Origin of the sequence: Gordonia mangrovi (assembly GCF_024734075.1) — a bacterium.
Classification (GTDB): Bacteria; Actinomycetota; Actinomycetes; order Mycobacteriales; family Mycobacteriaceae; genus Gordonia; species Gordonia mangrovi.
The window spans coordinates 5,294,665-5,352,335 of record NZ_CP102850.1 but is presented as its reverse complement, the minus strand read 5'-3'; the positions used below and the strand labels follow the sequence as shown (position 1 = coordinate 5,352,335).

53 protein-coding genes and 1 pseudogene (2 of these 54 only partly in view) are annotated in these 57,671 nt (G+C 67.5%); 44 read left to right on the top strand and 10 right to left on the bottom strand.

Going from position 1 to position 57,671, the window contains the following annotated elements:
* The 27 genes and pseudogenes from nadA to NWF22_RS24185 all read left to right on the top strand — a co-directional run.
* On the top strand, positions 1-738 hold the 3' portion of the coding sequence (nadA, locus tag NWF22_RS24315; RefSeq protein WP_160901208.1) for a quinolinate synthase NadA. Its footprint begins 333 nt before the window's first position; only the last 738 of its 1,071 coding nucleotides appear in the window; its start codon lies beyond the left edge, outside the window; the stop codon is at positions 736-738.
* Positions 731-1,645, top strand: coding sequence for a carboxylating nicotinate-nucleotide diphosphorylase (nadC, locus tag NWF22_RS24310; RefSeq protein WP_160901209.1), 915 nt, complete (start codon positions 731-733; stop codon positions 1,643-1,645). The genes nadA and nadC overlap by 8 nt, the downstream gene beginning before the upstream one ends.
* 159 nt (positions 1,646-1,804) lie before the next feature.
* Positions 1,805-3,145 carry a histidinol dehydrogenase gene (gene hisD, locus NWF22_RS24305; RefSeq protein ID WP_160901210.1) on the top strand — a complete coding sequence of 447 codons (1,341 nt, stop codon included), beginning with the start codon at positions 1,805-1,807 and terminating at the stop codon, positions 3,143-3,145.
* Complete coding sequence (locus tag NWF22_RS24300) at positions 3,142-4,281, top strand: histidinol-phosphate transaminase (RefSeq protein WP_160901211.1); 1,140 nt, start codon at positions 3,142-3,144, stop codon at positions 4,279-4,281. The genes hisD and NWF22_RS24300 overlap by 4 nt, the downstream gene beginning before the upstream one ends.
* A gap of 5 nt (positions 4,282-4,286) precedes the next feature.
* On the top strand, positions 4,287-4,904 hold the full coding sequence (gene hisB, locus NWF22_RS24295) for an imidazoleglycerol-phosphate dehydratase HisB (protein WP_160901486.1): 618 nt from the start codon (positions 4,287-4,289) through the stop codon (positions 4,902-4,904).
* Complete coding sequence (gene hisH / locus NWF22_RS24290) at positions 4,904-5,548, top strand: imidazole glycerol phosphate synthase subunit HisH (RefSeq protein ID WP_160901212.1); 645 nt, start codon at positions 4,904-4,906, stop codon at positions 5,546-5,548. Before hisB ends, hisH begins: the two co-directional genes overlap by 1 nt.
* Positions 5,545-5,871, top strand: a complete 327-nt coding sequence (locus NWF22_RS24285; protein ID WP_160901213.1) for a hypothetical protein — start codon at positions 5,545-5,547, stop codon at positions 5,869-5,871. Before hisH ends, NWF22_RS24285 begins: the two co-directional genes overlap by 4 nt.
* A complete protein-coding gene (gene priA / locus NWF22_RS24280) occupies positions 5,864-6,607 on the top strand; it encodes a bifunctional 1-(5-phosphoribosyl)-5-((5-phosphoribosylamino)methylideneamino)imidazole-4-carboxamide isomerase/phosphoribosylanthranilate isomerase PriA (RefSeq protein WP_160901214.1) in 744 nt (247 codons plus the stop codon). The genes NWF22_RS24285 and priA overlap by 8 nt, the downstream gene beginning before the upstream one ends.
* Complete coding sequence (locus tag NWF22_RS24275; RefSeq protein ID WP_160901215.1) at positions 6,607-7,497, top strand: inositol monophosphatase family protein; 891 nt, start codon at positions 6,607-6,609, stop codon at positions 7,495-7,497. Before priA ends, NWF22_RS24275 begins: the two co-directional genes overlap by 1 nt.
* Complete coding sequence (hisF, locus tag NWF22_RS24270; RefSeq protein WP_160901216.1) at positions 7,494-8,267, top strand: imidazole glycerol phosphate synthase subunit HisF; 774 nt, start codon at positions 7,494-7,496, stop codon at positions 8,265-8,267. Before NWF22_RS24275 ends, hisF begins: the two co-directional genes overlap by 4 nt.
* Entirely contained in the window at positions 8,267-8,659 is a 393-nt protein-coding gene (gene hisI, locus NWF22_RS24265; RefSeq protein ID WP_160901217.1) for a phosphoribosyl-AMP cyclohydrolase, read from the top strand. The genes hisF and hisI overlap by 1 nt, the downstream gene beginning before the upstream one ends.
* A gap of 40 nt (positions 8,660-8,699) precedes the next feature.
* Positions 8,700-8,879, top strand: coding sequence for a tautomerase family protein (locus NWF22_RS24260; protein WP_160901218.1), 180 nt, complete (start codon positions 8,700-8,702; stop codon positions 8,877-8,879).
* Positions 8,876-10,429, top strand: coding sequence for an anthranilate synthase component I (locus NWF22_RS24255; RefSeq protein ID WP_160901219.1), 1,554 nt, complete (start codon positions 8,876-8,878; stop codon positions 10,427-10,429). The genes NWF22_RS24260 and NWF22_RS24255 overlap by 4 nt, the downstream gene beginning before the upstream one ends.
* The gene (locus NWF22_RS24250) at positions 10,426-11,340 is read left to right on the top strand and encodes a TIGR02234 family membrane protein (RefSeq protein ID WP_160901220.1); all 915 of its coding nucleotides are present in this window, start codon (positions 10,426-10,428) and stop codon (positions 11,338-11,340) included. Before NWF22_RS24255 ends, NWF22_RS24250 begins: the two co-directional genes overlap by 4 nt.
* Positions 11,341-11,418: 78 nt before the next feature.
* Positions 11,419-12,237 carry an indole-3-glycerol phosphate synthase TrpC gene (gene trpC / locus NWF22_RS24245; RefSeq protein ID WP_160901221.1) on the top strand — a complete coding sequence of 273 codons (819 nt, stop codon included), beginning with the start codon at positions 11,419-11,421 and terminating at the stop codon, positions 12,235-12,237.
* Positions 12,238-12,299: 62 nt separating this feature from the next.
* Positions 12,300-13,616, top strand: a complete 1,317-nt coding sequence (gene trpB, locus NWF22_RS24240; protein WP_160901222.1) for a tryptophan synthase subunit beta — start codon at positions 12,300-12,302, stop codon at positions 13,614-13,616.
* The gene (gene trpA, locus NWF22_RS24235; protein ID WP_160901223.1) at positions 13,613-14,434 is read left to right on the top strand and encodes a tryptophan synthase subunit alpha; all 822 of its coding nucleotides are present in this window, start codon (positions 13,613-13,615) and stop codon (positions 14,432-14,434) included. Before trpB ends, trpA begins: the two co-directional genes overlap by 4 nt.
* Positions 14,435-14,532: 98 nt before the next feature.
* Positions 14,533-15,451: pseudogene (gene lgt, locus NWF22_RS24230) on the top strand (prolipoprotein diacylglyceryl transferase); the annotation flags it as partial.
* A gap of 581 nt (positions 15,452-16,032) precedes the next feature.
* Positions 16,033-20,604 (top strand): glutamate synthase large subunit, encoded by a 4,572-nt coding sequence (gltB, locus tag NWF22_RS24225; RefSeq protein ID WP_160901224.1) that lies wholly within the window; start codon positions 16,033-16,035, stop codon positions 20,602-20,604.
* A complete protein-coding gene (locus NWF22_RS24220; protein ID WP_160901225.1) occupies positions 20,597-22,102 on the top strand; it encodes a glutamate synthase subunit beta in 1,506 nt (501 codons plus the stop codon). Before gltB ends, NWF22_RS24220 begins: the two co-directional genes overlap by 8 nt.
* Before the next feature lie 112 nt (positions 22,103-22,214).
* Positions 22,215-23,648, top strand: a complete 1,434-nt coding sequence (gene pyk, locus NWF22_RS24215) for a pyruvate kinase (RefSeq protein WP_160901226.1) — start codon at positions 22,215-22,217, stop codon at positions 23,646-23,648.
* Between the two features lie 141 nt (positions 23,649-23,789).
* Positions 23,790-24,665, top strand: coding sequence for an acyl-CoA thioesterase (locus tag NWF22_RS24210; RefSeq protein WP_160901227.1), 876 nt, complete (start codon positions 23,790-23,792; stop codon positions 24,663-24,665).
* Between the two features lie 24 nt (positions 24,666-24,689).
* Complete coding sequence (locus tag NWF22_RS24205; protein WP_160901228.1) at positions 24,690-25,172, top strand: hypothetical protein; 483 nt, start codon at positions 24,690-24,692, stop codon at positions 25,170-25,172.
* 111 nt (positions 25,173-25,283) lie between these two features.
* Positions 25,284-27,137: an ABC transporter ATP-binding protein/permease gene (locus tag NWF22_RS24200; protein ID WP_160901229.1), complete on the top strand. Its 1,854-nt coding sequence runs from the start codon at positions 25,284-25,286 to the stop codon at positions 27,135-27,137.
* Positions 27,138-27,280: 143 nt separating this feature from the next.
* Positions 27,281-29,116 (top strand): AMP-dependent synthetase/ligase, encoded by a 1,836-nt coding sequence (locus tag NWF22_RS24195; RefSeq protein ID WP_160901230.1) that lies wholly within the window; start codon positions 27,281-27,283, stop codon positions 29,114-29,116.
* A 112-nt stretch (positions 29,117-29,228) separates the two neighbouring features.
* Entirely contained in the window at positions 29,229-29,666 is a 438-nt protein-coding gene (locus NWF22_RS24190) for a DUF6325 family protein (RefSeq protein ID WP_160901231.1), read from the top strand.
* A gap of 47 nt (positions 29,667-29,713) precedes the next feature.
* The gene (locus NWF22_RS24185) at positions 29,714-30,025 is read left to right on the top strand and encodes an SHOCT domain-containing protein (RefSeq protein WP_160901232.1); all 312 of its coding nucleotides are present in this window, start codon (positions 29,714-29,716) and stop codon (positions 30,023-30,025) included.
* A gap of 7 nt (positions 30,026-30,032) precedes the next feature.
* Here NWF22_RS24185 and NWF22_RS24180 read toward each other — a convergent pair whose 3' ends face one another.
* Positions 30,033-31,667, bottom strand: a complete 1,635-nt coding sequence (locus NWF22_RS24180; RefSeq protein WP_258321269.1) for an MFS transporter — start codon at positions 31,665-31,667, stop codon at positions 30,033-30,035.
* A gap of 215 nt (positions 31,668-31,882) precedes the next feature.
* Here NWF22_RS24180 and NWF22_RS24175 point away from each other — a divergent pair, with 215 nt between their 5' ends.
* From NWF22_RS24175 to NWF22_RS24165, 3 genes are read left to right on the top strand one after another with little or no spacing between them, the layout of a single operon-like run.
* On the top strand, positions 31,883-32,137 hold the full coding sequence (locus tag NWF22_RS24175) for a BatC protein (protein WP_160901234.1): 255 nt from the start codon (positions 31,883-31,885) through the stop codon (positions 32,135-32,137).
* A 10-nt stretch (positions 32,138-32,147) separates the two neighbouring features.
* Positions 32,148-33,374 (top strand): cupin domain-containing protein, encoded by a 1,227-nt coding sequence (locus tag NWF22_RS24170; protein WP_160901487.1) that lies wholly within the window; start codon positions 32,148-32,150, stop codon positions 33,372-33,374.
* Positions 33,371-34,261: a ferredoxin family protein gene (locus NWF22_RS24165; protein ID WP_160901235.1), complete on the top strand. Its 891-nt coding sequence runs from the start codon at positions 33,371-33,373 to the stop codon at positions 34,259-34,261. Before NWF22_RS24170 ends, NWF22_RS24165 begins: the two co-directional genes overlap by 4 nt.
* 3 nt (positions 34,262-34,264) lie before the next feature.
* Here NWF22_RS24165 and NWF22_RS24160 read toward each other — a convergent pair whose 3' ends face one another.
* The 3 genes from NWF22_RS24160 to NWF22_RS24150 form a co-directional block, all read right to left on the bottom strand.
* Positions 34,265-36,382, bottom strand: coding sequence for a glucose PTS transporter subunit IIA (locus NWF22_RS24160; RefSeq protein ID WP_160901236.1), 2,118 nt, complete (start codon positions 36,380-36,382; stop codon positions 34,265-34,267).
* A 187-nt stretch (positions 36,383-36,569) separates the two neighbouring features.
* Positions 36,570-37,388, bottom strand: coding sequence for an SDR family oxidoreductase (locus tag NWF22_RS24155; protein WP_160901237.1), 819 nt, complete (start codon positions 37,386-37,388; stop codon positions 36,570-36,572).
* A 104-nt stretch (positions 37,389-37,492) separates the two neighbouring features.
* Positions 37,493-37,768 carry a Rossmann-fold NAD(P)-binding domain-containing protein gene (locus NWF22_RS24150; RefSeq protein ID WP_309249728.1) on the bottom strand — a complete coding sequence of 92 codons (276 nt, stop codon included), beginning with the start codon at positions 37,766-37,768 and terminating at the stop codon, positions 37,493-37,495.
* Between the two features lie 214 nt (positions 37,769-37,982).
* On the opposite strand from NWF22_RS24150, the gene NWF22_RS24145 reads away from it, so the two are divergent.
* Complete coding sequence (locus NWF22_RS24145) at positions 37,983-38,393, top strand: YchJ family protein (protein WP_160901239.1); 411 nt, start codon at positions 37,983-37,985, stop codon at positions 38,391-38,393.
* Between the two features lie 3 nt (positions 38,394-38,396).
* On the opposite strand, the gene NWF22_RS24140 is transcribed toward NWF22_RS24145, so the two are convergent.
* A complete protein-coding gene (locus tag NWF22_RS24140; protein ID WP_160901240.1) occupies positions 38,397-39,023 on the bottom strand; it encodes a DUF2461 domain-containing protein in 627 nt (208 codons plus the stop codon).
* A gap of 113 nt (positions 39,024-39,136) precedes the next feature.
* Between NWF22_RS24140 and NWF22_RS24135 the strand changes: the two genes are divergently transcribed.
* Complete coding sequence (locus NWF22_RS24135; RefSeq protein ID WP_160901241.1) at positions 39,137-39,814, top strand: phosphoribosyltransferase; 678 nt, start codon at positions 39,137-39,139, stop codon at positions 39,812-39,814.
* Positions 39,815-39,905: 91 nt separating this feature from the next.
* The gene (locus NWF22_RS24130) at positions 39,906-40,355 is read left to right on the top strand and encodes a DoxX family protein (protein ID WP_373692030.1); all 450 of its coding nucleotides are present in this window, start codon (positions 39,906-39,908) and stop codon (positions 40,353-40,355) included.
* Here NWF22_RS24130 and NWF22_RS24125 read toward each other — a convergent pair.
* Positions 40,347-43,169: an AfsR/SARP family transcriptional regulator gene (locus tag NWF22_RS24125; protein WP_160901242.1), complete on the bottom strand. Its 2,823-nt coding sequence runs from the start codon at positions 43,167-43,169 to the stop codon at positions 40,347-40,349. The genes NWF22_RS24130 and NWF22_RS24125 overlap by 9 nt on opposite strands.
* Positions 43,170-43,318: 149 nt before the next feature.
* Here NWF22_RS24125 and NWF22_RS24120 point away from each other — a divergent pair, with 149 nt between their 5' ends.
* From NWF22_RS24120 to NWF22_RS24100, 5 genes are all read left to right on the top strand, one after another.
* Positions 43,319-44,365 (top strand): class I SAM-dependent methyltransferase, encoded by a 1,047-nt coding sequence (locus tag NWF22_RS24120; RefSeq protein WP_160901243.1) that lies wholly within the window; start codon positions 43,319-43,321, stop codon positions 44,363-44,365.
* Positions 44,366-44,432: 67 nt separating this feature from the next.
* Positions 44,433-45,365, top strand: a complete 933-nt coding sequence (locus tag NWF22_RS24115; RefSeq protein WP_160901244.1) for a sodium:calcium antiporter — start codon at positions 44,433-44,435, stop codon at positions 45,363-45,365.
* Between the two features lie 63 nt (positions 45,366-45,428).
* Entirely contained in the window at positions 45,429-45,950 is a 522-nt protein-coding gene (locus tag NWF22_RS24110) for a flavodoxin domain-containing protein (protein ID WP_160901245.1), read from the top strand.
* Between the two features lie 74 nt (positions 45,951-46,024).
* Positions 46,025-46,312 (top strand): hypothetical protein, encoded by a 288-nt coding sequence (locus NWF22_RS24105; RefSeq protein WP_160901246.1) that lies wholly within the window; start codon positions 46,025-46,027, stop codon positions 46,310-46,312.
* A gap of 5 nt (positions 46,313-46,317) precedes the next feature.
* Entirely contained in the window at positions 46,318-47,073 is a 756-nt protein-coding gene (locus tag NWF22_RS24100) for a glutamine amidotransferase (RefSeq protein WP_160901489.1), read from the top strand.
* Between the two features lie 6 nt (positions 47,074-47,079).
* Here NWF22_RS24100 and NWF22_RS24095 read toward each other — a convergent pair whose 3' ends face one another.
* A complete protein-coding gene (locus NWF22_RS24095) occupies positions 47,080-47,502 on the bottom strand; it encodes a DUF1801 domain-containing protein (protein ID WP_160901247.1) in 423 nt (140 codons plus the stop codon).
* A gap of 111 nt (positions 47,503-47,613) precedes the next feature.
* Between NWF22_RS24095 and NWF22_RS24090 the strand changes: the two genes are divergently transcribed.
* The 5 genes from NWF22_RS24090 to NWF22_RS24070 all read left to right on the top strand — a co-directional run bounded on the left by NWF22_RS24090 (position 47,614) and on the right by NWF22_RS24070 (position 54,146).
* Positions 47,614-47,904 carry an Rv0250c family protein gene (locus NWF22_RS24090; protein ID WP_160901248.1) on the top strand — a complete coding sequence of 97 codons (291 nt, stop codon included), beginning with the start codon at positions 47,614-47,616 and terminating at the stop codon, positions 47,902-47,904.
* On the top strand, positions 47,901-48,725 hold the full coding sequence (gene sdhC, locus NWF22_RS24085; RefSeq protein ID WP_160901249.1) for a succinate dehydrogenase subunit SdhC: 825 nt from the start codon (positions 47,901-47,903) through the stop codon (positions 48,723-48,725). The genes NWF22_RS24090 and sdhC overlap by 4 nt, the downstream gene beginning before the upstream one ends.
* 58 nt (positions 48,726-48,783) lie before the next feature.
* Complete coding sequence (locus tag NWF22_RS24080; RefSeq protein WP_160901250.1) at positions 48,784-50,730, top strand: fumarate reductase/succinate dehydrogenase flavoprotein subunit; 1,947 nt, start codon at positions 48,784-48,786, stop codon at positions 50,728-50,730.
* 2 nt (positions 50,731-50,732) lie between these two features.
* Positions 50,733-51,479: a succinate dehydrogenase/fumarate reductase iron-sulfur subunit gene (locus NWF22_RS24075; RefSeq protein WP_160901251.1), complete on the top strand. Its 747-nt coding sequence runs from the start codon at positions 50,733-50,735 to the stop codon at positions 51,477-51,479.
* Between the two features lie 174 nt (positions 51,480-51,653).
* Positions 51,654-54,146, top strand: a complete 2,493-nt coding sequence (locus tag NWF22_RS24070; RefSeq protein WP_160901252.1) for an FAD-dependent oxidoreductase — start codon at positions 51,654-51,656, stop codon at positions 54,144-54,146.
* A gap of 31 nt (positions 54,147-54,177) precedes the next feature.
* Here NWF22_RS24070 and NWF22_RS24065 read toward each other — a convergent pair whose 3' ends face one another.
* The 3 genes from NWF22_RS24065 to NWF22_RS24055 all read right to left on the bottom strand — a co-directional run bounded on the left by NWF22_RS24065 (position 54,178) and on the right by NWF22_RS24055 (position 56,971).
* Positions 54,178-54,981 (bottom strand): ABC transporter permease subunit, encoded by an 804-nt coding sequence (locus tag NWF22_RS24065; RefSeq protein WP_160901253.1) that lies wholly within the window; start codon positions 54,979-54,981, stop codon positions 54,178-54,180.
* Entirely contained in the window at positions 54,978-55,946 is a 969-nt protein-coding gene (locus tag NWF22_RS24060; protein ID WP_160901254.1) for an ATP-binding cassette domain-containing protein, read from the bottom strand. Before NWF22_RS24060 ends, NWF22_RS24065 begins: the two co-directional genes overlap by 4 nt.
* A gap of 86 nt (positions 55,947-56,032) precedes the next feature.
* The gene (locus NWF22_RS24055; RefSeq protein WP_160901255.1) at positions 56,033-56,971 is read right to left on the bottom strand and encodes an alpha/beta fold hydrolase; all 939 of its coding nucleotides are present in this window, start codon (positions 56,969-56,971) and stop codon (positions 56,033-56,035) included.
* 397 nt (positions 56,972-57,368) lie between these two features.
* On the opposite strand from NWF22_RS24055, the gene NWF22_RS24050 reads away from it, so the two are divergent.
* A protein-coding gene (locus NWF22_RS24050) for an ammonium transporter (RefSeq protein WP_160901256.1) crosses the window boundary here: on the top strand, positions 57,369-57,671 show its 5' portion. The gene runs 1,068 nt beyond the window's last position; only the first 303 of its 1,371 coding nucleotides appear in the window; it begins with the start codon at positions 57,369-57,371; the stop codon falls past the right edge of the window.

Sequence of the window (57,671 nt, the reverse complement as noted above, 5' to 3'; positions counted from 1 at the left end):
GTACTGATCCCCGACGAGCGCGCCGGATGTTCGCTGGCCGACTCGATCACCGCCGACGAGCTCCGGGAGTGGAAGGCCGAGCACCCCGACGCCGTCGTCGTCTCCTACGTCAACACCACCGCGGAGGTGAAGGGGCTCACCGACATCTGCTGCACCTCGTCCAATGCGGTGGACGTGGTGGCCTCCATCGATCCCGACCGCGAGGTGCTGTTCCTGCCGGATCAATTCCTCGGCGCGCACGTCAAGCGCGAGACCGGGCGCGACAACATCCACATCTGGGCCGGTGAATGCCATGTCCATGCGGGCATCAACGGCGACGAACTGGCCGACCAGGCCAACAGTCATCCCGACGCCGACCTGTTCATCCACCCGGAATGCGGCTGCGCGACGTCGGCGCTGTATCTCGCCGGCGAAGGAGCGGTCCCCGAGGACAAGGTGAAGATCCTGTCCACCGGCGGCATGCTCGACGCCGCGCGGCAGACCGGCGCCAAGCAGGTGCTGGTCGCCACCGAGATCGGCATGCTGCACCAGCTGCGCAAGGCTGCCCCCGGTGTCGACTTCCAGGCCGTCAACGAGCGCGCGTCCTGCCCGTACATGAAGATGATCACCCCGGCCGCCCTGCTGCGGTCGCTGCGCGAGGGGCGCGACGAGGTGTTCGTCGCCGACGATGTGGCCGAGCGCGCCCGCCAGAGCGTGGAGCGGATGATCGCCATCGGGAATCCCGGTACCGGTGAGTGAGGCATTCGTCGGACAGGCAAATGCCGTCGGCGAACTCGGGCTGGAGATCACCGACGAGGTACGGACGCTGATCCGGACGGCTCTCGACGAGGATCTGCGCCACGGCCCGGACGTCACGACCGCCGCGACCGTGCCGTCCGACGCGGTGACCGATGCCGTCATCGTCAGCCGCGGTGACGGGGTCATCGCGGGGCTGCCGGTGGTGCTGGCGGTGTTCGACGAGGTCATCGGGGCCGGTGCCTACGAGGTCACCTCGGCGGTCGTCGACGGCACGCGGGTCGGGCCCGGCGACGTCGTGCTCGCTGTGCATGCACCCACCGGTGCGCTGCTCACCGCGGAACGTACCGCACTGAACATCATCTGCCACCTGTCGGGCATCGCGACCGCCACCGCCCACTGGGTGGCGGCCGTCGACGGCACCGCAGCGCAGGTCCGTGACTCACGCAAGACCCTGCCGGGACTGCGTCACCTGCAGAAATACGCCGTCCGTGCCGGTGGGGGAGTCAACCACCGGATGGGTCTCGGCGATGCGGCACTGATCAAGGACAACCACGTCGCCGCGGCCGGATCGGTCAGCGCTGCGCTGTCCGCGGTCCGGGCGGCGGCGCCCGGACTTCCCGTCGAGGTCGAGGTCGATTCGCTGGCACAGCTCGACGAGGTGCTGGCGCTGGAGCCGCAACTGGTCCTGCTCGACAACTTCGCACTGTGGGAGACCCAGATGGCGGTGCAGCGGCGCAACACCCGGTCGCCGCAGACCAAACTGGAGAGCTCCGGCGGTCTGGGCCTCGACATGGCCGCCGACTACGCGCGTACCGGCGTCGACTACCTCGCCGTCGGCGCGCTCACCCATTCGGTCATCGCACTCGACCTCGGCCTCGACATCCCCGCGCCGACACCGTCGAACTGACCGGATCATCCGCGCAGCCGCGGCGTTCGCGCGCACGTCCCGACATGCGCGTGAACGTGACGGATGCGCATCCAGCACCGACGCCCGTGACCGGATTCGAAACCGGGTGGCGCCACCCCATATCCTGGATGGGAAATCCCAGCACCACAGGAGATGATCATGCTCGCCCGAACCGACCTGCGCGGAGCCGCGCCCACGCTCGCCGAGCTGCGACGTGCGCTGCCGCGCGGGGGCACCGACGTCAACGCCGTCCTCGACACGGTGGCGCCGGTGGTGCATGCGGTCGCCGAGCAGGGCACCGATGCGGCGCTCGGGTTCGGTGAGAAGTTCGACGGTGTGCGGCCGACGTCGGTGCGCGTACCCGCCGCGGTGATCGCCGACGCCCTCGACCGGCTTGACCCGGCGGTGGCCGACGCGCTGCGCGAATCGATCGACCGGGCGCGCAAGGTGCACGCCGACCAGCGCCGCGAAACCAGCCGGACGCAGGTCGTCGAGGGTGGCGTCGTCAGCGAGAAGTGGATTCCGGTCCGCCGCGTGGGGCTCTATGTCCCGGGCGGCAACGCCGTCTACCCGTCGTCGGTGATCATGAATGTGGTCCCGGCCCAGGAGGCGGGCGTCGGCTCGCTGGTCATCGCCTCACCACCGCAGAAGGAATTCGGCGGGTGGCCGCACCCGACGATCCTCGCGGCGTGCGCGTTGCTCGGCGTCAGCGAGGTGTGGGCGGTCGGCGGTGCCCAAGGCGTCGCCCTGCTCACCTACGGCGGCACCGACACCGACGCCGCCGACGAACCCGGGTCGGTCCTCGACCCGGTCGACCTCATCACCGGGCCGGGCAACATCTACGTGACCGCCGCCAAGCGACTCTGCCGCGGCGTGGTGGGCATCGACTCCGAGGCCGGTCCCACCGAGATCGCGATCCTCGCCGACGGCAGCGCGGATGCGGGGATCCTCGCCGCCGACCTGATCAGTCAGGCCGAGCACGACGTCCTCGCCGCCTCGGTGCTCGTCACCGACAGCGCCGACCTCGCCGACGCCGTCGACGCCGCCCTCGACGAGCAGGTGGCCGCGACCAAACACCGCGAGCGGGTCACCACCGCCCTGTCCGGCAAGCAGTCGGGCATCGTGCTCGTCGACGACCTCGAGGCCGGTCTCGCCGTGGTCGACGCCTACGCCGCCGAACACCTCGAGATCCAGACACGTGACGCCGCCGCGGTCGCCGACCGGGTGCACAACGCCGGCGCGATCTTCGTCGGGCCGTACGCCCCGGTGAGTCTCGGCGACTATTGTGCGGGCTCCAATCACGTTCTGCCGACGTCGGGTTCGGCACGCTTCGCGTCGGGGCTGTCGGTGCAGACCTTCCTCAAGGGTGTACACGTCATCGATTACGACGAGGCCGCGCTGCGCGATGTCGCCGACCACGTGGTGACCCTCGCCGACGCGGAAGACCTGCCCGGACACGGCGACGCGATCAAACAGCGATTCGTCGGGGGTCCCGCGTGAGCACTCCGCAGACGGTGGTCCCCGGGCTCGGCGTGACCATCGACGACCTGCCGCTGCGGGGCAACCTGCGGGGCAAGAGTCCGTACGGCGCACCGCAACTCAAGGTGTCGGTGGTGCTCAACACGAACGAGAACCCGCACCCGCCGTCGGCGGCGTTGATCGCCGACGTCGCCGACTCGGTACGGACCGCGGCCGCGGAACTACATCGCTACCCGGACCGCGACGCAGTGGCCCTGCGCACCGACCTCGCCGAGTACCTCACCGAGGTCACCGGCACCCGGCTCACGGTCGAGAACCTGTGGGCGGCAAACGGTTCCAACGAGATCCTGCAGCAGCTGCTGCAGGCCTTCGGCGGGCCCGGACGCAGCGCGCTGGGCTTCGTTCCGTCGTACTCGATGCACCCGATCATCTCCGACGGCACCGACACCACCTGGCTGCACGCGGTGCGGGCATCGGATTTCTCCCTCGACGTCGACTATGCGATCGCCGAGGTGACCAACCGGCGCCCCGACGTGGTGTTCGTGACCTCCCCCAACAACCCGACCGGCGGTTCGATCCCGAACGCGGACCTGCGCGCGATCGTGGCGGCGGCGCCGGGCATCGTCATCGTCGACGAGGCCTACGGCGAGTTCTCCGAACAACCCAGTGCGGTCGAGCTGATCGACGAATTCCCGACCAAGGTCGTCGTCAGCCGCACCATGAGCAAGGCCTTCGCCTTCGCCGGCGGTCGCCTCGGCTATCTGGCCGCATCGCCGGCCATCGTCGACGCCCTGCAACTCGTGCGGCTGCCGTATCACCTGTCGGTGCTGACGCAGGCGGCGGCGCGGGCGGCGCTGCGCCACCGGGACGACACCCTCGCCGGCGTCGCCGCGATCATCGCCGAACGCAAACGGGTGGCCGCCGATCTGACCGCCACCGGGTATCAGGTGATCGATTCCGATGCCAATTTCCTGTTGTTCGGCCGGTTCCGGAACGCCCCGGCCAGCTGGCAGCGGTACCTCGATGACGGCGTGTTGATCCGCGACGTCGGCATCGCCGGACACCTGCGTGTCACCATCGGGCTGGCCGCCGAGAACGATGCATTCCTCGACGTCAGCCGCACCCTGGCAGCAACCGACCTGGAGAAGACCGAGTGACCACCATGCCCGCACCGCGGATCGCGCGCGTCGAACGCGCCACCAAGGAGTCGTCGATCGTCGTCGAGCTCAACCTCGATGGCACCGGCATCACCAATGTGTCCACGGGTATCGCGTTCTTCGACCACATGCTGACCGCGTTCGGCCAGCACGGCAGTTTCGACCTCACCGTGGAGGCCACCGGCGACGTCGAGGTGGAGGGCCACCACACCATCGAGGACACCGCCATCGTGCTGGGGCAGGCACTCGGTCAGGCACTCGGCGACAAGAAGGGCATCCGCCGTTTCGGCGACTGCTTCATCCCGATGGACGAGACCCTGGCGCACGCCGTCGTCGACGTCTCGGGGCGCCCGTACTGTGTGCACACCGGCGAGCCCGACCACCTGCTGACCGCGGTCATCGGCGGCTACCCGGGCGTGCCGTACTCGACGGTGATCAATCGCCACGTGTTCGAGTCGATCGCGCTCAATGCGCGGATCGCCCTGCACGTGCGGGTGCTCCACGGCCGCGACCAGCACCACATCACCGAGGCCGAGTTCAAGGCCGTCGCCCGCGCATTGCGCGCCGCCACCGAATACGACGCCCGCGTGACCGGCGTGCCGTCGACGAAGGGAGCGCTGTGATGACCGGCACCCCCGCGGTGACGATCCTCGACTACGGGTCGGGCAACCTGCGCTCGGCGCAACGCGCACTCGAACGCGCCGGCGCCGACGTCACGGTGACCCACGACCGCGACGCCGCCATCGACTGCGACGGCCTCGTGGTGCCCGGCGTGGGTGCCTTCGCCGCGTGTATGGAAGGCCTCACCGAGGTCAAGGGCGACTGGATCATCGACCAGCGTCTGGCCGGCGGACGGCCCGTGCTCGGCATCTGCGTCGGCATGCAGATCCTCTTCGAGCGCGGTGTCGAGTTCGGCGTTGAGGCCGACGGCTGTGGGGAATGGCCCGGCACGGTCAGCCGACTACCCGCCCCGGTCCTCCCGCACATGGGGTGGAACACCGTCGATGCGCCGGCCGACTCGGTCCTGTTCGACGGGCTCGACTCCGACGCACGGTTCTACTTCGTGCACTCCTACGCCGCGCAGAGCTGGGAGATGGACAACGAGGGCACCCCGCTGGCCGCACCGAAACTGACCTGGGCGCACCACGGCGGCCCATTTCTCGCCGCGGTCGAGAACGGCGCATTGTCGGCCACCCAGTTCCATCCGGAGAAATCCGGCGATGCCGGCGCCCACCTGCTGCGCAACTGGGTGCGATCGCTCGCATGACGCTCGACAACACACACTTCTCCTTCGGCAAGCTGGTGCTGTATTCGCTGGGCGCCGGGGTGATCGTGCTGCTGGTGTCGATCCCGATCATCCTGCTCATCGCCCAGTGGTCGCCCATCGCCGGACTGGTCGTCGCGCTGATCGCCGTGTTGGCGATGATCGCGGCTATCGGTACGGTGTCTCGCCGGATCATCGCGACCGCCGAACGTGAGATCCTCGCGGCCCGCGCAGCCGCCGAACAGCAGTCCGCCCACCCACCCCAATTCCCGCCCAACCAGGGCCCTACCGAACCGACAGACAGGAACCCCACCTCCGATGGGTAAGACCCTTGAACTCCTCCCGGCCGTCGACGTCGCCGACGGCCAGGCCGTCCGCCTCGTGCAAGGCGCCGCGGGCACCGAGACGTCCTACGGGTCGCCGAGGGACGCCGCACTGGCCTGGCAGACCGACGGAGCCGAGTGGATCCATCTGGTCGACCTCGACGCCGCCTTCGGCCGGGGCAACAACCGGGACCTGCTGGCCGGGGTCGTCGCCGAACTCGACGTCAAGGTCGAACTCTCCGGTGGCATCCGCGACGACGACTCGCTGGATGCGGCGTTGGCCACCGGCTGCGCGCGGGTGAACCTCGGCACCGCCGCGCTGGAGAACCCGGACTGGTGTGCCCGCGCCATCGACCGTCATGGCGACCGCATCGCGGTCGGCCTCGACGTCATCCGGGACGGTGACTCCTACCGCCTGCGTGGGCGAGGTTGGGTGACCGACGGCGGCGACCTCTGGGAGGTGCTGACGCGCCTGGACCGTGACGGCTGCGCCCGCTACGTCGTCACGGACGTGTCGAAGGACGGCACCCTGGGTGGTCCGAACCTCGAACTGCTCGCCGAGGTCGCCGCGGCCACCGCCGCGCCCATCGTCGCCTCCGGCGGGGTGTCCGCGCTCGACGACCTGGTCGCGATCTCGGGTCTGGTCGATCGGGGCGTGGAGGGCGCGATCGTCGGCAAGGCTCTGTACGCCGGTCGATTCACCCTGCCCGACGCACTGGCCGCCGTCGCCCAGGCGTGATGGATGACAGCGTGACAGATGACAGTGGGCAGGCTCGCACCGTGACAGACCATGGGGCCCTGCTCGACATCGCAGGCCAGATCCTCGACTCGGTGGTCGACGACTTCGTCGCCGGCCTGGGGGCGCCGAGCGCCGTCGAGAAGGGGGCCACCGACTTCGCCACCCAGGTCGACCTCGACCTGGAACGCCGGATCGTCGCCGACCTCACCGAACGCACCGGCATCCCGGTGCACGGCGAGGAGTTCGGCGGGCCGCCGGTCACCGAGGACACCGTCTGGGTGCTCGACCCGGTGGACGGCACGTACAACTACTCGTCCGGGATGCCGCTGACCGGCATCCTGCTCGGGCTGCTCGTCGACGGCGAACCCGTGCTCGGACTGACCTGGCTGCCGCTGGTCGGGCGACGCTACGCCGGTCACGTCGACGGCCCGCTGTACATCGACGGCCGCCCGGTCGCGCCACTGGAGCCGATCGACCTGAGCACGTCGGTGGTCTCCTACGGCCCGTTCAACGTCGCCGGGCACGGCCGCTACCCGGGGGCCCGTCGTGCCGACGTGTTGAGTGCGCTCAGCTCCCGGGTGTCGCGACTGCGGATGACCGGCAGCACCGGTGTGGACATGGCCTACACCGCCGCCGGTGTCTTCGGCGGTGCGATCGCCTTCGGACGTCATGCCTGGGACAACGCCGCCGGCGCAGCTCTGGTCCGCGCTGCCGGTGGCATCGCCACCGATCTCAGCGGGGCGGCATGGAACGCAGCATCACCGTCGCTGGTCTGCGCCGCGCCGGGCCTGCACGCCGAACTGATGGCCGTCATCGACGAGGTCGTCGGCGACGAATGGGGTGCCGTGCCGACCTCAGCCCGAACCGACACATCCGGAGGTGCCTCATGACCGTCGCGATCCGCGTGATCCCGTGCCTCGACGTGGACGACGGTCGGGTCGTCAAGGGCGTCAACTTCCAGAACCTGCGCGACGCGGGCGATCCGGTCGAACTGGCCGCTCGCTACGACAAGGAGGGGGCCGACGAACTCACCTTCCTCGACGTCACCGCCTCGAGTTCCGGTCGCGCCACCATGATCGACGTCGTCAAGCGCACCGCCGACCAGATCTTCATCCCGCTCACCGTCGGTGGTGGCATCCGCACCGTCGACGATGTCGACGCGATGTTGCGGGCCGGCGCCGACAAGGTCAGCGTCAACACCGCGGCCATCGCCCGGCCCGAGGTGCTCGGCGAGATGAGCCGCCGATACGGCTCGCAGTGCATCGTGCTGTCGGTGGATGCCCGGACGGTCCCGGCGGGTGAGAGGCCGACGCCCTCGGGCTGGGAGGTCACCACCCACGGCGGCCGCCAAGGCACCGGGATCGACGCCGTCGAGTGGGCGCAGCGAGGCCAGGATCTCGGAGTGGGGGAGATCCTGCTCAACTCGATGGACGCCGACGGCACCAAAAGGGGATTCGACCTGCGGATGCTCGCCGCGGTCCGGGCCGCCGTCAAGGTGCCGGTGATCGCCAGCGGGGGTGCCGGCGCCGTCGCCGACTTCGCCCCCGCGGTGCAGGCGGGAGCCGATGCGGTGCTGGCCGCCTCGGTCTTCCACTTCGGTGAACTCACCATCGGTGAGGTCAAGGCGGCGATGGCCACCGAGGGGATCACGGTGCGGTGATGGCCCTCGACCCCGACCTCGCGGCACGACTCAAGCGCAACGACGACGGTCTGTTCGCCGCGATCGCCCAGGAACGCGACACCGGCACCGTACTGATGATGGCGTGGATGGACGACGCCGCGCTCGAACAGACCCTGACCACCCGGCGGGCCACCTACTATTCCCGTTCGCGCCGGCAGTACTGGGTCAAGGGTGAGACCAGCGGGCACACCCAGTACGTGCACGACGTGCGACTCGACTGCGACGGCGACACCGTGTTGCTCGTCGTCGATCAGGTCGGCGCCGCGTGCCATACCGGCAACCACAGCTGCTTCGACACACCGTCGCTGCTGTCGGCGACCGAGGAACCCACCCCGCCCGGCGGGCCGTCGGCCACCGGCGCGGGACAATGAACCAGCCCTGTCCTCCACCAGAAAGGCGGTGACGGCGTACATGCCACTGATCCAGATCTCGCAGACCCCGGGCCTGTCCGACCGGATCAAGCGCGAGACCATCGCGGCGGTGACCGACGCCTACGCCAAGGCGACCGGCAAGAACCCCGACTCGGTGTGGGTGACCATCACCGAGGTACCCCGCCAGCAGTGGGGCGTCGGCGGCGAGCCGCTGGGATGAGCGCCGCCACCACCAGCCTGGAGGAATTCCTGGATCTGGCCGCCGACCATCGGGTGGTGCCGGTGACCCGCAAGGTGCTCGCCGACTCCGAGACCCCGCTGTCGGCCTACCGCAAACTCGCCGGAGATCGCGAGGGGACGTTCCTGCTCGAGTCGGCGGAGAACGGGCGTTCCTGGTCGCGCTGGTCGTTCATCGGGGTGCGGTCACCGTCGGCGCTCACCGTCGTCGACGGCGAGGCACGGTGGTGGGGTGAGGTGCCCAACGGCGCACCCGAGGGCGGGGATCCGCTGGCGGTGCTCGCGGAATCGTTGCGCCTGCTGGCCACCGACCGGTTCCCCGACATGCCGCCGCTCACCGGGGGCTTTGTCGGCTTCTTCGCCTACGACATGGTGCGGCGGCTCGAACGCCTACCCGAGACCACCGTCGACGACCTCGGCCTGCCGGACATGATGATGCTGCTGGCCACCGACCTCGCCGCCGTCGATCACCACGAGGGCACCATCACGCTGATCGCCAACGCGGTGAACTGGGACGGGTCCGACGACCGGGTCCGCGAGGCCTACGCCGATGCGGTTGCCCGGCTCGACCGGATGACCGCGGCGCTCGCCGCTCCGGCCTCCTCGACCGTGTCCCACTACGACCGGCCCACCCCCGAGTACGCCGCCCAGCGCACCCTCGCCGAATACAGCAAGATCGTCACCGACCTCGTCGGCGAGATCGAGGCGGGCGAGGCGTTCCAGATCGTCCCATCCCAGCGCTTCGAGATGGCCACCGATGCCGACCCGATCGACGTGTACCGCGTGCTGCGGGCATCCAATCCCAGCCCCTACATGTATCTGCTGCGGATGCCCGGCGCGCTCGGCAGCGGACCCGTCGGTGGCGGACCGTTCACCATCGTCGGCAGCAGTCCGGAGGCCCTGGTCACGGTGCAGGATCGGATCGCCACCACCCACCCGATCGCCGGCACCCGGTGGCGGGGCGCCACCGAGGAAGAAGACCAACTACTCGCCAAGGGCCTGGTGGAGGACGAGAAGGAGAACGCCGAGCACCTCATGCTCGTCGACCTGGGTCGCAACGACCTCGGCCGCGTGTGCCGCCCGGGCACGGTCAAGGTCAGCGACTACCGTCACGTCGAGCGCTACAGCCACGTCATGCACCTGGTCTCGACGGTCTCGGGTGAACTGCGCGATGACCAGCACGCACTCGACGCCGTCACCGCATGCTTTCCCGCCGGCACCCTCACCGGTGCCCCCAAGGTCCGCGCGATGGAACTCATCGACGAACACGAACTGACCCGCCGCGGCCTCTACGGCGGTATCGTCGGCTACCTCGACTTCGCCGGTGACGCGGACACCGCGATCGCCATCCGCACCGCCCTGATGGCCGACGGCCGGGCGTTTGTGCAGGCCGGCGGAGGCGTGGTCGCCGACAGCGAACCCGAATACGAGTACAACGAGGCACGCAACAAAGCCTCCGCCGTCCTCAATGCGGTGGCAGCCGCCGCCACCATGGAGCGGGTCGGACCCGGCGACGAGACGGTCTCGCGATGACCGGCCCGGAACCGACCGACGACCCTGATCGACCCCGCTCCGCCGCCGAGTCGCCGACCGGTTCGCCGCTCTCGCGCCTGGACCCGGCGGTGGCGAGCAGAGCGTATCTGCGTCGGCGCCAGGTTCTCGCCGCCGTACTGTTGGCGTTGTCGGCCCTGGCCCTGTGGTCGGCCTCGCGGTTGGTGTGGTGCCGGGTACTCGCCTCGGACGGGTTGGCGCCCCCGCGGACCTTCGATGTCACCGGCTCGGACTGGAGTCCGTGGCTGACCCCGCTGGCGCTGGTGTTGCTGGCCGCGATCCTCGCCGCGTTCTCGCTGCGTGGTTGGGGTCTGCGGGTGATCGCGATCCTGGTGGCGGTTGCCGGTGTGCTGTCGGCGATCCCGGCGCTGTCGCTGATCACCGGCGGCGCCGATTCCGACTACGCCTCGAGCGCCGCCGACATCCCCGGGCGCTTCCAGGTGCTGTTGATCACCACCGTCGACTGGGCTGCAGCGGTTGTCCTCGTGGGCTCGCTGTGCGCGGTCCTGGCCGGGGTGTTGCTGATCCGGGTCGCCGGCGGGGCGACCGGGATGTCGTCGAAATACCGGACGCCCGGCGCTCGTCGGGAGGAACTGGAACGGCAGATCTTCGCCGAGCACGAGCAGCGCAAGCACCACCCCGATGGTCCCGCGGCCGGGGCTGCTCCCGGTGCCGACACCCCGTCGTCGGCGGAACCCGACCCGGGCCGTAACGATGCACCGCCCGCCAACGAACGCATGATGTGGGATGCCTTGGACACCGGGATCGATCCCACCGACGTCGACGACACACCCGGTGACCGTCCCCGCGACGGGTACCGTCCGCACCGTTCGGAGGACCGCGGGGACGACGGATCCGACAACGCCGAGGACCGTCGGCCGGACCACGGCTGATCGGCCAACCCGATCACAACGCCGTTCCGGCTGCGGTTTACGCTGAGAGCACACGAACACCGAAAGGGGGCCACCCGCGTGAGTACGCCAACTGTCCTCGACTCCATCATCGAAGGAGTGCGAGCCGACGTGGCCGCGCGCGAGGCCGTCACCGACTATGCCGCGATCAAGGCGGCGTCGGCCAAGGCCCCGGACGCCAAGGACGCGATGGCTGCGCTGCGGCAGCCGGGCATCGGCGTGATCGCCGAGGTCAAACGGGCCAGCCCGTCGAAGGGTGATCTGGCCGCCATCGGCGACCCCGCAGAACTCGCGAGTGCCTACGAAGCCGGTGGTGCCCGCATCATCAGCGTCCTCACCGAAGAACGACGCTTCCGCGGGTCCCTGGCCGACCTCGACAGCGTGCGCGCCGCGGTGAACATCCCGGTGCTGCGCAAGGACTTCATAGTCGGGCCCTACCAGATCCACGAGGCCCGTGCGCACGGCGCCGACGTCATCCTGCTCATCGTGGCAGCCCTGGAACAGAACGTGCTCGCCGCACTGCTCGACCGCACCGAGAGTCTCGGCATGACCGCCCTGGTGGAGGTGCACACCGAGCAGGAGGCCGACCGCGCACTGGAGGCCGGTGCGTCGGTGGTCGGTGTCAATGCGCGCAACCTCAAGACCCTCGAGGTCGATCGTGACTGCTTCGCCAGGATCGCTCCCGGCCTGCCCACGCAGGTCATCCGGGTGGCCGAGTCGGGTGTGCGCGGCACCGCTGACCTGCTGGCCTATGCCGGAGCCGGCGCAGACGCCGTGTTGGTGGGCGAGGGCTTGGTCACCAGCGGCGACCCGCGCGCCGCGGTCTCCGAACTGGTCACCGCCGGTACCCATCCCTCCTGCCCGAAACCGGTTCGCTGACAGACGGTTTCAGCTCCGGCGAATCTTTGCTCCCCAACCCCTGCCAGCGCGACGAGAGAACCGTGACCGCCCACACCCACAGCTCAGACGTCAGTTATCCAGCCGCGAGTGCCGGCCTGGCAACGCGTACCTCGGTCGAACCCGATCAGGGCGGACACTTCGGCGTCTACGGCGGCCGCCACGTTCCCGAAGCCCTGATGGCGGTGATCGACGAGGTCACCACGACCTATGAGAAGGTCCGGTCCGACGACGATTTCCTCGCCGAACTCGATCGGCTGCAGCGTGACTACACCGGCCGGCCCTCGCCGCTCTACGAGGCGGGACGGTTGCGTGAGGCGGCCGGCGGTGCCCGGCTCTTCCTCAAACGGGAGGACCTCAACCACACCGGTTCGCACAAGATCAACAACGTTCTGGGTCAGGCGCTGCTGGCGCAACGGATGGGCAAGTCCCGGGTCATCGCGGAGACCGGTGCCGGCCAGCACGGGGTGGCCACCGCAACCGCCTGCGCGCTGCTCGGCCTGGAGTGTGTGGTCTACATGGGGCGCGTGGACACCGACCGACAGGCCCTCAACGTGGCGCGGATGCGGCTGCTCGGAGCCGACGTCATTGCGGTGGACAACGGTTCGGCGACCCTGAAGGACGCCATCAACGAAGCCATGCGTGACTGGGTCACCAACGCGCACAACACCTACTACTGCTTCGGCACCGCCGCCGGCCCGCACCCGTTCCCGATGATGGTGCGCGACCTGCAGCGGGTGGTGGGGTTGGAGGCGCGCGCGCAGATCCTGGAGCAGGCCGGCCGACTTCCCGACGCGGTGACCGCCTGCGTCGGCGGCGGGTCCAACGCCATCGGCATCTTCCACCCGTTCATCGACGACAGCGACGTCCGCCTGGTGGGCTTCGAGGCCGCCGGCGACGGCGTCGAGACCGGCCGGCACGCGGCCACCTTCACCGGCGGCACACCGGGCGCGTTCCAGGGCGCCTACTCGTATCTGTTGCAGGACGAGGACGGCCAGACCATCGAGTCGCACTCGATCTCGGCCGGACTCGACTATCCCGGCGTCGGACCCGAACACGCTTACCTCAAGGACATCGGTCGGGCCGAGTACCGACCGATCACCGATTCCGAGGCGATGGACGCCTTGGCGCTGCTCAGTCGTCGCGAGGGCATCATCCCGGCGATCGAATCCGCCCACGCGGTGGCCGGCGCGCTGAAGCTGGGACAGGAGCTCGGTGACGGCGCGATCATCGTGGTGAGTCTGTCCGGTCGCGGCGACAAGGACGTCGACACCGCCGCCCGCTGGTTCCACCTGTTCGACCAACCACCGTCACAGGACGAGGCGTCCGCGGGTGGCGAGCAGACGGGGGAGACGGTATGACCGCCACGATCAAGCACACCGCGCCCTCGCGGCTGGGCGCCACCTTCGCCCGCTGCCGTGAGGACGGCCACGCCGCCCTCATCGGCTACCTCCCGGTCGGCTACCCCACGGTGCAGAAGTCGCTCGAGTTGTTCCGCACGATGGTGTCCGCGGGCTGCGACATCATCGAGGTCGGCGTGCCCTACTCCGACCCGGTGATGGACGGCCCGACCATCCAGGAGGCCGCCGACACGGCGCTGAGCAACGGGGTGCGTGTGCGCGATGTGTTCACCGCGGTGCAGGCCATCGCCGACGCCGGTGGGCAGGCCGTGGTGATGAGCTACTGGAACCCGGTACTGCAGTACGGGGTGGACCGGTTCGCGCGGGATCTCGCCGCCGCAGGCGGAGCGGGCATGATAACCCCGAACCTCATTCCCGAAGAGGGCGCCGCGTGGCATGCGGCCTCCGACCAACACGACCTCGACCGGATCTATCTGGTCGCCCCGTCCTCGACGGCGGAGCGGCTGGCCATGACCGTCGACGCTTCGCGCGGGTTCATCTACGCCGCGTCGACGATGGGGGTGACCGGCGCTCGTGACGCCGTATCCGACGCGGCGCCGGAACTGTGTGCGCGGGTGCGCGCGCACTCCGACATCCCGATCGGTGTGGGACTCGGTGTGCGCAGTGGGCAGCAGGCGGCACAGATCGCCGGCTACGCCGACGGTGTCATCGTCGGTTCGGCACTGGTGAGTGCGGCGAAAACGGGTGTCGACGCGCTCTCGGCTCTGGTTGCAGAACTGGCCGACGGAGTGCGCTCACCGGTGGCGGCGACACCATAAGTCTGGGTCGTCTGAGTGTCGGCTAGGGTGGCAGCGTGACGGTGCCGACACTCCTCGCTGGGCCGCTGACGATCACCGGATCAACGGATCCGGCATCGATGATCCTGGCGTACATTCCGAGTCCTCCACAGGGTGTCTGGTACCTCGGGCCGGTCCCGCTCCGGGCGTATGCGCTGTGCATCATCGTCGGCATCATCGTCGCCGTTTGGTGGGGCAACCGTCGATGGATCGCCCGTGGCGGCCAGGACGGCGAAGTCCTCGACGTCGCGATCTGGGCGGTGCCGTTCGGCCTGATCGGTGGACGCCTCTATCACGTCGCCACCGACTGGCAGACGTATTTCGGTGACGGGCCCAAGGAACCGGTCGACGCCCTCAAGATCTGGGACGGCGGACTAGGCATCTGGGGCGCGGTGCTCTTCGGTGCGGTGGGCGCCTGGATCGGTGCCCGTCAGCACGGCATCAAACTGCCGCCGTTCGGTGACGCGTTGGCCCCGGCGATCCTGTTGGCGCAGGCGATCGGCCGCCTCGGCAACTATTTCAACCAGGAGCTCTACGGCCGCGAGACCACTGTGCCGTGGGGGTTGGAGATCTATGAGCGGGTCGACTCATCCGGATTCGCCGACCCCGGTCTGATCTCCGGCACGTCCAACGGCACCGTCGTCGCGGTGGTCCACCCGACGTTTCTGTATGAACTGCTGTGGAATGTCTTCGTGGTGATCGTGCTGGTCGTGGTCGACCGACGGTTCCAGATCGGGCACGGACGCCTGTTCGCGTTGTATGTCGCGGGATACTGCGTGGGCCGGTTCGGTATCGAACTGATGCGTTCGGACCCTGCCACCCACATCTTCGGCACCCGCATCAACGTTTTCACCGCAGTCCTGGTGTTCGCGTGTGCGGCCGCGTACGTCGTCTTCGCGCCGAAAGGTCGCGAGCAGGGGCTGGAGATCTATCACGCCGCCCGCGCCGAGGAACTCGAGGCGACGGGCGCCGTCGGCTATGTCGACGACCGACCAGACGGCCCGGATCACGACGTGGACGTCGAGGCGCGCCCGAGCAGCGATGCCGAGGAGGCTCTCGCCGCGGCCATCGCCCGGCACACGCCGCGCGACTCCGAAGGCCAACCGCTCACGTCGTCGTCCACCAGCGACGCGTGGGTGCTGGAGTCCGACCGCGACACCGCCGACGGAACCCCGGATGTCGCCGACGGAACCCCGGATGTCGCCGACGGCACCCCGGATGTCGCCGACGGCACCCCGGATGTCGCCGACGGCACCCCGGATGTCGCCGACGGAACCCCCGATGTCGCCGACGGAACCCCCGATGTCGCCGACAGCACCCCGGACGACGCCGACAGCACCCCCGACGACGCCGCCCCCGAGACCAGGTAGCAGTCGCGCGGGTACTGCGGGTCGCGACGATCCGGCATCGATCACATCGCGGAAGACGGCGGCGCCGGTATCGGTCGGATAGAGTGGTTTTTCACGGCGTCCCGGATCAGCCCATCCGACTCGGTCGCCGACATTGCTCCACGGGCCAGCGTTGTCCCTGAGGACAATCGAGCATTTGCGATTCGGCACCGAGTCGAGTGGAGGTTCGAGATGTTGTTTTCTGCGCTGCCGACCAAACAGGGGCTGTATGACCCTGCGGCAGAGGTCGATTCCTGTGGCGTCGCAATGGTGACCGACGTCTACGGTCGGCGTTCCCATTCGATCGTCGCCGACGGTTTGCTCGCCCTCGAGAATCTCGAGCACCGGGGTGCCGCGGGTGCCGAGGTCAACTCCGGTGACGGCGCGGGCATCCTCATCCAACTCCCCGACGAGTTGCTGCGGGCCGTGGTCGACTTCGACCTGCCCGCACCCACCACCACCGGCGACAACACCTACGCCGCGGGCAACTGCTTCCTACCGGCGGACCCGACTCTGCGCGAACGCGCCATCGAGCGGGTGACCGCCCTCGCGGCCGCAGAGGGCGTCACGATCCTCGGCTGGCGCGACCTGCCCGTCGACCCGGCCGGCGCCGACATCGGCGAGACCGCGATGGGCTGCATGCCGTACATGATGCAGCTGTTCGTCACCGTCGACCCGGCCGACGGCGCGAGCCGAATCGGTGGCCTCGAACTCGATCGGTTCATCTACCCGTTCCGCAAGCAGGCCGAGCGCGTCACACCGGAGATCGAGGAAGCCGGAACCGGCCTGTACTTCCCGTCGTTGTCGAGCCGCACCATGGTCTACAAGGGCATGCTCACCACGATGCAGCTGCCTCTGTACTACGACGACCTGCGCGACGACCGCTGCCACAGCGCCATCGCGATCGTGCACTCCCGCTTCTCCACCAACACCTTCCCGTCGTGGCCGCTGGCGCACCCGTTCCGCTTCGTCGCCCACAACGGAGAGATCAACACCGTGCGCGGCAACCGCAACCGGATGCGGGCTCGCGAGGCGCTGCTGGAGACCGATCTCATCCCCGGTGACCTCAAGCGCGCGTTCCCGATCTGCACACCCGAGGCATCGGACTCGGCATCGCTCGACGAGGTGCTCGAACTGCTGCACCTCGGTGGGCGCAGCGTGCACCACGCGGTGATGCTGATGGTGCCCGAAGCGTGGGAGAACGTCCCGAACATGGAACCCAAGCGACGGGCGTTCCTGCAGTTCAACGCCTCCATGATGGAGGCGTGGGACGGTCCCGCGTGCGTCACCTTCACCGACGGTGCGGTGGTCGGCGCGGTCCTCGACCGCAACGGACTGCGCCCCGGCCGGTGGTGGCAGACCCGTGACGGCCGCGTCATCCTGGCATCGGAGGCCGGCGTCCTCGACGTCCCGGTCGACGACGTGATCGCGAAGGGGCGGCTCGAACCGGGCCGGATGTTCCTGGTCGACACGCGCCAGGGACGGATCATCCCCGACGAGGAGATCAAGGCCGACCTCATCGACGCCGAGCCCTATGACGAATGGCTGCACGCCGGGTTGCTCGACATCGCGACGCTGCCGGCCCGGCCGGTCTACAAGCCCAACCACGACACCGTGGTGCGCCGTCAGCTGTCGTTCGGCTACACCGAGGAAGACCTGCGGGTACTGCTGACCCCGATGGCCGCATCGGGCTACGAGCCGCTCGGCTCCATGGGCACCGACACCCCGGTCGCGGTGCTCTCCAAGCGCTCCCGCCTGCTCTACGACTACTTCGTCGAACTGTTCGCCCAGGTCACCAACCCGCCGTTGGACGCGATTCGTGAGGAGATCGTCACCTCCATGGCGCGGGTGATGGGACCCGAACAGAATCTGCTGGACCCGACCGCGGCATCGTGCCGCCAGATCCTGCTGCGGTGGCCGGTCATCGGCAACGACGACCTGGCCAAGCTCGTGCACATCAACGACGACGGCGACAACCCGGGGCTGTCGGCGAAGGTGCTGCCCGGTTTGTACGAGGTCGCCGACGGCGGTGCCGGCCTGGCCGCCGGCCTCGAGGACCTCCGCACGCGGGCGAGTCAGGCGATCGCCGAGGGACACACCACACTCGTGATCTCCGACCGTCACACCGACCGCGACCACGCGCCCATCCCGTCGCTCCTGGCGACGTCGGCGGTACATCACCATCTCGTCCGCACGAAGGAACGCACCAAGGTCGCCCTCGTGATCGAGTCCGGCGATGCCCGCGAGGTCCACCACATCGCCACCCTCATCGGATTCGGTGCGGCCGCGGTCAATCCGTACCTCGCGCTCGAGACCATCGACGACCTCATCGCCGAGGGCGAACTGATCGGTGTGCCGCCGTCCAAGGCCAGCCGCAACTACCTCGAGGCGCTCGGCAAGGGTGTGCTGAAGGTGATGAGCAAGATGGGTATCTCCACCATCAGCTCCTACACCGGTGCGCAGGCCTTCGAGGCTGTCGGGCTGTCGTCGGCGGTGGTGCAGGAGTACTTCACCCGCACCGTGTCGCGTATCGAGGGTGTGGGGCTCGACGAACTCGCCGAGGAGGTACGCATCCGGCACCACCGGGCGTTCCCGGAGAACCCCACCGAGCAGGTCTATCGCCGCCTCGATGTCGGCGGCGAATACCAGTACCGCCGCGAGGGGGAACTGCACCTGTTCACCCCGGAGACGATCTTCCTGCTGCAACATGCGACCAAGACCGGCCAGGCCGAGGTCTTCCAGAAGTACTCCGACGAGGTCGACAAACTCTCCCGCGAAGGTGGAACGTTGCGCGGGCTGTTCGACTTCGACCTCGCCGCCCGGGACCCGATTCCCCTCGAGGAAGTCGAGCCGGTCGAGGCCATCATGACGCGTTTCAACACCGGTGCGATGAGCTACGGTTCGATCTCGGCCGAGGCGCACGAGACCATTGCCATCGCGATGAACCGCATCGGCGGTCGGTCGAACTCCGGTGAGGGTGGCGAAGATGTCGACCGGCTCTACGACCCGGAGCGTCGCAGCGCCGTCAAGCAGGTCGCGTCCGGTCGGTTCGGCGTCACCAGTGACTACCTGACCAACGCCACCGACATCCAGATCAAGATGGCCCAAGGTGCGAAACCCGGTGAGGGCGGCCAACTCCCCGCCTACAAGGTGTACCCGTGGATCGCCAAGACACGGCATTCGACGCCGGGCGTGGCGCTGATCTCACCGCCCCCGCACCACGACATCTACTCGATCGAGGATCTCGCCCAGCTCATCCACGACCTGAAGAACGCCAACTCCGGGGCGCGGATCCACGTCAAACTGGTCAGCGCGGTCGGCGTCGGCACGGTGGCCACCGGCGTGTCCAAAGCGCACGCGGATGTGGTGCTGATCTCGGGGCACGACGGCGGGACCGGTGCGTCGCCACTGACCTCGCTCAAACACGCCGGCACTCCGTGGGAGATCGGGCTCGCCGACGCCCAGCAGACGCTGATGCTCAACGGGTTGCGCGATCGCATCACCGTGCAGTGCGACGGTGCGTTGCGAACCGGCCGTGACGTCATCATGGCCGCGTTGCTCGGCGCCGAAGAATACGGGTTCTCCACCGCACCGCTGATCGTGGCCGGCTGCATCATGATGCGGGTCTGCCACCTCGACACCTGCCCGGTGGGTGTGGCGACCCAGAACCCGGTGTTGCGTTCGCGATTCACCGGCCAGGCCGAACATCTGGTCAACTTCTTCCGCTTCATCGCGGAGGATGTTCGCAAATACCTGGCGCAGTTGGGTTATCGCACCCTCGACGAGGCGATCGGCCAGTCGCAGCGACTACACACCGACGTGGCCGTCGCGCACTGGAAGAGCAAGGGGCTCGACCTCGCGCCCATCTTCCGCAAGTACGAGGACAAGGGGCCCACGCGTCGCCTGCGCGGCCAGGACCACGGACTCGATCGTGCCCTCGATCAGACGTTCATCCAGCTCGCCGAGGGCGCACTCGAGGATGCCCATCCGGTCACCCTGGAACTGCCGGTACGCAACGTCAACCGGACCGTCGGCACGCTCCTCGGCGCGGAGGTGACGCGTCGCTACGGTGCCGAAGGACTGGCCGAGGACACCATCACGGTGAATCTGACCGGTTCGGCCGGTCAGTCGCTGGGGGCGTTCCTCCCGCCGGGTGTCACCATCAAACTCTCCGGCGACACCAACGACTATGTCGGCAAGGGCCTGTGCGGCGGCAAGATCGTCGTTGCGCCCAACCCCGACGCATGGTTCATCGCCGAAGATCAGGTGATCGCCGGCAACACCATCCTGTACGGCGCGACGTCGGGGCAGGTGTATCTGCGCGGACGCGTGGGGGAACGGTTCTCGGTCCGCAATTCGGGTGCCACCGCCGTGGTCGAGGGGGTGGGGGACCACGCCTGCGAGTACATGACCGGCGGCCGGGTGGTGATCCTCGGGCCCACCGGCCGCAATCTGGCGGCGGGCATGTCCGGTGGCATCGCGTTCGTCTATGACCTCGATGCGGCGAAGGTGAACATGGCCATGGTCGAACTGCTCCGCCCGGATCCCGACGACCTGCAATTCCTGCACGACACCATCACCCAACACACCGAACTGACCGGCTCGGCGATCGGTGCGTCCATGCTGGCCGACTGGCCGCGGCGATGCCTGGCCTTCACCAAGGTGATGCCGACCGACTACAAACGAGTTCTCGACGCGGCGCGGATGGCCGAAGCCGAAGGCCGCGACGTCGATTCAGCGATCATGGAGGCGGCACGTGGCTGACCCGCGCGGATTCCTGGACGTCCGGAAGAAGGAATCGAAGTACCGTCCCGTCGCCGAGCGGGTGCAGGACTGGGGCGACGTGTACGCCCATCCCGACAACCCGATGTTGGAACTCACCGACGTGTCCGAGCAGGCGCGACGGTGTATGGATTGCGGAATCCCGTTCTGCCACTCGGGCACCGCCGGGTGCCCGCTGGGCAACCTGATCCCCGAGTGGAACGACCTGGTGCGTCGCGGCCGCTGGGACGCGGCCAGCGCTCGGCTGCACGCCACGAACAACTTCCCCGAGTTCACCGGGCTGGTGTGCCCGGCACCGTGCGAGGCCGCCTGCGTGTTGTCGATCTCGGAGGCCACCACCGGGGGCAGCGTCACCATCAAGCGCATCGAGAAGACCATCGCCTACGAATCGTGGGCCGAGGCCATCATCGGACCCGAGCCGCCGGCCGCCCGATCCGGGAAATCGGTCGGCGTGGTGGGGTCGGGCCCAGCAGGCTTGGCGGCAGCCCAGCAGCTGACCCGTGCCGGGCACGAGGTGACCGTCTACGAGCGTGACGACCGGATCGGTGGGCTCCTGCGCTACGGCATCCCGGAGTACAAACTGCCCAAATCCGACATCGACCGTCGGGTCGCGCAGATGCGCGCCGAGGGCACCGAATTCGTCGTCAACTGCGATGTCGGCGCTGATCTGTCCGTCGCGGATCTGCAGTCCCGGCACGACGCGGTGGTTCTCGCCATCGGCGCGATGGAAGCGCGCGACAACCCGGTTCCCGGCCGCGATCTCAACGGCGTTCATCTCGCCATGGAGCACCTGGTCCCAGCCAACAAGGAATGTGAGGGTGACGGACTCTCGCCGATCACCGCGGCCGGAAAGCATGTCGTCATCATCGGCGGCGGCGACACCGGCGCCGACTGTCTGGGCACCGCGCATCGGCAGGGAGCTGCGTCGGTGGTGCAGCTCGACTACAACCCGGCCCTGCCCGAGGACCGGGATGACGACCGATCACCGTGGCCCACCTGGCCGTTGGTCATGCGCACGTCGTCGGCTCACGCCGAAGGTGGGGTACGCAAGTACGAGGTGGCCGTGCAGCGTTTCGTCGGAGATGCCGACGGCAACGTCACCGCGATGGTGCTCGCCGAGGTGCAGGTCACCCGAGAGCCAGACGGGCGCCGAGTGGTGACGCCGGTCAGTGAGGAGTTCGAGATCCCCTGTGACATGGCCTTGTTCGCGATCGGCTTCGCCGGTGTACGGCGTGGGCCACTGCTCGATGACCTGGGTATCGAGCCCAACCGGCGAGGCGCCCTGTCCTGCGGGAGTGATTGGCAGACCGACGCGCCCGGCGTGTTCGTGTGCGGGGACGCCCACCGCGGGGCCTCCCTGGTCGTCTGGGCGATCGCCGAAGGACGATCGACGGCCCGGGCGGTCGACGAGTTCCTGATGGGCGAATCCGATCTTCCGTCGCCGGTCCGACCGGCCGCCGTGCCATTGTCGGTGCGGTGAGCGCTTCATCGTTGTTCCACCCGGGGGGTGGAATCCAAAACCAACATGGCGGGCGGATGACCAATCGTCGCCGGGATAGAGATGCCGTGGCGACGGGACTAAGGTGATGACAGTGACACGTCGTACAAAGATCGTTTGCACCCTCGGCCCGGCCACAAGCTCGGACGAGAAACTGAAAGAGCTCGTCGAAGCGGGCTTGGATGTGGCTCGAATGAACATGAGCCACGGCACCCATGACGTCCATCGAGACGTCTATGCGCGTGTGCGCAAGGCCAGCGACGCCGCCGGCAAAGCCGTCGGCGTGCTCGCCGATCTGCAGGGCCCCAAGATCCGCCTGGGGAAGTTCCGCGATGAAGGAACGCTCAACGGCGAGGTTATGTGGGATACCGGTGACGAGGTGCGTATCACCGTCGATGACATCGAGGGCACCCAGGACCGGGTGTCGACCACCTACAAGCAACTCGCCGAGGACGCCTCGGTGGGTGACCGTCTGTTGGTCGACGACGGCAAGGTCGGGTTGACCGCGACCGCGATCGAGGGCAACGACGTGGTCTGCCGGGTCACCGAGGGCGGCCCGGTCAGCAACAACAAGGGTTTGTCGTTGCCGGGGATGAACGTGTCGGTGCCCGCCATGTCGGAAAAAGACATCGCCGACCTCGAATTCGCACTCAAACTGGGTGTGGACATGATCGCGCTGTCGTTCGTGCGGAGCCCCGCCGACATCGAGATCGTGCACGAGGTGATGGATCGGGTCGGCCGGCGGGTGCCGGTGATCGCGAAGCTGGAGAAGCCCGAGGCGATCGACAACCTCGAGGCGATCGTGTTGGCCTTCGACGCGATCATGGTCGCCCGCGGTGACCTGGGTGTCGAGTTGCCGCTCGAGCAGGTACCGATGGTGCAGAAGCGGGCCATCCAGATGGCGCGCGAGAACGCCAAACCGGTCATCGTGGCCACCCAGATGCTCGATTCGATGATCGAGAACTCGCGGCCCACCCGCGCGGAGGCGTCCGACGTCGCCAACGCGGTGCTCGACGGTGCGGACGCGGTGATGCTCTCGGGTGAGACGTCGGTGGGCAAGTGGCCGATCGATGCGGTGTTGACGATGGACAAGATCGCCCGCGCGGTGGAGGGCGGTCAACGTGATGTGCCGCCGCTGTCGCACGTGCCGCGTACCAAGCGGGGCATCATCTCCTACGCCGCCCGTGATATCGGCGAGCGGTTGGAGGTCAAGGCACTCGTCGCATTCACCCAGTCCGGTGACACGGTGCGTCGTCTGGCGCGCCTGCATTCACGGCTGCCGCTGCTCGCCTTCACCCCGACTCAGGCGGTACGCAGTCAGCTCGCGTTGAGCTGGGGTACCGAGACGTTCATCGTCGATCACGTCGACACCACCGACCACATGATCGATCAGGTGGATCATCAGTTGCTCAGGATCGGTCGACTCAAAGAGGGCGATGTGGTGGTGATCGTGGCCGGCGCCCCGCCCGGCACCGTCGGCTCCACCAACATGATCCACGTCCACCGCATCGGCGAGCAGGACCACTGAGCCCGGGTCACTCGCGAGGTCACGTTCCGGTCGCACCTGCGGCTTCCGGCTTGCGGCGGTAGCTGCGGCCAGAAGCGGCACCTGCGGCCGGAACGGTGCCACCGCTCGGATGCGCGCCGGCAGGGCATAGGGTGAGCTCTCATGACCGCTCAATCCGATGATCTCGGCAAACTGCTCGCGCTTCTGGACGTCGACCGCCGCGACGACGACCTGTTCATCGGTCACCATCCTGAGCAGAAGACCGCGCGGACCTTCGGTGGCCAGTTGCTCGGGCAGGGCGTGGTCGCGGCATCGCGCACCCTGACCCGGGGCACCCCGCCGATCCACGCCCTGCATGCCCATTTCATCCGGGGCGGCGATGTGAACAAGCCGCTCGAATACCACGTGTCGCGGTTCCGTGACGGCAAGGCCTTCGCGAACCGTCAGGTCACCGCCATGCAGGACGGTGCCGAGGTGTTCACGATGCTCGTGGCCTTCCAGGACAACGCAGCCGGTCTCGAACACGCCGTGGAGATCCCGCAGGTGCCCTACCCGGAGGAATTGCCGCCGCTCGGTGAGCATTTCAAGGGCTTTGAGGACCGGATCGCGACCTTCGTCAACGCAATGCATCCGATCGACATCCGCTTCGCCAACGACCCGACCTGGAAGGTCCGCGACGCGGGGGAGAAGCTCAAGGACAACCGGGTCTGGATGAAGACCGACGGCGCGATGCCCGACGACCCGATCATGCATGTGGCCGCCATGTGCTACGCCTCGGACACCACGGTTCTCGACTCGATCATCACCACTCACGGGCTGTCCTGGGGGATCGACCGACTCTTTGCCGCCACGGTGAACCACTCCATGTGGTTTCACCGGGAATTCCGCTTCGATGACTGGATGCTCTACGCCACGCGCTCACCGGTGGCGTCGGGTTCGCGCGGCATGGGATCGGGACGGTTCTGGATGCGGGATGGCACGCTGGCGACCTCGGTGGTGCAAGAAGCGCTGATCAAGTACTTCCCGCCGAAGAGCTGAACGGCCAATGGCACACTGGTCGCCATGACCTACCCCCAGCCACCGGGACCGGACTGGGCGACGTCGGGACACACTCGACCCGAGTACTGGTTGCAGCCGGGACCGATGCTGCCCCAACACACCTGGCAGCGCCGGACCAGGTCCGTCATCATCTTGGCGAGCGCGTTGGCGGGCCTGTTGCTCGCCGGCGTCGCCGTCGTGGCATTGATGGTCGGCTCGGTCAACGCGGCAACCTTCAGTGCCCGCGGGGTGGTGATCTGCGCGTCCGGCGACGGCCAGATCGCCACCGGCACGGCCGTGCGGATCTACGACGAGACCGGCGAGGAACTGGCGTCCACTCAACTCGGTGGACCACGGACCGACGAAGGCCGCTGCGAGTTGCCGTTCACCGCCGACGACGTACCCGCTGCCCGCGGTGGATACGTCGTGCGGGTGGGAGATGCCTTCCAGGAGACGGTCTCCGAATCCGCCCTCGAACAAGGCGCAGTGCTGCGACCGGTGTCGTGACCCCCAAGTGGTGACGCCGGCGTCGTTGTCCGGTGCACATCGCCGACCCGGGATACACTTCGGCGATCTGTCGGTCGTCGGCTCCCGCCGGCGTGTGCATGGAGGGGATGCGTGGACGAGAGCATCGATTGGGGCCACGAATGGCTCGCATCGACGATCTGGCTGGCGCTCGCATTTGCGATCTCGGCAGCTGTCGGAATCGCGATCTGCGCGCTTCTTGCCCGATTCACCACCTGGGGCCGGCAGTTCTGGCGGCTGTCGCGGGGCTTCTTCACCGGCCCCGGCAAGTGGCTGACATGGTCGATACTTGCCGGATTGCTGTTGCTGACCCTGTTGGGCGTGCGACTGAACGTTCTGATCTCCTACCAGTACAACGACATGTACACGGCGATGCAGGAAATCGCCGAGGGGCTTGTGCAGGGCGATCTTGCGGCACGCGACGCCGCCGCGTCCGCCTTCTGGCGTGCGATCGGCATCTTCGGACTGTTGGCGACGATCCACGTGATCCGTTCTCTCGTCGACTACTACGCGGGTCAGGCCTTCGATATCCGTTGGCGGACATGGTTGACCGATCGGTTGACGGCCGATTGGCTCGACGGCCAGGCCTACTACCGCAACCGCTTCGTCGGTGACGCCAACATCGACAACCCGGATCAGCGCATCCAGGCCGACATCACGAACTTCGTCGTGTATTCGCGTGCGCTGGCCTTCGGTGCCGTATCCGCCGTGGTCTCCATCGTCTCGTTCACCAAGATCCTGTGGGATCTGTCCGGTCCGTTGACGATCCTCGGCGTCACGTTCCCACGCGCGATGATGTGGATTGTCCTCAGCTACGTCCTGGTGACCACGGTGGTCGCGTTCTACATCGGCAGACCGCTGATCCGCCTGAACTTCCTGAACGAGCGTCTCACCGCGAACTTCCGCTACGCGCTGGTCCGCATCCGCGACGGAGCAGAGAATGTGGCGTTCTACCGAGGCGAGGGAGTCGAACGGGCGGGACTGCTTGCACGCTTTGCCGCGGTGATCCAGAACTTCTGGCGAATCGTCTTCCGGACGTTGAAGTTCAATGGCTGGAACCTCACGGTGAATCAGACCGCCGTTGTGTTTCCGCTGATCGTCCAGGCGCCACGCTTCATAGCCGGTGACATCACCCTCGGCGCGGTGATGCAGTCGTCGACGGCCTTCGGCAACATGCATTCCTCACTGTCGTTCTTTCGCGAATCCTACGACGAGTTCACCGAACTGCGCGCCTCCATGATCCGTCTCGACGGGCTGCATGACGCGAACAACAAATCGCGCGAGTTGCGACGGATTCCGACAGAGGAAACCGGACAGCGGCGCCTCACACTGCAGGACGTGGACATCACAACACCCGACGACCGGCCGCTCGTGCGGTCACTGTCGCTGTCGATGTCGCCCGGCGATGCGCTGGTGGTCAAGGGCAGCTCGGGTTCGGGCAAGACGACGCTGTTGCGTGGCATCGCAGAGATGTGGCCATTCGTCGATGGCGAGGTCGACCGGCCACTCGGACGGCGCACTCTGTTCCTCTCCCAGATCCCCTACATCCCGCTGGGCGACCTGCGCACCGCGGTCGCATACCCGGCTGCACCCGACGAACTCGGCGACGATGCCATCCGACGCGCACTACAGCAGGTTTTCCTGCCGCATCTCGTCGACCGCCTCGACGAGGAGGAGGACTGGTCGAAGGTCCTGTCTCCGGGTGAGCAGCAGCGGGTGGCGTTCGCGCGCATCCTGTTGACCCGCCCGGAGGTGGTCTTCATGGACGAGGCGACCTCGGCGGTCGACGAGGGCCTCGAGTTCTCTTTGTATTCGCTGATCCGCGAAGAACTTCCGGAGACCATCCTGGTGTCGGTCAGTCACCGCAGCACCACCGATCAGCACCACACCGAGGTCCTCGAACTGACCGGTGGCGGCGAGTGGGAATTGCGGGCGGTGAACGCCTGATGCAGCCGATCTGATCGCAGAACGGCACCCTGACGTCGGTTCTTTACTTTCCGATTACCGATCTCGCAGAAGGCTGTCGACACCGCCATGCAATCGGTACTGTGATGGCGACCACTCTGACCAGACGAGCGAGGATATCGGTCATGACGCAGACAGAACAGATCACCTTTCCCCACGAGACGGGGGCTCAGGTGGCCACGCTGCCCGAGGCGTTCCAGCAATCGATCACCGTCCGCCCCGACGCAGTAGCCCTGCGGACCGTCGGCGGCATCCAGGAGATCACCTGGGCCGAGTACGGCCGGCGGGTGGAGGCGATCGCCCGCGGGCTCGCTGCGATCGGTGTCGGCCCCGGCGACACCATCGGCATCATGCTGACCAACCGGCCCGAGTTCCACCTCGTCGACACCGCGGCTCTCCATCTGGGCGCGATCCCGTTCTCGATCTACAACACCAGCGCCCCCGATCAGATCGAGTACCTGTTCGGCAACGCCGAGAACTCCGTCGTGGTGACCGAGCAGGTGTTCCTGCCCGCGATCCGGGCGGCCAACACGAATGTCACCACAACCATCGTCGTCGACGGCACGGCCACGGATGCGATGTCGCTCGCCGACCTCGAACAGACCGCTGCGCCCGAGGGTTTCGACTTCGAGGCGTCCTGGCGGGCGGTTGCGCCCGAAGATCTCGCCACCCTGATCTACACGTCGGGCACCACCGGCCCGCCCAAGGGCGTGGAGATCACCCACCGCAACATCATCGCGGAGCTGGCGGCTCTCGCCGAACACGTGGAGGCCGGCTTCGACGACCGGGTGATCTCGTATCTCCCCGCCGCGCATATCGCCGACCGGGTGTCCTCACACGCTGCAAACATGGTGCGCGGCATCCAGATCACCACGGTCCCGGATCCGCGGGAGATCGCCGCGGCTCTACCAGAAGTGCGCCCGACCTTCTTCTTCGGCGTACCGCGCGTCTGGCAGAAGATCCGCGCCGGCATCGAAGCCAAGATGTCCGAGGAATCCAGCCCGGTGAAGAAGAACCTCGCGGCCTGGGCGCTGGGAGCGGGCGCCGCGGCAGCGCGTGCGCAGCTCGAGGGCCGCGATCCCGGACGAGTCGGCGCACTGCAACACGGGCTGGCCGACAAACTCGTCCTGCACAAGGTGCGCGAGGCCATCGGGATGGACCAGGTGCACTTCGCCGGGTCCGGCGCCGCTGCCATCCCGAAAGAGGTTCTGGAGTTCTTCCTGGGACTCGGTGTGCCCGTGTTGGAGGTGTGGGGGATGTCGGAGACCACCGGCGTCTCCACGATGACCACCTCGGAGAACCTGAAGATCGGCACCGTCGGTAAGACCGTCTCCGGGGTGGAGGCCAAGCTCGCCGACGACGGTGAGTTGTTGATCCGTGGGCCGGTCGTGATGCGTGGATACCGGAAGCAGCCCGAGAAGACGGCGGAAACCATCGACGCCGACGGTTGGCTCGCCACCGGTGACATCGCGAAGATCGACGATGCGGGCAACGTCACCATCGTCGACCGCAAGAAGGAACTCATCATCAACGAGTCGGGTAAGAACATGTCGCCGACCAACATCGAGAACGCGATGAAGGCGGCCTCCTCGCTCATCGGCCAGGTGGCGGCGATCGGCGACGGGCGGCCCTACATCTCGGCGCTGGTGGTGCTCGATCCCGACGCGGCAGCCGCACGGGCGAAGATGCTCAACATCCCCGACGCCGACATGGCGACGCTGTCGAGCAGACGGGAAGTGATCGACGAGGTCACCGCCGCGGTGCGCCAGGGCAACAGCAAACTGTCCCGCGTCGAACAGGTCAAGCGGTTCACCATCGTGCCGGTGGCCTGGGACCCGGGTGGCGACGAGCTCACTCCGACGATGAAACTGCGACGCAACCCGATCGCGACCAAATATGCCGAAAGGATCGGGAAACTCTACGACGACGCCCCCGACGACGAGGTGATCGACCTGCGGTGAGAACCGCCCACTTCCGCCGCCTCGACACTAGGATCGTGGAGGACGGTCAGGCACTGCGTCATGCCGCGACCGGCCACCGCCCTGTCAATCGCGACGCAGCGAGGAAGTCGTCATGACCGAAGAAGTCGTTCCCGACATCGGACCCATCGATTACATAGTTCTGGAGTGGAGTGGGCAGCAGCCGACCGGCGAAGCGATCCCGTATCTTGTCGAGCTGGTCGACCGCGGCATCATCCGCGTCATCGATCTGGCATTTGTGCAGAAGGCTGAGGACGGCACCCTGACGCATCTCGAGATCGACCAGCTCGGTGTCGATTTCGAGATTCTCGACGGTGCGGCGAGCGATCTGATCGGCGAGGATGACATCGCCGAAGCGGCGTCGGTGCTGCAGCCGGGGACCGCCGCGGCGATTCTCGTCTACGAGAACGCCTGGGCGGCACCGTTCGCCGGAGCGCTGCGCCGCAACGGTGCGCAGCTGGTCGCCTCCGGCCGGATCCCGATGGACGCCTTCGTCGAAGCCGTCGAGGCTGCCGACGCGGCGGACGCCTGACGCATTCTCGGCATTCCCTGAACCACCGCACACCAAGGAGGAACCCCATGCCCGGACTCATTCGAGCAGCGGCGCGTACCGCGGTCATCGCCGGTACCGCCACGTCGGTCAGCAATCGTGTCTCGCGCCGCCAGGCGAACCGATGGGCGCAGCAGGAGTACGAGAACCAGCAGCGCTATGCCCAGCCGGCGCCCGCTCCGGCGCCTGCGCCGGCACCCGCCCCGGCTGCGCCCGCACCGGCAGCGGCACCGACGCAGGACACCATCACACAACTGAAAGAGCTCGGCGCGTTGTACCAGCAGGGCATCCTGACCGAGCAGGAGTTCGCCGCGCAGAAAGCCAAGCTCCTCGGCAGCTGACCGGCTTTCACTCGTTCGAAACGCGACTGTCGTCGGCGTCCGCGGTGCCGAGTTCGGCACCCGGAATCCGCGGCAGTCGTCGCGCTATGACCAGGCCGAGTCCGGCAAGGAAGATCACCAGAAGAATCGCCCCCTTGATCGCGGTGAGCTGCGCGTCGACATAGCTGTCGACGAGTGTGTCGACCTCCGCCTGCGGGACGGCGTTCGCCTCGGCGACATCATCGAGCTGATCCCTGCTGATGATCTCGATACCGTCCGCAGACGCTTCGGCGATCTGGCTCTTGGTCTGCTCGGACAGATCGGGGTCGGCCTGTGCCGCCTGGTTGAAGCCGCTGCTGAGCGAGGCGACGAGCAGGGCACCCAGCATCGCGACGCCCACCGAGGTCCCGATGTTCTGCGCAGTTCCCTGCAGCCCGCCGGCCTCGCCCCGGTCGCGCTCGCTCGCCGACGACATGATGACGTTGCCCAGTTGTGAGGCGATGAAGCCGAATCCGGCGCCGAACACCGCCATGCCGATCGCGAAGGGGACGCCCTGTAGTTGGGGTTCGATGGTGCTCACCAAGGTGGACGACCCGATGATCACCAGCACCAAGCCGATCGTGACCATGCGCCTCGGCGATTGAGTCGCAGCGAGTTTCGGACTCGCAAAGGCGGCGATCAGCATCGCCACCGACATCGGCGCCAACTTCAGACCGGTGTCGAAGGCGTCCTTGAGCAGTACGTACTGCAGATAGATCGGGATCACGAAGAACATGCCGCCGATGATTGTCTGCTGAGCGACCAGCATCACCAGACCGTTGCGCAGATGCAGCGTGCGTAACAGTCGCGGATGCATCAACGGGGTGCCGCCGTGTGCGATCACCCGGTTCTCCCAACCGACGAACCCGATCAACACGAAAACGCCTGCGGCGATCATGAACGGCACCACCGAGAAGCCGAACGGGGTGATCTCGGTCCCCGCGATGGTCAATGCGCCGGACGGGCGGATGAATCCCCACGAGCCGGCCTGCAGCAGGGCGATGACGATGAGTCCCAGCCCGAGCGCCGACAGCCCCGTGCCGCCCCAGTCGAGACGACGCGAGCCGGACGCCTTGGTGTCGGCGATAACCCGGACGCAGGCGATCACGACGATGCAGACCACCGTCTCGGCGGCGAAAACGACCCGCCAGGTCAATGTCTCGGTGACCCATCCACCGATGAGCGGGCCGGCGGCGGCGCCCGCGGCCGCGATCCCGCCGAGGGCACTGTAGGCGGTGGCACGCTCGCGCCCCTCGTAGTTGGCGGCGGTCAACGAGATGATCGCCGGCATCACCAGCACCGCACCGGCTCCCTCGACAAACGACCAACCGAACAGCAGCACACCGATGTTGGGGCTGAAGGCGGTGATGAGTGAACCGGTCCCGTAGACCAGCAACCCGATCGCGAACACCCTCCGCCGGCCGAACAGATCGCCGAGCCGTCCGCCGAACAACATGAACGACCCCATCACCAGCGTGTACAACGTGATGGCCAACTGAACCTGCGTCAGCGTGGTGTCGAGGTCCTCCACCACGCTGGACACCGACACGTTCATCACTGTCGTGTCGAGCACCATGATGAACTGTGCGGCGCACAAGATGATGAGAACACCCCATTTGCTCACCGCTGTCACGCTACGCGCGGGAGCGCCGGCACCGAATGTTTGTCGGCGCCGGTCAGGGGGAATCATCCGAAACGGGTGAGCCCGGCACGCGGGGGCACCGGTCGTGGCGTCGGCTCGGTGGCGATCTCGTCAACACAGACGCGCGTGCACGGCGCAGTGCCCATAGTGGAAGGGGAGCCGTGACGGCCACGGTTCCGCCGACGAAAGGACGATCGATGGCCCTCGACGACGACGACATCACCACCTCTGACTCCGGCGGCGAAGGTCCCGCCGACGGCGGTTCCAATCCGGGCGGGCATGACGGCGGCGCCGACGGCACCGCGAACGCCGGTGAAGGTCCCGCCGATGGCGGTTCCAATCCGGGCGGGCATGACGGCGGCGCCGACGGCACCGCGAACGCCGGTGAAGGTCCCGCCGATGGCGGTTCCAATCCGGGCGGGCATGACGGCGGCGCCGACGGCACCGCCTGAACGCAACGAAATGCTGAGCCGCTGTATCTCCATCGACGCCGCGGATTTCGCGCGCGATCATTGGGGTCGACGTCCGCTGCTCAGCCGAGCCGACACGCTCCCGCGCGATTTCGGTGACCTGCTCTCGCCGGCGACGGTCGACGAGCTGCTCACCGAGCGCGGGGTGCGTGCGCCTTTCATTCGTATGGCGAAGGAAGGTGAGCTGCTTGCGCGCGACTGCTATCTCGGTTCGGCCGGCTTCGGTGCCGAGATCGCCGATCAGGTTGACGCGGCCAAGGTTCTGGCACGCTTCGCCGACGGTGCCACGATCGTGCTGCAGGGGCTACACCGGCTGTGGCCGCCGGTGATCGAGTTCGCCCGTGACATGGTCGACGAACTCGGCCACCCAGTGCAGACCAACGCCTACATCACCCCGCCGGACAACCGCGGATTCGATCCGCACTACGACGTCCACGATGTGTTCGTGCTGCAGGTCTCCGGCTGCAAACGGTGGCTGGTGCACAAACCGGTACATCGTGATCCGCTCGACTCCCAGCCGTGGACCGACCACCGGTCGGCCATCGTGGACCGGGCGCGTGAACAGCCGGTGATCGACGCGGTGCTGAGGCCCGGCGACGCCGTGTATCTGCCGCGGGGTTGGGTGCATTCGGCCCAGGCGATGGGCGAGACCTCGATTCATCTCACCGTGGGTGTGTCCCCGGTGACCGGGCACGACGTCGTCCGGGCGATCACCGACGCTCTCGGCGACACCGACATGTTGCGGGAGTCGTTGGCCGTTCCACTCGACCTGGCCGATCACGACCACACCGCGGCGATCACCCGCAAAGTGCTCACATCGGTGATCGAGGTGCTGCGCGCGGACACCGACGATCTGGCCGATGCGGCGGCGACCCGACTGTCGCGGCGTCACGCCGACCGTACGCGCCCGGTGGCGGTCGCGCCGCTGGCCACGCTCGACGCGATCGCCGGACTCGATGCGACGACTCCGGTGGTCTGGCGACCCGGATTGATCGGTCGATTGCAGAACCGCGACGGGCGCGTCGTCCTTCGCCTCCCGGATCGCAGCATCACCTTTCCGGCCTCCTGCGCCGACGCGCTGTCAGCAATCCGGGCCGGGCAACCCGTCGAGGCCGGCGCCCTGCCCGGCCTGGACACCGCCGACGGATGCGTGCTGGTGCGCCGATTGCTGCGCGAGGCGGTCGTGATTCCCGTCGATCGACCGGGACGGGGCCGATGACCGATCGCCCCCCGTGCAGCGACTCCGCCCGCCACCGCGGTGACCCGATGTTCGGCACGGCGTCCGCCGGGCATCGGTGGGTGTTGCTCGAGTTGGCCGGCGCCTGGGGGCCGTCGGCGTTCCTGCAGTCCCCGAAGATCCTCGACCCCGCACTCGGTCGTGCGATCGTGCGACGCGTCGAGACCGCGGGGATGCGAATCGTGGCGATCCGTCGCCCCGGGCGACGAGCCGCGGTGCCGCGGTGGCGGTGGTTCATCGTGGACGCGCGTCCCGGTTCCGAAACCGTGTATCGCGGTGAGGTCGCCGCGGCGCCGGAATTCCTCGATCTGGCGCTCGACGGATCGGACGGTGCGAGATCTGATGATCCGCTCGTGGCCGTGTGTGCGCACGGAAAGCACGACCAGTGCTGCGCGGTGCGGGGCCGGGCCGCGACCGCTGCGATTTCTGCGGTGTATCCGGAGTGGACCTGGGAGTGCTCACATCTCGGTGGGGACCGGTTCGCGGCGACGATGATCCTATACCCGCACGGATTAAGCTATGGCGCAGTCGATTCCGCCGACGATCCGGCCGCCATCGTGCACCGCTACACGAACGGTCGCCTGGACAACGAACTTCTCCGAGGCCGCACCTCGTTGCCCCATGCGGTGCAGGCGGCCCAGTACTTCGTGCGGCGGGCGACCGGCGACGACCGGATCGACGCGCTGGCACCGATCGACGTCCGGCGCGCCGACCATCGGATCGAGGTCGTCCTGGAGGGGTCGGACGGGCCCATCGGCGTGACGCTCGCCGAGCACATGTCCGACCCCCTGCACTCCACCTGTGCGGCGTCGGTTGCCGGTCGGGTCCGGCAGTTCGTGCTCGTGGCGATGACTCGGGTGACCGCCTGAGGATCAGCCCTTCGGTCGGGGTTTGGCCTCCACGGCGATCACCGGAGTACCCACCGTCGTGGCGCCCTCGGCGATCTGTTCGACGGCGGCGAACTTCTTGGTGTTCATCACCACCACCGGGGTGATCAGCGGATATCCCGCCTTTTCGATCACCGCCCGGTCGAAGGTCACCAGCGGTGTGCCCGCGTCGACCTTCTGCCCGGCCTTCACCTTGACGTCGAATCCCTCGCCCTTGAGTTGGACCGTGTCGATACCGACATGGATCAACAGCTCGATACCGCCGTCGAGTACCAGTCCGAACGCGTGGCCGGTGGGCTGGGCGGCGACGACCATCGCAGCCGAAGGTGCGTACACGGTGTCGCCGGACGGTTCGATCGCGACACCGCCACCCATGGTGCCGCCCGCAAACACCGGGTCGGGTACGTCGGCCAGGGCCACCACGGTGCCGTCCAGCGGTGCACCGATCTCGGTGACCACGCCGCGTTCGGTCGGCGCGGCGGATTCCGCCGGCTCCGCGGGAGCCGCGGTGACCGGGGCAGCGGTGACGGCGGTCGCCGTGGCGCCTCCACCCGACGGCACCGCAGCAGCTGCCGCGGCCGCGGCCACCCCCTCGGCCGAGTCGTCGATCGGGATCGCGCCGGGACGCTCCAGCCCCGCGTCCCGGGCCGCCTCGAACTGTTCCTGTTGTTCGGCGGTTCGATAGCCCGACAGCACCACCAGGATCATCGCGACAGCGAACGCGGCGGCCACGGCGACGGCGTAGAGCGCGATGCTGTCGAACGCGGGGATGGTCAACAGCGAGGTGAACACGAAGGCGTTGGTCGTCACGCCGCCACCGATCCCGATGATCAGGCCACCGACGAAGCAGCCGACGAGCATTCGTGGATAGATCCGTTTGAAACGCAGATGGATGCCGTACAGGGAAGGTTCGGAGATACCGCCGAGGAGTCCGGCGGCCAGTGCGCCGGTGGCGGTCTGCCGCATCTGCATGTCACGCTCACGCCAGGCGATCAGCAGGACGCCGGCCGTCGCCCCGAAGCAGGCGAAGTTCCAGGCGCCCATCGGTCCCTGGATGAAGTCGTAGCCGATGGTCTGGATGTTGAGCAGCATGATCGCGTTGATCGGCCAGTGCAGACCCAGCGGCACCATGAACGGGTAGGCGAGCGGGATCACGATGGCGAAGATGAACGGGGAGAAGTCGTTGATCGACTTGAGGACGTCGGCCAGGCCCGCACCCACGTAGACGCCGATCGGGCCGATGATGAACGCGGTCAACGGGATCATGATCAACATCGCGAGGAACGGCACGAAGATCAGCTGGACGTTCTCCGGGATGATCTTCTTGAGGTACTTGTACAGCGGACCCAGTACGGCGGCCATGAGCAGCGGGGGGAACACCTGTGAGCTGTAGTCGAACACCGTCAACGGGACGCCGAAGATGTCGATGGTCTGCACCTCGAACCCGAAGACGGTGTTGGTGGTGGCCTGATCCATCAGGGCGGTGAAGCCGGGCAGCATGAGCACCGCCATGATGGCGAATCCCACCCAGGGATCCGCATCGAGTTTCTTCGACGCGTTGTAGGCGATCATCAGGGGCAGGAACACGAACACGCACTGCCAGCACAAGTTGACGAACTGCCATGAGGGGGACAGGTCGGTGCGCGGATCTGCCCAGTTGCCGATGATGTCCAGGGTGCTCATCAGCGACATGAACGTGATGAACAGCGATGCGCCGAGCAGGGCACCCAGGATCGGCCGGAACGAATCCGAGAGATATTCGAACAGGGAATCCAGCCAGGCGTTCTTGCCCCGCGGGCCCTTGGCCCGGGCCGCCGCCTTGATGGCCGCCGCATCACCGCCGGCGTTGGCCATCTGGGGCAGCGCCATGATCTCGTTGTAGACCGTCTGTACGCCGCCGCCGATGACGATCTGGTAGCGATTGCCGGCCTGCGGCACCGCGCCCATCACCCCGTCGATGTCCTCCAGCACGCCCTGCTCGACCTCAGAGGCGTCGTGCAGCTGGAAACGCAGGCGGGTCGCGCAATGCGTCAGGCTCTCGATGTTGCCGGCGCCGCCGACGCCGGTGACGATCTCGGATGCCGTGTTGGTCGAGGTAGACATGGCTCTCCCTTGAGCTGCCCGATCCGCAGTCGTGGGCGACCGCGAAACCCGTCGTCGTGTCGGAGCGGCACGGACGGGGCGATTCGGATGTTAACCCGTGGCCGCCCGTCTGTGGGCCGGATCAGGAAGGGAGATGGTCAACGGGTGACCCGGCACAATGGGTTCATTGCTGCTCGCGCGGTGCGTCTCACCCCGGTGGAGTGGTGATTGCCGCCACCGCGCCGCCGTCGACCAACAGATCGATGCCGGTGATGAAGGAGGCCGCCGGGCCGAGCAGAAAGGCTGTGGCGTCGGCGATGTCGGTGGCGGTGCCCAGTCGCCCCGTTCCCGACATCGCGATCATCGCGCGCATCGCATCGCCACTGTCGCCGGCGAGTTCGGCTTGTCCCATGGAGGTCGCGATGACGCCCGGACTGATGCTGTTGACACGCGCACCGCGCGCGCCCCATACGTGACTGGCGGCACGTACCCGGACATGGTTGGCCTGCTTCGCGATCGCATACGCGCTGCCGGGTTCGCGGGCCAGGTCGGGCAGGAAGTCGAGGGACAGCAGGTCCCCACTCGGGGTGTTGGCCAGCGCGGCAGCGTGTTCGGCGGTGAGCGGGGGATAAAGGTGCCCGGCCATGCTGGCGATGACGACCCCGGCACCGTGCTGCGCGATCACGGCGCCGAACGCATCCAGGGACAACGCCACCCCCAGCAGGTCGACCCGCAGGATGGCGTTCACCGGTGCCTGCACCGGGGAGAGTCCGGCAGTGTGGATCACCTGGTCAACGCTGCCCAGCGACTCTGCGAACTCCGCCAGCGCGGTGACCGACTCGGGTGAACCGACATCGACCGCGCGCCCGACCGCGTCGAACCCCTCGCCGGTGAGGGTGGCGACGTCGGCCTCGAGGTGAGTCTCGTCGACGTCGGCGAGCACGATCGTGCGGCCGCCGCCCTGGCGCCGGGCGATGGCCATACCCATCCCGCCCGAACCGACGATCACCACGACGCTGCCTGTCACGGGGTCTCCTCACTGCCGGGACTCACCGCCGACTCTTCGGGAACCGGTGGGTCGCGTCAAGAGGCCGAAGGTCACCGATGGCGGCGGTACCGGCGGTATCCGGGTCAGGCGACCTGACGATCGGCCGCGGCCACGTCGGCGAGCAGACCACCCGGATCGACGATCATCACCACCGGTCCCACGAGGTCATCGGCGCGCTCGATGATCGAGTCGATCTGCTCCGGATCCGACGGATCGGAGACCACCGCCCACACCTGCGCGCGAACCGACGCGTCGATGAACGGCACCAGATCGTGGGAGGTGGCGGCGGTCAGCACCACTCGCCGACCGGTCCGCAGCATGTCGTGCACCAGCGTGTGCGCCCGTGTGCTGCCGTCCATTATGACGAGGATGCTGTCTGCGGTGATCGTGCCATGCCGTGCTGTCGGGGTCTGTCGAGTTGTGTTCATACCGACCATGCCATTGCCCGGCCCTGCGACCGGCGTGTGCCGGGGCTGTCAGTTCGCTGAGTGCCGTCGCACGCGCCGGCAGGGGCAGCGGTCTGCACGGGTACCAGGGAGGATCATCGGGTGCGGCGGCGCTATCCTCGCGGACATGAGTGACGTGACCGGTGCCGCGGACGGTGATCGGCGTTGCCCGTGTACCTCGGGTCTGACCTTCGGCGAGTGCTGCGGCCCGGTCCTGGGCGGCAGGCGTCGCGCCCCGACCGCCGAGGCGTTGATGCGGTCGCGGTTCACCGCGTTCGCGGTGGGTGATCGTGAGTACATCTTGGACAGTTGGCATCCGCGCACCCGCCCGCGCCGGCTCGCCGTCGACGATGCCGCCCAGTGGTACCGGCTCGACGTCGAGTCGTCCACGGGTGGAACGCCGTTCGATACGACCGGCGAGGTGACGTTCACCGCGCGCTACCGGGAGAACGGTGAGCGGAAGGCCCTGCGTCAGCGCAGCCGTTTCGAACGACGCGACGGCCGGTGGGTCTACGTGGACGGGTCCGCCGCCGACTGACCGTCACCCGTGGCGGCACACCCAGTCGATGAGTGGTGTGGCGACGCGCCAGTCCTTGCGCACCTCTCGAACCAAGGCCGCGGAGTGGATCACCTCGTCGAAGCCGTAGTCGCGGGTGATGGTCAACGACTTGTGCCGCAGCAACTCGATGCGGGGATGGTCCGGTGACCATCCGCGCGGCGCGGTCTTCAGGGCGTCCCCGCCGATCTCCCAGCCGGTTCGGGAGTATTTCCTGACCAACTGTTCGAGTTCGGCCCCGTGGATCGCGTTGTCGATGGCAGACCGCAGAGCAGCCAGCCGCTCGGCGGAGGCCTCGTAGAAGCCGGCGCCCACCCGCACTCCGGGCGCCCCGATCTGCACGTAGTAGCCAGTCGCCGGGCCGACTGCGACAAACGCACCCTGATGGGTCTTGTACGGGGTCTTGTCCTTCGAGAACCGCACGTCGCGGTAGGGGCGGAAGATCTTGGCTGCCCCGAATTCGCCGGCCAATTCGTCGGTGAGTTCGCCCATCGGTTCGGCGACCGCGCTCCGGTAGGTGTCCTTGTGCTCGTCCCAGAACACCTTGGAGTTGTCGATCTCGAGATCGTCGTAGAAGTCGAGTGCAGCCTCGGGGAAACCGGTGAAGGCCATGGTGGCGAGCCTACGCGTATTGATGTTTCGGACGACCCGACGCGGGTAGTCTGCAGGGTGTTGGTGCGGCTTCAGACGACCGGTCGCAGGCATCACGATGAAACGAGGTTGTCATGACCAGTCACATCTTCGCCGGTCGCGAGTACCGCAACCGGGTGCACGCCGGCCGCATTCTCGCCGAGCACGTCGAGCGTCAACTTCCGGAGCAGGTGGCGTCGTCGCCTCACCTGATGGTGGTCGCCCTTCCCCGTGGTGGCGTACCGGTGGCGCGGCAGGTCGCCGAGCACCTCGATGTGCCGCTCGACGTGTTGCCGGTCCGCAAGGTCGGGGTGCCCGATCAACCGGAGTTGGCTGCCGGTGCGATCGCGTGTGGGGACGTGGTGGTGACCAACGATGAGATCATCGGTGGGCTCGGGATCACGCAGAGCGAGTGGGAGGCCATGCTGCGCCGTGAACGCGCCGACCTCGATCGCTGTGCCCGCGTCCACCGGCACGGACGCGCCGCCTTTGCGGTGCGCGACGCCGACGTCGTCGTGGTCGACGACGGGGTGGCGACCGGAGCGACGATGTGTGCCGCGGTCGGTGCGCTCCAGCGTCTCGGCGCGGCAAGCGTGACAGTCGCTGTCCCGCTGGGGCCGCCGGGAATGGCGGACAGGTTCCCCGGTGTCGAACAGGTGATCTGTCCGACGATCCTGGAATCGTTCCGCGGAGTGTGCGCGGCGTACGACGAGTTCGAGCCGATCACCGATGAGGACGTCCGGGAGTTGCTGAGCTACGCCGGCACGCGCTGATCGAATGGCGCATTCGGACAAGGGCGGGCGCACCGGCCGGCGGTCGGCCGACGAGATCGACCACAGATCAGCCGGTGAGCGCGCGATATTGATGCTGTTGAGACCGAACACCACTCGCCAGCCACTCGCACGGGCCATCGCACGTGTGGCGCTCGGCCTCGTGCTGGCCATCGCCGGCGTGGGACACCTGACCGCCCAGCGCGAGGAGTTCCAGGCGCAGGTTCCCGACTGGGTACCGCTGGACAAGGACTTCGTCGTCCTCGCATCGGGTGTGGTCGAGATACTGCTGGGTCTGGCGCTGATCGCGCTGCCCCGTTATCGCAAGCTCGTCTCGTGGGTGGTCGCCGCGTTCTTCGTTGCTGTGTTCCCAGGCAACGTCCACCAGTACGTCGAGCACATCGACGCGTTCGGCCTGGACACCGACACCGAGCGGCTGGTCCGACTCTTCTTCCAACCGGTGCTCGTGGTCTGGGCGCTGTTCGCCGGGACCGACGGGAATCGAGGCAGTCGGCCGACCGGCACGCATCCGGACTCAGCGTGAGGTGATGTGCCGGTCGATCGCGGTGCGCGCGGCCGCGAGTACCGCGTCCCGGCCGAGGGCCGTGACGGCCACCGACCGCCCGACGGTGGTCACACCGGCCACCGCGGGAGCATCAGGGGCATGATCGGCAGCCGTGTCGATGGCTTCGGCGGTGGCGTGATCACCTTTTCGGCGCAGCAGTACGGCGAGGTTGCGCAGTGCAGTCCACTGATGGGTCCAGTTGCCCGTCCGCGCGAAATAGTCGAGCACGTCGCGATACCCACGCAACGCGGCGTCGTACCGCCCCGCTGCTGTCAGCGCCGAGAGCAGTCCGACCCTCGACACACCCGTGAAAAACGTTGCGCCACAGTCCTGTGAGAGCTCGATGGCGGTCCGGTAGTGCCGTTGGGCGCCCTCGGCGTCACCGGCGATATTGGCGATCTCGCCGTCGACATATGCCGCCCATGATCGCATCGACGGCGACACCGCACCTGCCGAACCCCGTGCGTTGAGCTCTCGCGCCGCGTCCACATCGCCGGAATATGCCCTGGCCAGCGCGGCGATGCCAAGAGCGTCACCTCCGGGTGCCAGCTCCGCCGCGGCCAGCGAATGCTCGACGCACCGGTCCCAATCACCTCGGGCGAGGTCTGCCACCGACGACACCGCCCGCCCGTACCAGCGGTCCGGCCCCTCCGACCGATCCAGGCCCGCACGAGCCAGCGCTTCGGCTTTCCGATAGTCACCGTCGTGGTACCAGGCCTCACCGGCAATCGCCAGTAGCGCACCTGCACGCGGGTGCCCCGGCAATGCCGGGTCCGCCGCGAGATCCTCGGCCCAGCGTCGGATCTCGATCAGATCCCGATAGGCGATCGCGTTGTACACACCGAGCACCATCGCGACCGCAGCGTCGAGGTTCGCAGTGGTGCGCGCGGATCGCCAGGCAGCCCGCATGTTCGGGATCTCGCGACGCAGCAGTGTGTCCGCGGACGCCTCGGCCGGGGACTCCATCCCGATGTGGACGCGCTCGGCCAGCGCGCAGGCCCAGCGCAGCATCCGGTCGGTGGCCGCCGGTTCTTCTCCTGCAGCGACCAACCGGTCGACACCGAACGCCCGCAGCGTCTCCAACATCCGGTACCGGGTGGCGCCGCGAAACGAGGCGTCGATCATGGACGCATCGACGAGCCGGGCCAACGCCTCCGCAGGATCGGTGGCCAGGCCCAGCTGGGTCGCCAGCCATTCAGCCGTGTCGAGGTCGACACCATCCGGGAACACCGACAGCGCCCGGAACAGATTCTGCTCGTCCTCGGACAGCAGCCGGTAGGACCACTCGATGGTGGCACGCAGCGTCCGGTGCCGGGCGTCCGGGTCGGGCCGCCCGCCACCCAGCAGATCGAGTGAACGGTCCAGGCGCGCATGCAGGTCACCCAAAGACAGGGTGGACAGTCGCCCGGCGGCCAACTCGATCGCCAGCGGGATCCCGTCGAGGCGCGCGACGATCTCGCCCACCGTCATCAGCTGCTCCTCCGTCGGTCGGGCGGCGGGTCGAACCCGATGTGCGCGTTCGAGGAACAGTGCCACCGCCGGCGAGTCGGCCGGATCGTCGCCGGTCCGCGGCACCGGTAGCGCGGCGAGCCGAAAGACCATCTCGACCGGCAACCCGAGCGACTCCCGGCTTGTCGCGACCAGCCGCACGTCTGGGCATCGGGCGAGGATTCGTGTCACGACATCGCGAGCGGCGTCGATCAGATGCTCGCAGTTGTCGATGACCAGCGTTGCCGGACGCTGTCCCAGCACGGCCAGACATGTCATCAGCACGTCGCCGTGCTCGATGCGCAAGCCCAGCGCTGCCGCGACAGCGTGCGGGACGGCCTCCGCTTCGGCGACCGGCGCCAGCTCGATCACCGCAGTGTCCGGGAGGTCACGGGCCAGTGCGAGCGCGAGGCTGGTCTTACCGACTCCGCCCGGTCCGCCGATGGTGACGAGGCGTTCGTGGTCGAGTAACCGACGCACGGCCGCGATCTGCGATTCCCGTCCGATCAACCGGGGCCCGCCGGTGGGCGGTGCGACGTGCTGCGGTGACGCATTGTCTCCGACGGTGGCGGCGATATCTCGTTCGGCCTCGTCGAGCACGGCCGTGGGATCGAAGCCGGTCTCGTCGGCCAGCTGACGCCGGAACTCGCGGGCCACCCGCAGCGCGTCAGGCGCTCGACCGGTGGCCGCCAGCGCTCGCATGTGCAGTACGGTCCCGGGTTCACGCAGGGGGTCAGCCTCTCGCGAGGCCATGGCGATGTCGGTCACTTCCGCCGCCCGACCCGCCGCGATGCCGGCGACCACCAGCGCATCACTGATCTGTTGTCGCAGTCGGGCGTAGCCCACGGCGGCGGTGGCGATGGTGGGTACCTCGGTGAGATCAGGGAGAACCGGGCCGCGCCACAGAGCGTGAGCCCGGCTGAGGCTGTCGAATGTCTCGGGTGAGCGTTGTCTGGACGTGGCCAGGCACATGCGGGCCTCGGTGACGTCGAGTTCGTCGTGCCCCAGCGCGAGGCGATAGCCACCCGGCAGTGTCTCGAGGCGCGCGGCGGCCGGCCCGAGCTGAGACCGCAACCGGGAGATGTGGTTCTGCAAGGCCTGCCGTCCGGTCTCCGGGACGCCCGACGGCCACAACACGTCGAGAAGGTCGTCGAGCGGTACGGTCGTCCCTTCGGCCATCGCCAACACGACCAGCAGAGTGCGACGTTTCCGACCGGGGACCTCCACGGTCTCGCCATCGACCAAGAGCTGCAGCGGACCGAGCAGATTCACGCGGATAGTCGGCGGTGTGCGCACGGTGGGCATGGCCGCTCCCAAGTCGTTCGGCCCATGAACGAGCTCGGTCTCGCTCGTGTGAGCACGACGATAGCCGACGACAGCGACGTGACAGCGCGTCGGGCGACTCTTCGGTGGTCGCCCGGCACCGGGCCGGCCGACGGGAGAGGAGAACTGAGATGGACCCCGACAAGGTAACCGAGTTCATGGGTCAGGTCGTCGCGGACATGGCCGCCACCGACGCCGCGGGTTCGGTGGTGATCGGCGAACGCCTCGGCCTGTATCGGTCGCTGGCCGAAGGACCGGCGACACCAGGCGACCTGGCCGCCCGCACCGGTTGTCACGAGCGGTATCTGACCGAGTGGCTGCGCGGCCAGGCCGCGGGTGGGTACGTGACCTATGAGCCCGCGACAGAGCTGTTCTCGCTGACGCCGGAGCAGGCGTTCTGCCTGGCCGACCCGGACGGCCCGAATGTGCCCGCGGCATTTCGTACCGGACTCGGGACGCTACGCGCGGAACCGAAGATCACCGAGGCATTCCGCACCGGCGAGGGCGTCGGCTGGCATGAGCACGACGAGGACGTCTTCGTCGGGTGCGACGCCTTCTATCGGCCTGGCTATGTGGCCGAACTCGTGCCGACGTGGATTCCGGCGCTGACCGGGGTGCAGGACAAGCTGCACGCGGGGGCTCGGATCGGCGACGTCGGCTGCGGCCTCGGGTCGTCGACGCGCCTGCTCGCGGCCGCCTACCCGAACAGCTCGGTGGTCGGCGTCGACTACCACGAGGAGTCGATCACCCTGGCGCGCAAGCGCACCGCCGAGGCCGGACTGACCGATCGAGTGAGTTTCGAGGTCGGCACCGCGCAGACGTTCGCCGGTTCCGGCTACGACCTGATCACCATGTTCGACTGCCTGCACGACATGGGCGATCCACTCGGCGCGGCTCGTCGAGTACGCGAGGCACTGGCCGACGACGGCACCTGGCTGCTCGTGGAGCCGGCGGCCTCCGACGTCGTGGAGGAGAACTTCAACCCGGTGGGACGACTGTTCTACAGCGCGTCGGTCTTCCTGTGCCTGCCCAACAGTCTGTCGCAGCCCGGCGGCTACAGCCTGGGAGCGCAGGCCGGCGAATCGGCGGTCCGACAGATCGCTGCGGACGCCGGGTTCACCCGGTTCCGGTTGGCGGCGCAGACCGGCTTCAACGCGGTGTTCGAGATCCGGCCCTGACCCCACCCGAAATCTGCCGAGGATTCACGCCCAGCGCTATCGGGCTGGGCGTGATACTCGGTAGATCATGGTGTTGGCGGCGGCGCTCGTGGCGATGGTGGGTGGGTTCACCGTGGCGGTGCTCGCCTCCCGTGTTGCGGTCACCGGTGCGAACAGCCTCGTCGCGCGAACGAGTTTGCCGCCCTTCGTCGTCGGCATGACACTGGTGGCGCTCGGCACCGATCTGCCCGAGATCGTCAATTCGATCGTCGCGTCGCTGCAGGGGCTCGGCGATGTCAACGTCGGCGATTCGATCGGCTCTGTCGTCACCCAGGTCACGCTCGTCCTCGGACTGATGCCACTGCTCGGCGGCGCGCTGCTGCTCCCACGTCGCCGGTCCACCATCGTCGGCATCGGGATCGTCGCCGCGCTGCTGTTGGCCGCGGTGTTGATGCGCGATGGTGATCTCTCCCGCAGCGACGGTGCGGCGCTCGTCGGCTCATGGGTGGCGTTGTCTTTCGTCGTCTGGCGGTTCGGCGGTGACTCCGACACGGAGACCGCCGAGCCCGACGATGGCGGCCACCTGCGCGCCGTGGCGCAGCTGGCGATGGGCCTCGCGGTCATCACCCTCGGCGTGATGGCGGCGATCTGGGGTGTCGTCCGGCTCGCCGACGCCGCCGGTGTTCCGGTGTTCCTGGTCAGCTTCTTCGGTGCCTCGCTCGGCACATCGCTGCCGGAGTTGCTGTTCAGCGTCACCGCGCTTCGCCGCGGTCACGCCGAGATGGCGGTCGGCGATGCTCTGGGTGCGTCGATGGTGGACGCGACATTGTCGATCGGGATCGGGCCGCTCATCGCGCCCACGCTCGTCACGGTCGCGCTGGTCGAACGGGGTGCCCTGGTGGCAGCGCTCACCGTCGTGCTCGCCGTGGCGATGCTGGTGGCGAGGGGGCGTCACACCCGGGTGACCGGCACGGCGCTGGTGGGTATGTATGTCGCCGTCTATGTGGTCCTGCTCGCCTGACGCGTTGTCGCGGTGACGTTGGGCTCTATCGGCGGGCGGGCCGACCCGAGAACGATCGGGTGTATGAGCACAACGGTTCTGGTCGCTTTCGCCAGTGCGGACGGGTCGACCGCGGAGGTCGCCGAGCGTCTCGGTGAGCATCTGCGCGCCTCGGTACCGGATGTGAGCGTCGCATCGGTTACCGACCACCCCGACCCGGCGGCGTTCGACGTCGTGGTGGCGGGCAGTGCGATTCACGACGGTGCGCTGTTGCCCGAGTTCGTGGCCTTCGTCGACGAGAACGAGGACGAACTCCGACGGCGCCCGGTGTATCTGTTCTCGCTGGGCATGGGGCCGGTCCTCCGCGGACCTGTCGGAGCGATCTTCCGCACCAAGGTGCCGCCGACCATCGCGGCGCTGCGTGATCGGCTTGCCGCGGTCGAATACCATCCGTTCGCCGGCAGATTCGGACGCCCGCCGCAACTGCGTATTCGGTTCCTGATGTGGGTGATGGGGGCCCGGCCGGGCGACCACCGCGACTGGGCCGACGTACGGCGGTGGGCCGAGTCCATCGGACAGCGCTCGGCGGCGGGCGCGAACGCCTGACGAACCCTGTCGGCACACACCGCGCCCGGAGAATCGCTCGTCTCGGGATACCATGTCGCCGAGGGGAGGCGCGTGTGTCCGAGATACCGAAGACCGAGGTGCGCGGGGTCGATGGCGAGTCGATCGTCTGCGACGGGATCACCGTGTCGAAGTTCCGCCATCACGGCAAGGACGAGGCGGCCCGAAACCCCGTCTCGACATTCCGCGAGTTACAGATCAAGGAGAAGACCTCCCTGTTCGGCAAGCCGCGCAGTCCACGGCAGTTTGCCGTGCTGCTCGTCATGTCGTCGATCATGAGTCTCACCGTCGACGAAGCCGGGAAAGCCGCGATGGAGGCGATGGTCGACGGATTCCGGCGGTGACGGCGTTGCCGACACGATCGGAGTCATCCCCGTTCCTGCTGCTGTCCATCCGCGCCGAGCGCGAGGCGGCCGTCGACGAGCATCGGTCGGTGCTGCGACTGGGCGGGCTCGCCGACGAGGAACTCCGGGCGGTCAACCTCACCCACCGTCCGTTGGGGCCGATCGATCTCGACGACTGGTCGGGCATCATCCTGGGGGGCGGCCCATACAATGTGAGCGACCCCGCCGAGTCGAAGCAGGCGACGCAGCGTCGGGTGGAAGCGGAGTTGTCGGAACTGATCGGCAGGATCGTCGCCGTGGATTTCCCGTTCCTCGGCTGCTGCTATGGGGTGGGCACCCTGGGGTCGGCGATCGGGGCCACCATCGACCGCACCCACGGGGAGCCGGTCGGACCGCTGAGCGTCACCTTGACCGCCCCGGGACGCCGAGACCCGCTGTTCGCGGAACTGCCGCGCACCTTCGACGCCTACGGCGGACACAAGGAGGCCGCGACCCGGCTACCCGCTCGCGCGGTACACCTCGCGTCGTCGGCCGCCTGTCCGGTTCAGGCGTTTCGTGTCGGGACCAATGTCTACGCCACGCAGTTCCACCCCGAACTCGACGCCGAGAGTCTGTGCACACGCATCGACGTCTACCGGGACTTCGGCTACTTCGACCCCGCCGAGGCGACATCGCTGCAGGCCGCGGCGCGGGCGACCGACGCCCGACACCCGCCCACGGTGCTGCGCCGTTTCGTCGAGCGCTATCGTCGCCGACCATAGGGTCGGCTACCGCGGCGGATCGTCTCCACGGCCGAACGCGATGCGGATCAATCGACGCAGTACGTCGAGGTCGATCTGGTCCAGCCGTTTCACGTACACACACCCGGCACCTTCGGTGTAGGTGCCGAGGTCGGGCAGTAGCGCGGCGCCCTCGGGTAGATCTTTCAAGCCGTAGAAGACGATCGCCGACTTTCGTGGCGAGAATCCGACCTTGGGCCAATTCCCTTCGGTGCGGGAGCTTTTCGCCGGGGAGACGTAGCGATAGGTCCCGTATCCGACGATCGACGGGCCCCACATCACCGGTTCGGTGCCGGTTTCGGTGCGCATGATCTCATCGATGTGGTGGCCCTCGCTGACCCGGCGGGCGGGGGTGGCGGCATCGAGGAAATCGGGCACGGACGCATCGGTCGGCTGGGTCTTGATCGCCATGGCCTCAAATCTAGTCACGCCCCGTCGGTCGGGACACGTTCGGCCAAAGCCGTTGACTCGGTCGTCCCGGCCAGTACTGTGGTATTTGTCACACCATCCTGGAGGGAAGCCATGATAGCGGCCGAGATGAAGGAACTCCATCGCAGCATCGGGGCGCTGCGGCATCACATCGTCACGCTGAAGGCGCATTACGGGGACTGCGACGCTGTTCGCCGGATGGCCAATGACCTCGACCGGTTGGAGATCGACCTGCATGATTTCGAGCATGCGCTCCCTCCCCGGATTCGCGTGAAGGGCAAGGACGACGTGATCTACGTCCCGGACAGCAAGTCCGACGAGGCCGCGTGGCTCGGTGCGCAAGACGAAGGGCTGGGCTTCCACTCGCGTGAGCGCACGAAGTGAGCGCGCCCGCGGCTGAGCGGGATTCTGCCGGGGTTTTTTCCCCGGGACGGGCGCGCATCGCGGTGCGTACCCTTCGATCGGACAGATGGTGGCTGCCGCCGCTGCTCACCGTGCTGGGGCTGTCGGCATTCGTCGTCTATGCGACGGTGCGGTCGTTTGTTCGCACCGCCTACTGGGTGGACGACTATCACTACCTGACACCGTTCTACTCACCGTGTCTGAGCGACTCGTGTGTGCCGGGCTCGAGTCATTTCGGGACACCATTCCCGGAACTCCCGATGTGGATTCCGCTCGGGTTCGTGGTATTGCCGTTCCTGCTCGGCTTCCGCCTGACCTGCTACTACTACCGCAAGGCCTACTACCGGTCGTTCTGGCTGTCACCACCGGCCTGCGCGGTGGCCGAACCGCACGGTCGCTACACCGGAGAGACCCGGCTGCCACTGATCCTGCAGAACGCGCACCGCTACTTCTTCTATGTGGCGCTGGTGGTCACGCTGATCAACACCTATGACGCGATCTACGCCTTCCACGGCGCGGACGGCGGTTTCGGATTCGGCCTCGGCAATGTGATCCTCGTGATCAACGTGATCCTGCTGTGGGCGTACACGGTGTCGTGTCATTCGTGTCGCCACGCCACCGGTGGTCGACTCAAGCACTTCTCGGCACATCCGGTCCGGTACTGGATGTGGACTCAGGTCACCCGGCTCAACACCCGGCACATGCTGTTCGCCTGGATCACCCTCGGCACCCTGGTCCTCACGGACTTCTACATCATGCTGGTGGCCAGCAACACCATCTCCGACCTGAGATTCGTGGGTTGATTCCCTGTTCTCGCAGCGCCTGCTGCGCAATCGATCTGACGTTGGGAGTTTCTGCCAGATGACCGAACCGGAACGCCACAAATACGACGTCGTCGTCATCGGAGCGGGCGGCGCCGGACTGCGCGCGGTCATCGAGGCCCGCCAGAAGGGCTACTCGGTCGCCGTGGTGTGTAAGTCATTGTTCGGCAAGGCCCACACCGTGATGGCCGAGGGCGGTTGTGCGGCATCGATGGGCAACGCCAACGAGAAGGACAACTGGCAGACACATTTCCAGGACACCATGCGCGGCGGGAAGTTCCTCAACAACTGGCGTATGGCCGAATTGCACGCCAGAGAAGCCCCGGATCGGGTGTGGGAACTGGAAACCTATGGCGCCCTGTTCGATCGAACCGCCGACGGACGAATCGCCCAGCGCAACTTCGGCGGCCACACGTATCCGAGGCTGGCGCACGTCGGTGACCGGACCGGCCTCGAGCTGATCCGGACCATGCAGCAGAAGATCGTCTCGCTGCAACAGGAAGACCATGCGGCCACCGGCGACTACGAAGCACGCATCAAGGTCTTCGCCGAGTGCACGATCACCGAACTGCTCAAAGACGGTGACGCCATCTCCGGCGCGTTCGGTTATTGGCGCGAATCCGGCCGGTTCGTGTTGTTCGAGGCGCCCGCCGTGGTGCTCGCGACCGGAGGCATCGGCAAGTCGTTCAAGGTGACCTCGAATTCCTGGGAGTACACCGGCGACGGTCACGCACTCGCGCTGCGTGCCGGCGCCAGTCTGATCAACATGGAATTCATCCAGTTCCATCCGACCGGGATGGTGTGGCCGCCCAGCGTCAAGGGGATTCTGGTGACCGAGGGTGTTCGAGGTGACGGTGGCGTCCTGAAGAACACCGAGGGCAAACGCTTCATGTTCGACTACATACCTCCGGTGTTCAAAGGGCAGTACGCCGAATCCGAGGATGAGGCCGACAAGTGGCTCGTCGACAACGACAGCGCCCGCCGCACCCCGGATCTGCTGCCTCGTGACGAGGTCGCCCGTGCGATCAACGAAGAGGTCAAGGCGGGTCGCGGCACCGAACACGGTGGCGTGTACCTCGACATCGCCTCCCGTATGCCGGCCGACGAGATCATTCGGCGGCTGCCGTCCATGCATCATCAGTTCAAGGAGCTCGCCGACGTCGACATCACCGCCGAACCGATGGAGGTGGGGCCCACCTGTCACTACGTGATGGGCGGCATCGAGGTCGACCCCGACACCGGGGCATCCCGCGTGCCGGGTCTGTTCGCCGCCGGTGAATGCTCCGGCGGCATGCACGGTTCGAACCGCTTGGGCGGCAACTCATTGTCCGACCTGTTGGTGTTCGGCCGCCGCGCCGGTCTCGGTGCGGCGGCCTATATCGAATCGCTGCGCACCAGCCCCCGGGTCGCCCCCGCAGACATCGACCGGGCGGCGGCATTCGCGTTGGCCCCCTTCGATCCTGCCACCGACGGCACGCCGGAGAATCCCTACACACTGCACACCGACCTGCAACAGTTCATGAACGACCTCGTGGGCATCATCCGCAAAGAGGCCGAGGTCCACGAGGCCATCAGTGCCCTCGACGACATGCGCAGCCGAATACGCAACATGACCGTCGAAGGTCATCGTCAGTTCAATCCGGGCTGGCACCTGGCGGTCGATCTGCGCAACATGCTGCTGGTCTGCGAGTGTGTCGCACGGGCAGCACTCATGCGCACCGAGAGCCGCGGGGGCCATACCCGTGACGACTTCCCCACAATGGACCCGGCATGGCGCAACACGCTGCTGGTCTGCACCACCGAAGCCGGCGACGATTCCCCCGTCCCGGAGGTCGCCGTGGTCCGCGAGGAGCAGATCCCGATGCGTCCGGACCTGCTGGAGCTGTTCGACTTCGACGAGCTCGAAAAGTATTACACCGCGGCCGAGATCGCCGGCCACCCCGACGCCGGAGGCCATGCCGGGACTCACGGCAACGAGGAGCACTGAACATGGGTTACGACGCGAAGTTCCGGGTCTGGCGAGGCGACTCCGACGGAGGCGACCTGCAGGACTACACCGTCCTGGCCAATGACGGCGAGGTGGTGCTCGACATCCTGCACCGGTTGCAGGCCACTCAGGCTCCTGACCTGGCCGTCCGCTGGAATTGTAAGGCCGGCAAGTGCGGGTCCTGCTCGGCAGAGGTGAATGGTCGCCCGAAACTGTTGTGCATGACCAGGATGTCGACGTTCACCGAGGACGAGGTCATCACGGTGACCCCCATGCGCACGTTCCCGGTGATCCGCGATCTGGTCACCGACGTCTCCTTCAACTATGCGAAAGCTCGTGAGGTCCAGGCCTTCACTCCACCGGAAGGGCTGAAAGCGGGGGAGTACCGCATGAAACAGGTCGACGTGCAGCGTTCGCAGGAATTCCGCAAGTGCATCGAGTGTTTCTTGTGCCAGGACACCTGCCACGTGGTCCGTGATCACGAGGAGAACAAACAGAACTTTGCCGGGCCACGCTTCCTCATGCGGGTGGCCGAGCTCGACATGCATCCCCTCGATGTGGCCGAGCGCCGCGATTCGGCCCAGTACGAACACGGGTTGGGTCTGTGCAATATCACCAAATGCTGTACCGAGGTGTGCCCGGAGCACATCAAGATCACCGACAACGCGCTCATCCCGATGAAGGAACGAGTCGCGGATCGTCACTACGATCCGCTGGTGTGGCTGGGCAACAAGCTTTTTCGCCGCTAGACGACGACAGCGTCAGGGCGTCGGTCGCGCCTCGGATCGATCGGGCGGCGTGCGGACACAATGCCGGCGATCTCGTGTGTGAACTTTCGGTACATCATGGGCGGTTGGCCGGTGATCGAATCCTGATCGTTCTAGGCTCGACGAAGGTGTTCTACTCGAGCCGGGAGTCCGCAGATGAAACTCGTTGTTGTAGGTGGGGTCGCTGCCGGGGCTTCCGTAGCGGCCAGGGCACGACGCCTCGACGAATCCGCCGAGATCATCGTCTTCGAGCGGGGCCACCACGTCTCATTCGCCAACTGCGGCCTGCCCTACCACGTCGGCGAGGTCATCGGTGAACGCGACCGGCTGCTGCTGCAGACGCCGCAGAGCCTGCGCGAATCTCTCAACATCGACGTGCGCATCGCCACCGAGGTGATCGCGATCGACCCGTCGGCGCACACCGTCTCGGTGCGCGGGGTCGACACCGGGACCGAGTACACCGAAACCTACGACAAGCTCGCCCTGTGCCCGGGCGCCTCCCCGGTCCGGCCGCCGCTGCCGGGCATCGATCATGCCGCGGTGGAGGTCCTGCGACGGATCGGTGACATGGATCGCATCAAAGCGCGTCTCGACACCGCACTCGCGAAACAAAAAGCCGGACGACGGGATCCGGTACACGCCGTGGTCATCGGCGCCGGCTACATCGGGCTCGAGATGGCCGAGAACCTGCACCACCGCGGCGCCACCGTGGATGTCGTGGAGATGGCCGACCAGATCCTGCCACCGGTCGATCGTGACATGTCGATCCCCGTCGAACAGCATCTTCGGGGCCGTGGCATCCGCGTGCACCTGTCCACCGCGGCTGCGGCCTTCGCGCCACTGTCCGGGGAGCGGGTGAGCGTGGAGCTCAAGAGCGGCACCACACTACCCGCCGATCTCGTGGTGCTCGCCGCCGGAGTACGACCGGACACGCAGCTGGCCACCGCCGCCGGTCTGGCCCTCGGCGCACACGGCGGCATCGCCGTCGATACACACATGCGCACCTCCGACCCGGACATCTGGGCGGCGGGCGATGCGGTGGAGACCCCGCACACCGTGCTGCCGGGGTGCTATCTGGCGCCGTTGGCCGGACCCGCCAACCGCGAGGCGCGGGTGGCCGCGGAGAACATCTGCGGCCGCGACACCGAATACCTGTCCACCCAGGGCACCTCGATCGTCAAGGTGTTCGAGATGGTCGCCGGCGGCACCGGCGCCACCGAAGGCCAGCTCAAGGCGTCCGGGGTCGACTACCAGGCGGCCCACGTCCACCCCTCGGGCCACGCCGGGTACTACCCGGGCACCGCGATGATGCATCTCAAGGTGCTCTTCTCGCCCGACGACGGCCGCCTGCTCGGTGCCCAGGCCTGCGGGTTCGACGGCATCGACAAACGCCTCGACCTGATGGCCATGGCCATCCGCCAGCAGATGACGGTTTTCGACCTCGAGCACCAGGAACTCGCCTACGCGCCGCCGTTCGGCTCCGCGAAGGACCCGATCAACATGGCCGGGTTCGTCGCATCGAACGTGCTACGCGGCGACCTGCGTCTGTGGTACGCCGAGGACTTCCCGGCGGCCACCGAGGAGGCGGTACTCGTCGATGTGCGAACGCCCGAGGAGTACGACCTCTGGCACATCCCCGGTGCCGTCAACGTGCCGTTGCCGACGCTGCGAAAGACGATCGAGGCAGGGGAGTGGGACCGGGCCCAGCCATTGCGCCTGTACTGCGCCGTCGGATTCCGGTCCTACCTCGCCCACCGTGTGCTCGTACAGACCGGCTTCACCGACGTCGCCACCCTCTCGGGTGGTTCCACCACCTTCAAGGCCGTGCACGAGAAGCCGGAGGACGTCTACGAGGCGATGCCGCCGATGGAGTCCTACGCCGAGGCGAGTTCGATCGCGGCTGCGCCGGCCGAGGCCACCGGGACACTCATCGATCTCGATTGCACGGGCCTGGCCTGTCCGGGCCCGATCATGAAGCTGTCCAAGGCCATGGAAGACATCGGCGTCGGAGACGAGGTGCGGGTGACCGTGTCCGATCCGGGGTTCGCGCTCGACGCGCCGGCCTGGGCGTCGAAGAACGGTCACCGGTTGGTGGAGATCGAACCCGAAGGTCCGGGTTACGTCGCGACCATGCGCAAGGGTGGTGCCGGTGTGGTCACCACGCCGTCGGGTCCGGTGAAGCCGAAGACCTCGATGGTGGTGTTCTCGGGGGAGTTGGACAAACTGCTGGCCGCGTTCATCATCGGCAACGGCGCAGTGTCCATGGGTGAGGACGTGTCGATCTTCTTCACCTTCTGGGGCCTCAATGCGCTGCGGCGCGAAGACGCGCCGGCGCGCGACAAGTCGGCGATGGAGCGCATGATGTCGATGATGATGCCATCGGGTGCCGGCCACCTGCCGCTGTCGACGATGAACTTCGGCGGTGCGGGAGCCTCCATGATCAAGAAGGTGATGACCGATCACGGAGTGCCCACGCTGCCGGAGTTGATCGCCTCGGCCCAGGAGGGCGGCGCACGCCTGATCGGCTGCACGATGACGATGGAACTGCTGGGAATCGCGGAGGCCGATCTCATCGACGGGATCGAGTTCGGCGGTGTGGCGACCTTCCTCGGTGAGGCGCAGGAATCCGGTACGACCCTGTTCATCTGAACGTCGGGCGGCGACGTCCCGCGGCACCGCGTCAGGCGATGTCCCGGCGGAGCGTCGTGGCGCGGCCGATGACCGCGAAGATTGCGATGTAGGCGAGCATCACCAGCGCGCCCGCCCATTGTGGCGCCAACTCGATGGCGCCGTCGCCCACCGACGAGTAGAAGCTCGACCCGACGACCGCGTCGGCTGCCGCACCGGGCAGATACAGCGCGACCGACGATGTGGCGTCGAAGGAGGCCAGCGCGATCCGCGCGATGGGTTCCACCAGTTGTGTGAAGGCGAGCAGGATCACGATGGCGGCCACCTGGTTGGACACCACCGAACCGAACGCGACACCCATGGCGGTCCACAGCACCATCACGAGCATCGACATCACGATGACCTCCACCGTCGCGCCGTCGGTGAGGTAGGCGCCGTCTCCCTGCCAGGAGAGCATCGGCGCGGCGGTGATCACCACGGCGAGGGTGCCGAGAATCCCGTACAGCAATCCGATCGGGATGCCGGCGATCAGCTTGGCCGTCAGCAGGACGGTGCGGCGGGGTTCCACCAGGAGACTGGCGGTGATGGTCTTGTGGCGGAACTCGCCGGTCACCGCGAGACTACCGATCACCAGCGCGAAGACGTAGCCGATGGGGCTGGTGAGGGCATAGATGGATCGTGCGAGATCGGCGCCGGCGAGTTGCGTCGGAGCCGATTGGCCCTCGATGTCCACGGTCATCGACACGGCGAGCACCAGCCCGATGAAGCCGAGGTAGACCACCAGGGCGAGCAGCAGGATCCACCACATCCGGGTGGACACGAACTTGCGGTACTCGGCGATCAGCGCGGCCCTCACCGGTGCCCCTCCGGTTCGGTGTGCGGCCCCGGGCCGGTCGCCGCAGCGATCTGCGGTGCGAGGTGGCCGGTCGGGGCATCCGGGGATGTGGTGAGCCTCAGGAAGACCGACTCGAGGTCGGCGCCGATGTCGGTGAGTTGATGCAGTTCGATGCCGGCGGCGAACGCCGCCGCGCCCACGGTGGCGCAGTCTTGTGCGTCGACGCGGAACCCACCCGGGCCGCGGCTGACCATCCATCCTCGCTCGGCGGCCAGCTGCGCGAACGCGTCGGCCGCGGGTGTGCGCACACCGACGGCCCGCTCGGCCAGTGATTCGAAGTCCGCCAGGGTCGATGCCCGGATGAGCCTGCCCCCGCCGATCACCACGACATCGTCCACGGTGCTGCGCACCTCGGCGAGCACGTGGCTCGACACCAGCACCGTCCGGCCCTCATATGCCAAGGAGCGCAGCAGTTCACGTAGCCATACGATGCCCTGGGGATCGAGACCGTTGGCCGGCTCGTCGAGAACGATGACCTGTGGGTCGCCGAGCAGTGCGGCGGCCAACGCGAGCCGTTGGCGCATCCCTGTCGAATACCCGCCCACCCGGCGATCGCCGGCGGTGGCGAGACCGACGAAGTCGAGAACCTGATGACACCGCGCGGTCGAGACGCCGGTCTGCGGCGCCAGTGTCTGAAGGTGGCCGAGACCGGTGCGGCCGGGATGGAAGCTCGACGCCTCGAGAGCGGCTCCGACAAGCCGCATGGGCCGGGAGATCTCGCGGTACGGTCGGCCACCGATCATCGCTCGGCCCGCCGTGGGCGCGATCAGGCCGAGAACCATCCGCAATGTGGTGGTCTTACCCGACCCGTTGGGGCCCAGGAAACCGGTCACCCTACCCGGCGCCACCTCGAACGTGAGGTCGTCGACCGCCGTGACGGCGCCGAAGCGCTTGGTCAAACCTTCGATGGAGATCGCGACCGACACTGCACCTGAGCTTCCTGTCGAATGCTGGTGGTTCCAGGACCAACGCTATACCCCGCGGGTATGTCGGATCGACGGATGACTGGCGTCTATCTCGTGTCGCCCAACTCACCGGACGCCAGGAAAGCCGCCACCGCGGTGCGTACCCGCTGCGTCTGGCCCAGCTGCAGATGCCCACCTGAATCCAGGCCGACGAAACGTGCGTCGGGAATGCGTTCGCCTGCGGCGCGTGCGGCCTCGTAGGACGCCAGCGGGTCGTCGGCGGCGTGCACGATCAGGGTGGGGACCCGCAGTTCCTCGAGCGGATAGTCGTTGACATCCGGATTTGCCACGTACGCGTCGAATACGGCACCGGTCACGCGCGGACGGACCGGGAAGATGGTGTCGAGCATCTGTGTCAGCACTCGGGCATCGTCCACGCCGCGCGGGAACCCCTCGGGTACCCCCATCATCCGGGCGAAGACCGGCCGGGCGAGCCTTTTCAAGGCCCACAGCGGTGGGTCGGAGTACAGGAGCTTTGCCCACTCCGGGGGTGCCTGCGCGGTGTCGCTGCCGGGGAAGCTCCCCGAACTGATGATCAGGTGCCGCAAGCGATCCGGATGTCGCAGGGCCAATTGCACAGCCGCGCTCGTGCCCGCCGAGATCCCGATGGCATCAACCGTCGGCAACCCCAGCACGTCCAGCAACTCCACGAACGCGTCGGCCTGGTCGGCGACAGAAGCATCACGGGGCATGGCCGACCCGAGATAGCCGAACCGTGACGGAGCGATGACGCGTCGGGTGCCGATCGTGTCCTGAACTGAACGCAGGCCGCCGTCGCAGCCGTGGAAGATGCCGTGGCTGACCAGGATGGCCTCACCCGCGCCGTGGTCGAGGTATTCCATCGCACCGAATCGGGTCACCGCAGTCAGGCGGTCCAGCGCCTCGACGCGGGCGTAGGCGTGGGAGATGTCGCGGCGGTAGCGCAGCAGGGCGGCACCGCCCGCAGCTCCGAAGGCCGCCGCCAGGACTGGGCGGAGTCCGGTCATCGGTGCATCGATTCGGACTCGAGGCGCCCGGTCCGGCGGGCGAACTCGCCGCCGAGCTCCTCGATCTGCGGCCACGGAGTCCATCGTTCCCATTGCTGTCGTGAGACCATGTCGCACCACCATAATCGTGGGGTTGGGTTCACGGTGCGGATTTGGCGAGTGAGGCCAGACCCGGAAACCGATGGATACTGTTCGGTCCGGTTGGGTGGCAAAATCTTTCGTCCTCGGGCGCGAACTGTGCAGCCGATGCCCCGCTCGGTGGGATTTACGTCGCCTTAACCATCCGAGACTGCGGCGGAACGTTCGCTAACTTATCGTCAATCCTGCGTACACCGGTAGTGCGCGCTGAACACTGATACGAAACACTTGTCCCACTCCAAGCCTGCGGAGGTTTGCCGTGCCACCAGATGTAGAGGGCGCCATCACCACGATGGGGTCGGTCAACAACGAATTCTTCTACTGGATGTCCATCGCCCTGATGATGCTCATCCACGCAGGGTTCCTGGCCTACGAGGTCGGTGCTTCACGCTCGAAGAACGTGCTCGCCACGGCCATGAAGAATCTGCTCGCCTTCGCGACGATCATCGCGTCGTTCTTCTTCGTCGGCTGGTTCCTGTACAACGCGATGCCCAGCGGGTTCATCGAGATGACGGACGCGGCGCAGGCGGCCCTGCCCTGGAGCGACAACATGGGGCCCAAC

Bases quoted from the DNA above. Each gene is read 5' to 3' on its own strand.
- hisI (WP_160901217.1), top strand. From the start codon at position 8,267: ATGGCCCTCGACCCCGACCTCGCGGCACGACTCAAGCGCAACGACGAC.
- NWF22_RS24285 (WP_160901213.1), top strand. From the start codon at position 5,545: ATGACGCTCGACAACACACACTTCTCCTTCGGCAAGCTGGTGCTGTAT.
- NWF22_RS24190 (WP_160901231.1), top strand. From the start codon at position 29,229: ATGACCGAAGAAGTCGTTCCCGACATCGGACCCATCGATTACATAGTT.
- NWF22_RS24210 (WP_160901227.1), top strand. From the start codon at position 23,790: ATGACCGCTCAATCCGATGATCTCGGCAAACTGCTCGCGCTTCTGGAC.
- NWF22_RS24145 (WP_160901239.1), top strand. From the start codon at position 37,983: ATGAGTGACGTGACCGGTGCCGCGGACGGTGATCGGCGTTGCCCGTGT.
- NWF22_RS24255 (WP_160901219.1), top strand. From the start codon at position 8,876: ATGAGCGCCGCCACCACCAGCCTGGAGGAATTCCTGGATCTGGCCGCC.
- NWF22_RS24150 (WP_309249728.1), bottom strand. From the start codon at position 37,768: ATGGACGGCAGCACACGGGCGCACACGCTGGTGCACGACATGCTGCGG.
- hisF (WP_160901216.1), top strand. From the start codon at position 7,494: ATGACCGTCGCGATCCGCGTGATCCCGTGCCTCGACGTGGACGACGGT.
- NWF22_RS24175 (WP_160901234.1), top strand. From the start codon at position 31,883: ATGGCCCTCGACGACGACGACATCACCACCTCTGACTCCGGCGGCGAA.
- NWF22_RS24135 (WP_160901241.1), top strand. From the start codon at position 39,137: ATGACCAGTCACATCTTCGCCGGTCGCGAGTACCGCAACCGGGTGCAC.
- NWF22_RS24205 (WP_160901228.1), top strand. From the start codon at position 24,690: ATGACCTACCCCCAGCCACCGGGACCGGACTGGGCGACGTCGGGACAC.
- NWF22_RS24195 (WP_160901230.1), top strand. From the start codon at position 27,281: ATGACGCAGACAGAACAGATCACCTTTCCCCACGAGACGGGGGCTCAG.
- NWF22_RS24140 (WP_160901240.1), bottom strand. From the start codon at position 39,023: ATGGCCTTCACCGGTTTCCCCGAGGCTGCACTCGACTTCTACGACGAT.
- NWF22_RS24170 (WP_160901487.1), top strand. From the start codon at position 32,148: ATGCTGAGCCGCTGTATCTCCATCGACGCCGCGGATTTCGCGCGCGAT.
- NWF22_RS24185 (WP_160901232.1), top strand. From the start codon at position 29,714: ATGCCCGGACTCATTCGAGCAGCGGCGCGTACCGCGGTCATCGCCGGT.
- NWF22_RS24165 (WP_160901235.1), top strand. From the start codon at position 33,371: ATGACCGATCGCCCCCCGTGCAGCGACTCCGCCCGCCACCGCGGTGAC.
- NWF22_RS24055 (WP_160901255.1), bottom strand. From the start codon at position 56,971: ATGACCGGACTCCGCCCAGTCCTGGCGGCGGCCTTCGGAGCTGCGGGC.
- NWF22_RS24160 (WP_160901236.1), bottom strand. From the start codon at position 36,382: ATGTCTACCTCGACCAACACGGCATCCGAGATCGTCACCGGCGTCGGC.
- NWF22_RS24115 (WP_160901244.1), top strand. From the start codon at position 44,433: ATGGTGTTGGCGGCGGCGCTCGTGGCGATGGTGGGTGGGTTCACCGTG.
- NWF22_RS24120 (WP_160901243.1), top strand. From the start codon at position 43,319: ATGGACCCCGACAAGGTAACCGAGTTCATGGGTCAGGTCGTCGCGGAC.
- trpA (WP_160901223.1), top strand. From the start codon at position 13,613: ATGACCGCCACGATCAAGCACACCGCGCCCTCGCGGCTGGGCGCCACC.
- NWF22_RS24110 (WP_160901245.1), top strand. From the start codon at position 45,429: ATGAGCACAACGGTTCTGGTCGCTTTCGCCAGTGCGGACGGGTCGACC.
- gltB (WP_160901224.1), top strand. From the start codon at position 16,033: ATGTTGTTTTCTGCGCTGCCGACCAAACAGGGGCTGTATGACCCTGCG.
- NWF22_RS24080 (WP_160901250.1), top strand. From the start codon at position 48,784: ATGACCGAACCGGAACGCCACAAATACGACGTCGTCGTCATCGGAGCG.
- NWF22_RS24070 (WP_160901252.1), top strand. From the start codon at position 51,654: ATGAAACTCGTTGTTGTAGGTGGGGTCGCTGCCGGGGCTTCCGTAGCG.
- NWF22_RS24250 (WP_160901220.1), top strand. From the start codon at position 10,426: ATGACCGGCCCGGAACCGACCGACGACCCTGATCGACCCCGCTCCGCC.
- NWF22_RS24075 (WP_160901251.1), top strand. From the start codon at position 50,733: ATGGGTTACGACGCGAAGTTCCGGGTCTGGCGAGGCGACTCCGACGGA.
- NWF22_RS24275 (WP_160901215.1), top strand. From the start codon at position 6,607: ATGGATGACAGCGTGACAGATGACAGTGGGCAGGCTCGCACCGTGACA.
- NWF22_RS24095 (WP_160901247.1), bottom strand. From the start codon at position 47,502: ATGGCGATCAAGACCCAGCCGACCGATGCGTCCGTGCCCGATTTCCTC.
- hisH (WP_160901212.1), top strand. From the start codon at position 4,904: ATGACCGGCACCCCCGCGGTGACGATCCTCGACTACGGGTCGGGCAAC.
- NWF22_RS24125 (WP_160901242.1), bottom strand. From the start codon at position 43,169: ATGCCCACCGTGCGCACACCGCCGACTATCCGCGTGAATCTGCTCGGT.
- priA (WP_160901214.1), top strand. From the start codon at position 5,864: ATGGGTAAGACCCTTGAACTCCTCCCGGCCGTCGACGTCGCCGACGGC.
- hisD (WP_160901210.1), top strand. From the start codon at position 1,805: ATGCTCGCCCGAACCGACCTGCGCGGAGCCGCGCCCACGCTCGCCGAG.
- NWF22_RS24090 (WP_160901248.1), top strand. From the start codon at position 47,614: ATGATAGCGGCCGAGATGAAGGAACTCCATCGCAGCATCGGGGCGCTG.
- NWF22_RS24130 (WP_373692030.1), top strand. From the start codon at position 39,906: ATGCTGTTGAGACCGAACACCACTCGCCAGCCACTCGCACGGGCCATC.
- NWF22_RS24260 (WP_160901218.1), top strand. From the start codon at position 8,700: ATGCCACTGATCCAGATCTCGCAGACCCCGGGCCTGTCCGACCGGATC.
- hisB (WP_160901486.1), top strand. From the start codon at position 4,287: ATGCCCGCACCGCGGATCGCGCGCGTCGAACGCGCCACCAAGGAGTCG.